The following is a 57,671-nucleotide window of genomic DNA, read 5'->3' on the forward strand; positions in this document are numbered from 1 at the left end:
TGGGGATCGGTGGAGTCGGCGGTGACGACGTGCGGGATCCGCCCGGCGAGACTCTGCACGACCTTGGGCCGGTGGTCGATCGCCAGCACCTCCGTACCCTGGCGGACGAGCTCAAGGGCGAGCGAGGTGCCGAACCTGCCCAGCCCGATCACCACCACCGGGTCGTCTCTCCTGTCAGCCAACGATGACCTGCTCCTCGGGGAGTTCGTAGCGGCGGGTACGTTCCTTCAGGGCGAGCGCGGAACCGAGGGTGAGAGGCCCGAGCCGGCCCGTGAACATCAGCAGCACGAGCAGCAGATGGCCGGCGGGCGTGACGTCGGCCGTGATTCCGGTGGACAGACCGGCGGTGCCGAAGGCCGAGATGACCTCGAACAGCACCCGGTCCAGGCTGTGCGGGGTCAGCACGAGCAGCGTGTAGGTGGAGACGGCGATCAGGCAGAGGCCGAGCACGACGAGCGAGACCGCCTGCCGCTGCGCTGACTCGGGCAGACGGCGATGGCCGATGTTCACCCGGCTCTCACCTCGCATCTCGGCCCAGACGACGAACGCCAGCAGTCCGAAGGTCGTGACCTTGATGCCGCCCGCGGTCCCGGCGCTGCCGCCGCCGATGAGCATCAGCGAGTCGGTGACCAGCCAGCTGGAGGGATACATCTGCGCGATGTCCAGGCTGTTGAAGCCCGCTGTGCGCGGCATCACCGCGGCGAAGAACCCGGCCAGCACCTTGGCGGGACCGCTGAGCGGCCCCAGTGTCGCCGGGTTGGACCACTCGGTGACGGTGAGGGCCACGGTGCCCGCCGCCAGCAGAACCGCGGTGACCGTCAGGGTGATGCGGGTCAGCAGCGACCAGCGGTCGGGACGGCGCCACGAGCGCAGCAGTTCGAACACCACCGGAAACCCGAGCCCGCCCACGATCACCGCCGCCGCGATCGTCAGGCACACCCACGGGTCCGCCACGAACCGGGTGAGGTTGTCCGGCCACAGGGCGAACCCGGCGTTGTTGAACGCCGAGACCGCGTGGAAGATCCCGAGGTAGAGCGCGCGGCCGAACGACTCCCCGTATCCGGTCGCGAACCGCGCCGTGAGGACGATCGCGGCGAGCGACTCACAGGCGAGGCTGAACAGTACGACGTCGCGCACCACCCGCCGTACGTCCGCCATGTTGAGCGCCTTGGTCTCGGCCTGGGCGAACAGGCGGGCCCGCAGCCCGATCCGCCCGGTGATGAGAACGGTGAACAGGGTGGCCAGGGTCATGATGCCCAGGCCGCCCACCTGGATCAGCACGGCGATGACGACCTCGCCGAACACCGACCAGTGCGAGACCGTGTCAACGACCGTCAGGCCGGTGACGCACACGGCGGAGGTCGCGGTGAACAGCGCGGTGAGCCAGCCGGCGGACTCCCCGGAGGCGGTGGCGAACGGAAGCGCGAGCAGGGCGGTACCCACCAGCACCGCGCTCCCGAAACCGGTCACGACCACCTGAGCCGGATGCCGGAGACGATCCAGCACCGCCGGCACCCGCCCGCGCCCTCTCACGAGGCGGACTCCCCCCGTACCCGGTCGCGCAGTCGCCGGGCGGCGCCGTACCAGGCGGGAACGTCGCGTTCCTCGTCGAACCAGCGCGCGACCACCACGTCGGTGGACGAATGCAGCAGGATCGACAGCACGATCGTCACCGCGACCAGCTGGAAGACCTCCTGTGCCGCGACGATCCCGGAGCCGAGCACGATCAGGCCGTAGACCACCGAGGCGAACCCCTTGGGTCCGAACCACGCCACCGCGGCCTGTTCCCGCAGCGTCAGCCGTGCCCCCAGGAAGGAGATCCAGATGGCCACCGGCCTGGCCAGTACCAGCGCCAGGATCGCGAACAGCCAGCCGCGCCAGCCGACCGAACCCAGTAGCGGCCAGCTGATCAGCGCGCCGAACACCAGCAGCGCCGCCAGCTTGAACACCTCCGCGATCAGCTCACCGAAGTGCTCGAACGACTCACGCTGCCGCTCGCCGAAGGTGGCCACCGTGATGCCCGCGCAGAACGCGGCCAGGAACAGGTTGCCGTGCGTCGCCTTGCCCAGCGCCAGCACCAGCAGGCCGATGGCCAGGGCGTTGAGGGGCTCGTACGCGGTGGAGGCGGAGAACCACCGGGTCTGTTCCAGCCTGATGGCCAGCCACGGGACGACGACCCCGATCAGCACCCCGACGCCGAGCTCCAGCCCCAGTTCTCCCAGGTGCAGGTCCTTCGACCCGGCGGCGACCGCCAGGAACAACATCACGAACGGCAACGCCAGCCCGTCGTTGACGCCGGACTCGACGTTGAGCAGTTGCCGCAGCCGGGGCGGCACCTTGTCGTTGCCGACCAGCGCGGCGGCGAAGACCGGGTCGGTGGGGGCAAGGATCGCGCCGATCAGCAGTGACTCGGTCCAGCCCAAGCCGATCAGGTAGTGCGCGCCCACGGCGGTGACCACCAGCGTCAGCGGCAGTCCCCAGCCCAGCGCCCGGCCTGGCAGCTTCCAGGCGCCGCTCAGGTCCTTCCAGCCGACCCGCATGCCGTCGGTGAACAGCACCGTGAACAGCGCCAGCTCGGCCAGCGTGCCGACGAGCTCGTCGCCGGGTCTCAGGGAGATCACCCCGAGCACGCCGTCGCCCAGCACGAACCCGCCGACCAGGAACAACGCCGCCGTCGACAGGATCGTCCGGCGGGCCAGGCTGGACAGCAGCACCGCCAGCAGCAGCAGACCCGCGAACGAGATCAGGAGTGTGTCCATCAGCGTTCCGCCGATCGGAGTCCGGCAAAACACCTGGTGTTCATCGGCTGCCGCATGGCCCGTGCCTCCGCCTGTGCCCAAAGGGATACGTCCTCGCCGACCAGACTTCCCGGCACACCGTGCCCAACCGTAACAGCAGCCACGAACCTCCAAGCCACGGGTACGGCGTCGCGACGGGTGGGCTCCCGAAGGCCGAGGTGAAGCGGCCTCACCAGGCCCAGGACGGGTCGCCGGTGGCGTCGCCGGACACCTCCCACAGCCGCTCGCGGGCGTCGGCGTCGTAGGCGAAGGCGGGGGCGTCGACCGGCCGAAGGTTCTCGTCCAGGTAGACGCCGCGCAGCGCCGCTCTGCCCCGCGCCGCGGGGTCGGCGTGCTCCTGCCAGGTGGTGGTGCGGGTGGCCAGGGTCGCGTAGGTCTCACCCAGCCGTTCCGCCGGGACCGCGAACCGGTTCTTGGGTGCGTACAGCGCGCGCAGGGCCCAGGGCAGGGCCGCGATGCGGCCGGCATCGAGCCGTACGGCGGGCACGCGGACGCAGGCGACGTCCAGAACGCCGCGGGTGCGCAGGGCCAGCGTGTAACCGGTCATGATCTGGGCCAGCTTGGCGTGGTAGTACGCCTTGGTCGGGGTGTACCAGGCGGGATCGTCGAGGTGGTCGAAGCGGATGGCGATACGCGGCATGGTGACCAGTCCCTTGCTCGCGACGTTGATCACCCGGGGGCGGGGGGCGGCGGCCAGCAGCGGGCTCAGGAGCGCGGTGAGCAGGAAGGGCCCCAGATGATTGGTCGCCCAGAACAGCTCGTGGCCGGATGCGGTGAAGGCCGGTCGGCGCATCGTCTGGTCGAACACCGCGGCGTTGTTGATCAGGACGTCGAGACGGTCGTTCTCACGGGAGATCCGGTCGGCCGCCGCGCCGATGGAGACCGGATCGGAGAGGTCGGCCACGACGAGGGTGGCGGGGTGGGCCGCGGAGGCGTTGATCGTCTCCAGGGCGGTCCGGCCGCGGTGCGGGTCGCGGCACAGGGCCAGGACACGGTGTCCCTGCGTGGCCAGTCGGCGTGCGGCTCGCAGGCCGATTCCGGCGTTGGCTCCCGTGACGGCGATCGTGAGTGGTTCAGGGTGAGGCATACAAAAGTCCTCTTTGTTCGGAACGTTCCGAACAGCATAGAATGATCGTATGGGGACCGTCGAGGAGTTCGTGGAGAGCGCCGGGCTGTACTTCGAACGGCTGGGACTCAGCCGCACGTCCGGCCGCGTGATCGGGTGCCTGCTGGCCGACACCGGTGAGGGCCTCGACGCCCCGGGGCTGTGCGAGCGACTCGGCGTCGCCAAGAGCAGCATGAGCGTGGCCCTGCGTCAGCTGGAACACGGCGGGCTCATCGAGCGCTACCGCCCACCGCGAGCACGGCGGGACCACCACCGGCTGACCGAGGACGTCTTCGGACGCGCGTTCCGGGCGAAGATGACCGAGTTCACCGCCTTCGCCGAACTGGCCGAGCAAGGGCTCGGCGCGGTGGGCGGCCATCCCGCGGCCCGTGCCCGGCTGGAACTCATGCGCGACATGTACGCGTTCATGGCACGGGAGTTCCCCAGGCTTCTCGACCGCTGGGAGGCGGAGAGAGCCGGTGTCGCCCGCCCGACGGTTCCGCCGCGGCCGACCCGCTGCGGTGATCCGCCGTCCCCAGCCGGATGATCGGAGGCGCCCGAACGGTGGAAACCCCTGCTCTCGGGCAAGGGCTCGCTTGAGGGCGGGCGGCCAAGGGTCGAAAGGAGGGCGCGCCCCGCACAGGTGGCCGGGGCGCGCCCGTCAGGGATCAGGGGATGTACTTGAGGAAGTAATAGCCCGCCTGGCGGTATCGGTCGCCGGAGTCCCACCGGCAGCCTCCGAGCCCGGTGAAGTCGCCGTTCTCGGCGGCGTCCCTGTACCCGGCCCAGCAAGCTTCCGAGGTCTCGTAGCGGCTGGACCAGTACCAGTTCGGCGGCAGCGGAGCGAAGGCGGAGAAGGCACGGCTCTCGGCTGAGGCTCCGGTCTGGTAGCCGACGGACGCGGACGCGGACCCGGCGCCGACCAGAACGGCTGTGCCCAGTGCCGCCGCGAGTAGCGCGGCAGGTAATCGGCGGATCTTCATGGCGGCTCCTCGGTTGGGTGGAAAGGCACCTTCAGAGGACCACCGATCGATGAGGGTGGGGAGTTCACAGCTTTCCATATTCCGGACACATGGTCCGGATAGCGGGACCGGTTTGTGCTGGGCCGAGGGTCACGGGAGGTACACGTCGAAGTACCAGCCCGCCGGCCAGCCCTGGCCGCCGTCGTAGTGGTAGCAGCCGCTCGCCGAGGTGTGGTCGCCGCGGTCGGCGCCCTCCCGCCGGGTCGTCCAGCAGGCGTCCTGGGAGGGAAAGGGGCCCTGGCGGTACCAGTCCGGTGGCAGGGACGCAGAGGAACGGGCCTCGGCGGTGGACGTTGTGACGGTGTCGGCGGCAGTCGCCGACGCGGCACCGGGCAGAGCGCCGACTCCGAAGGCGAGCGCGAGCGCTGCCACGGCATGCAGCGTGTGGATTTTCACCAAAGGGCTCCTCTGTGAGGCGGGGTGATCACCTCAAGATGACCATCAAATGCCGGAGCCGAGGAGCTAACGCTTTCTCATATTTCGGTCACATGGTGCCGCTCTGCGACCCCCGCCGCCTCAAGCGGGGCCGTGAGCTCTTCATCACACGTTCGATACAGAACACAGGACTCAGAACAGGGCCTGGTTCCTCACCGATCCGATGCCCGACTGCTCTGCCGGGGAGAGGATTTCGGCCCTACAGCCCACTGCCTGCGGTAAGACAATCGCCAGGTGACATCGACCATAGGGGCCGAGGGCCTGAGCAGTGAGCAGGCCGAACGGCTCTTGGCCGCCAACGGCCCCAACCGGGTGGCGGCCGGACAGGGGCACCGAGGGCTGCGCCTGCTGGCGGCCCAGTTCACCAGCCCGATCGTGCTGATCCTGATCGCGGCGACGGTGCTGTCGATGGTGCTGGGTGACCTCGCCGACGGGCTCATCATCATGGTGATCGTCGCGGCCAGCGGCGCGCTGGGCTTTTGGCAGGAACGCTCAGCCGGCAACGCGGTCCAGGCGCTGCTGCATCAGATCCGTCTCCACACCGAGGTGATCAGGGACGGCAGGGAGCAGTCCGTCCCCACCGAGGAGATCGTGGCCGGGGACCTGGTAGTGCTGCGTGCCGGGGACATCGTGCCGGCCGACTGCACCGTACGTGATTCACACAGCCTGCTGGTGAACGAGGCGGCGCTGACCGGCGAGTCCTTCCCTGCGGACAAGACGGACGGGGCGACGCTGTACGCCGGAACCCATGTGGCCAGCGGCAGCGGCCTGGCACACGTCGAGCGCACCGGCCGGGACACCGAACTGGCCGCGGTCAGCGCGCGGCTGACGGACCGCCAGGTGGCCACCGGGTTCGAGCGCGGCATGACCGCGTTCGGCATGTTGCTGGTGCGGGCGATGACCGTGCTGGTCACCGCCATCTTCATCGTCAACCTGGTGCTTCACCGGCCGTTCGTGGAGTCGCTGCTGTTCTCGCTGGCCCTGGCGGTGGGGCTCACCCCGCAGTTGCTGCCCGCGATCGTCGCCGTCAGCCTCTCAGCGGGCGCCCGGCGCATGGCCGCCGAGAAGGTCATCGTCAAACGGCTGGACGCGATCGAGGACTTCGGTGCCATGAGTGTCTTGTGCACCGACAAGACCGGAACCCTCACCGCGGGTGTGGTCGGCCTGGACGCCGCTCTCGACCTCCAGGGGGCGCCCAGCGCGCGGGTATTGGCACTGGCCCGGCTCAACGCCGGACTGCAGCACGGATTCGTCAACCCGCTGGACCAGGCGATCATGGCAGGCGCGCCGCCGCTGGATGCGGGCGGGCGCCTGGACGAGGTGCCGTACGACTTCCAGCGCAAGCGCCTGTCGGTGCTGGCCGAGCACACCGGAGTGCCGACCCTGGTGACCAAGGGCGCGCTGGAATCGGTGCTCCAGGTGTGCGCCACCGCCCGCGTCGGCGATCGTGTCGTCGCGCTGGAGACGGTGCGCGGGCAGGTGGAACAGCGTTTCGCCGAACTCAGCGCCGCAGGCTTCCGGGTTCTGGGGGCGTGCACCGCCGAGCTGCCCGGGCGATCGGCGGTCACCGCCGACGACGAGCGCGACATGACTCTGGCCGGGCTGCTGGCCTTTCACGACCCGGTCAAGCCCGGCGCCGCCGAGGCCATCGGCGACCTGGCCGCGCTCGGCGTCTCCGTCCGGCTGATCACCGGCGACAACCGCCTGGCCGCCGGACAGATCGCCCGCCAGGTGGGGCTGGACGGCCCCGTGCTCACCGCAGCCGACATCGACCCTCTCACCGACCGGCAACTGGCCGAACGCGTGACGAACGTCCAGGTCTTCGCCGAGGTGGACCCCCGGCGCAAACAGCGCCTGGTGACCGCGCTGCGCGCCTCGGGCGCCACTGTCGCCTTCCTGGGTGACGGCATCAACGACGCCCCGGCGCTGCACACCGCCGACATCGGGATCTCGGTGGACACGGCGGTCGACGTGGCCAAGCAGTCAGCCGCCATCGTGCTGCTGGACAAGGACCTCAAGGTCATCGCCGACGGAATACGGCTGGGCAGACGCACCCTGGTCAACACCCTCAAATACATCCGGGTGACCGTCAGCGCCAACTTCGGCAACATGCTCAGCATGGCTGCGGCGGCCGTCTTCCTGCCCTTCCTCCCGCTACTGCCCCGTCAGATCCTGCTGCTGAACTTCCTGTCCGACATCCCGGGCACCACCATCGCCACCGACACGGTCGATCCGGAACAGCTCCGGCGGCCTCACTCCTGGGACGTCGCCCGGATCCGCACCTTCATGATCATATTCGGCCTGCTGAGCTCCGTTTTCGACATCGCCACGTTCCTGATCCTGCGAGTGGGTCTGAACGCCGGCACCGACCTGTTCCGCACCGGCTGGTTCGTGGAGTCCACCGCCACCGAACTGGCCGTCATGCTCGTGCTGCGCACCGCCCGCCCGTTCTTCCGCAGCCGCCCCTCCCCCGCGCTGTTGTCGACCAGTCTCCTGGTGGCGGCCCTCACCGTGGCCCTGCCCTACACTCCGGCCGCCGCGGTGCTGGGCCTGGTGCCGCTCCCCTGGAGCGTGCTGGCCGTACTGGCCGCGCTCACCGCCGTGTACGTCACCGCCAACGAGATGACCAAGCGCCTGTTCCACCGCGTCATGACGGTGTGACCGGACGCCCGCAGCACGAGCGGCCGTCGGGTTGGGATCTCCCCGCCCCGGCAGTTCCTGCTGCTGGTGAACGACGGACGGGTGGGGCTGGTGTACCCGGCCTGCCGGGTCAGGCGCGCTGGCGGCCTTTCCGGTGCCGGGCGGCTGCGGCCCCGCCAACGGGCATCGGAACGGACCACCGCTCGTCGACGCCGCCGTCGAGGATGTGCTCGCGCGCACCTCAGGAACGCCGGTCTCGGTCAGACCGGACAGCCGGTGCCCACGACGTTCCCGACGACCAGCGCGGTGGTCTGCGGGGCCCCGTCCAGGCTCCTTGTTCGCGGGCACGGGCCCGATGTCCACTGCGGCCAGGACCTTCGCCTCTGCCTCCGAACCGCCTCGGGCAACAGTCTGGAGGCAGTCATCCAGGAGGACCGAAACCATGAAAATGCGCGCCGCCGTCGTCACCGCCTTCGGTAAGTCTCTGGAGATCCAGGAGATCCCCGTCCCCGAACCCGGCCCCCACCAGGTTCTGGTCCGCATCGAGGCCAGCGGCCTGTGCCACACCGACATCCACGCCGCCCACGGTGACTGGCCGGTCAAGCCGGCGCTGCCCTTCACTCCCGGGCACGAGGGCGTCGGCGTCATCGAGGAGATCGGCTCCGCGGTGACCGGCCGCGCCGTCGGCGAGCGCGTCGCCATCCCGTGGCTGGGTTACGCCTGCGGCACCTGCGAGTACTGCGTCAGCGGCCGTGAGACCCTGTGCGAGTCCCAGAAGAACACCGGCTACGCCTTCGACGGCGGCCACGCCGAGTACGCCGTCGCCCACGCCGACTACGTCGTCCCGGTCCCCGACGGCCTCTCTCCCGCCGAAGCCGCCCCGCTGACCTGCGCGGGCGTCACGACCTACAAGGCCGTCAAGGTATCCGGCCTACGCCCGGCCGAGCGCGCCGCGATCTTCGGCATCGGCGGCCTGGGCCATCTCGCCCAGCAGTACGCGCAGATCTTCGGCGCCGAGACCATCGCCGTCGACATCACCGCCGACAAGCTTCGGCTCGCCGAGGAGCTGGGCGCCGCCCACACCGTCAACGCCGCCACCGGTGACCCGGTCGCCGAGATCAAGGCCCTCGGCGGGGCCGACGTGGCGATCGTGCTCGCCGCCAGCCCGCGCGTACTGGAGCAGGCCCATGCCTGCCTGCGACGCGGCGGCCGCCTGGTGCTGGTCTCCCTGCCCAAGGACAACGCGATGAAGCTGCCGATCTTCGAGACCGTCCTGGGGGGCATCAGTGTGATCGGCTCCATCGTCGGTACCCGCGGTGACCTGGCCGAGGTCTTCCGGTTGCACGCCGCCGGGCGAACCAGGGTGATCTACGAGACCCGCAAGCTGGAGGAGATCAACTCCTCCTTCACCGAGGTCCTCGACAGCACCGTCCCGGCCCGGCTGGTCTTCGAGCTGTGACCTCCCCTCTCCTGCGGCGCGGCCGGCGCCCGCCACATCGTCTGCCTGCTCTGGATCATCCGGTTGGGCGAGCGTCGCGGACCGTTGACAGCCGGTCTCCATGGTGGTCCCTTCCGGCGACGGACTCTGATCTCGTCGTCCGGATCGGCAACCGGGCGCCGCAGAGACCAAGGACCCGCCGGGGTGACGCGACATCCCGGCGACGCAGGACTTCCGGCCCTGCCCGCATGACCGGAAGCGCAGTGAGATGGACAAGGAACCCCCACTCCCCAAGGAGGACACGATGCGCGTGAAGGTCAGCGAGATCATGACCCGCGAGGTGACGTCCGTCGACGGCGCCACCCCGTTCAAGGACGTCGCCGAGGTGCTCATCGCCCACGGTGTCAGCGCGGTCCCGGTCGTCGACGCCGGAAACCACGTCATCGGTGTCGTCTCCGAGGCGGACCTACTGCATAAGGAGGAGTTCAAGGAGCAGTACTACCGCGAGGGCTACCAGCCACCGCTGCGCGCCCGGCTGCGCCACCGGCTCGCCCAGGAGCAGGACCGGGGCAGGGCCAAGGCGCACGGTGACACCGCCGCCGAGCTGATGACCTCCCCCGCCGTCACCGTCCGCCCCCAGTCCGCGATCGTGTACGCGATACGCCTGATGGACGAGCACGGCGTCAAACGTCTGCCGGTCGTCGACGAGAACGGGGTCCTGCAGGGCATCGTCAGCCGCCAGGACCTGCTCAAGGTCTTCCTCCGCTCGGACGCGGCGATCACCGAGGAGATCCGGAGAGACATTCTGGACCGCTCTGTGTGGACCGACACCTCCCAGGTGAAGGTCTTGGTGCACCGGGGCGTGGTGACTCTGACCGGCCGGATGGAACAGCGCAGTGAGGCACAGCTCACCGCGCACATGGCGCTGCGGGTCAACGGTGTGGTCGATGTCGTCGACGAGATCCGATGGGACGAGGACGGCTCCCCCGCGTGAACGGACCGGTAGCGGTCCCGGACGGCTCCGCCCTGTGATGGAAGCAGGGCGGGAGCCGTAACGGTGGAGCCCGTGGTCGCCGGGAGGCGACTCGCGGATCTCGCTCAGCCCACGCGAGCCGGCCACCGCCGGTTCCGCTGTCCGGGCCCGATCCGTCAGGACCGCTGCCGGCCGTTCCCGCTGCGGGAGCGTTGGGACGGTGAGCGCGGGATGACCTCGCCCGACCCGCATCGCGAGGCAGACGATCATCCGGCGGGCCGGTCGACCTTCTGCCGTCAGGGCGGCGAGTTCGGCCCGCAAGGCGGTCACCAGGACGGCGAAGCCGGGCAGGCGGTCGGGGCCGGCGACGAGGACGACGTCGCGGTCCGCCACCGTGATTCCCACGGTGAGAGAATCGGCGAATTCCTCACGGTGAGCCAGCAGCGCGCGCAGCGCATCGGTGATCGAGAACAGCAGGGCGTCGTTGACGGTCCCGCCGAACCGGTGAGCCGCCGCCCACATCTCGGCCAGATCCGTACGGACCACTTCCACCCGGAGCCGTGGCCCGGTCGGCTGGAGCAGTGAGCAGCCAGTGCCGGATGAGGCCCGCCCCCGACCGACATCGCCCCCACGCGGCGCGCTAGAAAGCGGCAGCCGGAACAGCGCCCTCAGCCGCCTGCGAAGCGCGTCGGCGGCGAGCGCGCGCAGTGGAGGCGGCCGACGGGGAGCACCGAAGGTGACGGCGCAACCGTCCGATCCACCGGCCCGGCGAGTATGGCCAGCCATCCGACCACCCCGGGCGCCCGCGTCCCGGCGGCACTTTGACAGACGCTGCCGCAACCGGGGAATCGAACCGATCCACTCGGCCGACAGTCGCCTCGCGGCCACCGGGTCGAACCCCGCACTCGCCGTCGGCACCGGGGGCGCCCAGTTGCTGCGGAACCTGTCCGTCCGGCCCCACCGCCAGCATCCGTCAGATCCACGGGGTCTGCCCGCTCGATCACCTGCTGGAAACCGGTCATGATCTCCCTCCTCGTGTCCGCCCGGTCGTCCTGGCGCCCCTTCTCTCGTACGCCGGCCGTTCACGACGGCGACGGCCAGCATCCAGGCGGCCACGACCGCCGGATCAGCCGGTCCGCTGGATCCAGCGCGGCCGGCAGCGCGTGCGACACGTGCTTGAGCGGGAACAGGTCTTCGGCCGTCTCCAGCGCGCTGGGCAGCGACCCGCCGACGATGAAGACGTCCGAGACGAAGGCCGGCGACAGCAGCAGTCCGATGCCGACCAGTTGCACCGCTCCGGCGTCGCGCACCAGCGCCACGTCCTCGGGCAGCCGGAACGACAGCACGCTGCTGCGCTCACGGTAGGCGCACCCACCGGTGGCCGGGTCGAAGCCGAGCACCGAGACCGTTCGCCGTCTCGGCCCCGGTGGCCCTCCAGAACCTCCACCGCGGTGGTTTTGCCGGCGCCGTTCGGCCTCAGCAGGGCGAACACCTCGCCTTCGGCGACGGTGAAGCTCACCCCGTCGAGCGCACGTACCGGTCCGTACTGCTTGCGTAGTCCATCGGCGATCACCGCGGACATGTCGCCTCCTCACCTCGGCCTTCTACGATCCGCCGCCGAGGGACCGGGCAGAGCCATAGGGCGCGTACCACCGGGGGCTTTCGATCTTGGCGGGGGCCGGTCGGTGGGTCGGTTCGCACGGCGGGACCATCGGCGACCGCAGCCGGGACCTTGGTCTCCGTCGCCAAGGTGCCCTAGCGGCCATGCTGGGTGCCAGGCAGACAACCCGGGGAGACAGGGAGGTCATGAGATGACCGTTACGAAGGAAGAAGTACGGGTTCGTGGAGCCGAACTCGCCGAGAAGATCAAAGAGTTCATCCACGAGGGCAACATCTGCCGGATCATCGTGAAGAACGCTCACGGGCACACCGTGCTGGAGATACCGGTCACCGTCGGGGTGGTGGCGTTCATCGCCGCTCCTGTAGTGACCGCGGTGGGCGCGCTGGCCGCGTTGGCCGCGGAGTGGTCCATCGAGGTTGAACGCGACGAGCCAGGCGAGGAAAACACCTAGTGCCCTGCTACTCGGCCACGCGCACGCCCTGCTGCGGGAACCGCCGGAGGCGGCGGTCGACGCCAAGACGAGCAGCACGGGCCGCGTCGGCGTCAGTGTCAGGCGATCGGCGGCACCGGCGCCCCTTCGAGCCGCTCCGACCTCTCTCTTTCGCCGGACCGGCGAGGACTTGGCCTATGTCGCCGGTGTTGTTGTCGAACTCCGGGCTCGGAGCGAGGACCGGATCGTGGGCGATGCGCTGGCGGTCATCGGACAGGCTTTTGCTATCTGCCGGTACAACCCGGCGTCGGGCTCACGCCAATCGGGATGAGAAGCCGCATGGTGGTAGGGCGTGGGGAGGCGTGCAACGCCGCCCCACTCCTTTCGGTCGCCAGACCTTGGGCCCACGCCGGTCGGACCTTTGCCTCTGCTCCGTTCGGCTCACCGGCCATAACGTGACCACCGAAGGCGGAATCCTCGTAAGCCGCTGGAGGCCAAGATGGGTACCACCATGCCGGCAGGTCGGCCGACCATCGCCGCACGCCGGGTCGGCTACACAGTCGCCACCGTTATCGGCATGGCGCTGTTGTACGCCGTCAACGTCCAGCCGGGCTGGCGGGCCGTACCGTTCCTCACCGAGGACGTCCGGCAGGTGCTGTGGCTGGTCAATCTCTCGTTGGTCACGGGATTCGTAGCCAACGTCGTCTATCTGGCCTATGACCCGAAGTGGATGAGATACGTCGGTGAGCTGATCAACACGGTGATCGGGCTTGCCATGTCGATCCGGGTCCTGCAGGTCTTTCCGTTCGCTTTTGACGACCCTTCCGTCGACTGGGCGCTCATCACGCGCACGGTGCTGATTGTGGCCGCTGTCGTCACCGCCCTGGCGACGGTGGTGAACCTTGCGACACTTGCGCGGCGGACGACCGGGCGGTGACCCGCGGCCCGCACAGGGCGCCGCCCCCACTCCAGGCTCCGGCCCGCGCAGCGGCCGCCGTACGGCAGCCGCCACAGCGCAGGTTCACGAAGGCCGTCATGGGAGCCTGGTACGGCTACCGTCACGTCGTGATCTGACCGCCGAGCGGGCCGCCCCTCTCCTCGTGCCTCCCGGGAGGGGCCGGCCCGACAGTGGTCATGGGCTTCACGGAGCCGGTCGGCGCCCGAGCAACAGGTAGGCCACCGGGCCGAGAGGTTGGACGAGCAGGGCGGGCCACCACAGCGCCTTGGCGCCCCTGACCTTGCCCGCGGGCCTGAACCACAGGTCGGCGGCGGCCGTGGCGGTGAGGGAGAGCTCGATCGAGGCGAGGACCAGGATCGCGGTCTGCTGCCGTTGCGACAGGTCGCTCCAGCGCTTCCGTGTGCCGTTCATGTGTTCCCCTCAGGTGTTGTGGTCTCCCCCGGTCCCGGGTCAGCGGGTGGTGCCGTGGTAGGCGGCGCGCATCAGGGCCTGCATGTCGTCCAGCACGGGCATGCGCGGGTTGGCCGGAGCGCACTGGTCCTCGTAGGCGTTGCGGGCCTGCTGAGGCAGGGCGGCCATGAACCCGGCCTCGTCGACGCCGAGGTCGCCGAAGCAGCGTTCGATCCCGGCGGCGTCGCGAAGCCGTTCGACCGCCTCGGCCAGCGACTGCACGCCCTCGGCCGGGGTGACGGCGGGCAGGCCGAGCATCCGGGCGATCTCCTGGAAACGTTCGGGGGCCCGGTAGTGCTCGTACTTGGGCCAGCCCGACAGCTTGGCAGGGACGGCCCCGTTGTAGCGGATCACGTGCGGCAGCAGCAGCGCGTTGGTCCGGCCGTGCGCCACGTGGAAGGTGGCTCCCAAGGTGTGGGACATGGCGTGGACGATGCCCAGGAAGGCGTTGCCGAAGGCCATTCCGGCGATGGTGGCGGCGTTGTGCATCTTCTCCCTGGCTTGCGGGTCGGCGGCGCCGTGCCGTACGGCCCGCTCCAGGTTGGCGAAGATCAGCTTGATGGCGTGCAGGGCGAGGCCGTCGGTGAAGTCGCTGGCGTACACCGACACGTACGCCTCGATGGCGTGGGTGAGGGCGTCGAAGCCGCTGTCGGCGGTGACCACGGCCGGCAGGTCGGCGGTCAGGAGCGGATCGACGACGGCGACGCTGGGGGTCAGGGCGTAGTCGGCCAGCGGGTACTTCTTGCCGGTGACGGCGTCGGTGATGACCGCGAAGGGGGTCACCTCGGCGCCGGTGCCCGAGGTGGTCGGCACGCACACCAGCCGGGCCAGCTCTCCCGGTGGGGGAAAGGTGAAGGCGCGTTTGCGGATGTCGAAGAACTTCTCGCGCATGTCGGCGAAGTCCATCTCGGGATGCTCGTACAGCAGCCACATCACCTTGGCCGCGTCCATCACCGACCCGCCGCCCAGGGCGATGATCGTGTCGGGGCGGAAGGAGCGCATCAGCTCGGCGCCGCGCCGTACGGTGGTGATGCTCGGCTCGGGTTCGACGTCGTCGATGACCTGCAGGGCCACGCGCTCCGGGCGGCGGCCGAGCACCGTGATGATCCGATCCACGTATCCCAGGCGGGTCATCGTCGCGTCGGTCACCACGCTCACCCGGCGCACCTCGGGCATGTCGATCAGATAACGGATCGCGTTCGGCTCGAAGTAGATCTTCGCGGGTACCTTGAACCACTGCAGGTTGTTGGTGCGCCGCCCGATCCGCTTGATGTTGAGCAGGTCGGCCGCCGAGACGTTGTGGGAGACCGAGGTGCGGCCGTAGCTGCCGCAGCCCAGGGTCAGAGAGGGGATGAAGCCGTTGTAGATGTCGCCGATCCCGCCCTGGGAGGCCGGGGCGTTCCAGATGATCCGCACCGCCTTGACCCGGCTGCCGAACTCCTCGGCGAGCCCCGCGTCGCCGGTGTGGACCACGGCGCTGTGCCCGAGACCTCCGAACTCCACCATCCGCTCGGCCAGGACGATGCCCTCCTGCCTGCTGCCGGAGCGCAGTACGGCCAGCACCGGGCAGAGCTTCTCCCGGGTCAGCGGCTCCTCCGGGCCGACCGCTGCCACCTCGGCAAGGAGGACGGAGGTGCCCTCGGGCACGGTGAAGCCCGCCTGAGCGGCGATCCAGTGTGCCGGGCGTCCCACGGCGTCCGGGTTGATCCTGGCCTTCGAGCACGCCTCGCCATGCGCCGCCGTGCCGAAGAGGAACTCCTCCAGCCTGCGCTTGTCCTCCTGGCCGACTCGGTGGGCGTGCAGGGCGGTGAACGCGGCGAGCGTCTCCTCGTAGACCTCGCCGTCGATGATCACGGCCTGCTCGGAGGCGCAGATCATGCCGTTGTCGAACGACTTCGACAGCACGATGTCGTGGGCGGCCCGGCGCAGGTCGGCCGACCGCTCGATGTAGGCCGGAACGTTTCCTGCGCCCACGCCGAGCGCGGGTTTTCCCGCCGAGTAGGCCGCTCGCACCATGCCGTTGCCGCCGGTCGCCAGGATCGTGGCGACCCCGTCGTGGTGCATCAGCGCGGTCGTCGCCTCCAGAGAGGGCGTCTCGATCCACTGAACGCAGTGTTCGGGCGCCCCCGCGGCCACCGCCGCCTCTCTCACCACACGGGCCGCCTCGGCGCTGCAGCGCTGGGCCGCGGGGTGGAAGGCGAACACGACGGGGTTGCGGGTCTTCAGCGCGATGAGCGCTTTGAAGATCGTGGTGGAGGTGGGGTTGGTGACCGGGGTGATCGCGCAGACGACGCCGACCGGGTCGGCGATCTCCACCATCCCGCTGACCTCGTCCCGTGAGATGACACCCACGGTCTTCAGGTGGGCCATGCTGTGGGCGACGTGCTCGCAGGCGAAGATGTTCTTGACCGCCTTGTCCTCGAAGAGACCGCGGCCGGTTTCCTGGACCGCCAGTTCGGCGAGGGCGGCGTGCTGGTCCAGCGCGGCGACCGAGGCCTTCTTCACGATGTGGTCGACCTGCTCCTGGGTGAGGGCGGCGTACTCGTCCAGTGCCTTGAGCGCGTCGCCCACCAGGGCGTCGATCTCCTCGGCGACGGCCGGGTCGTGCTCGGTCGTGACAGGGTCGCTCATACGGATCACCTCGGGTGTCTCGCGGTCAGGAGTTCGCGAACAGCTCGAAAACGCGGTCACCTTCATGGTCACGAACCCCCGCCGAGAGCACCGGAGCGATTGGGCCCTGATCCGCGGGACGAAAGTCCCCCTCTCGCTCTTGATCGAGTACCGTCCCAGCAGGCTCCCTGATCCGCCGCGGCCGAGGACGGCATCGGGCCGAGCGGAGGGAGGGTGACCGATCAGCGGGCCGGCTCGGCTTCCCGAGGCGACATGCTCCATCGACGGTGAGGACCACTTCATCGTGGTGGGCGCCGAGCGGATCTTCGGGTGGCGATCCGCCGTTAGCCCAGCGGCACACTCCACAGCAGCCGGGTTCCGCCCTCGGGGAGAGATTCGGCGGTGAAGGAGCCTCCGAGTTGCGCGGCCCGCTCCTCAAGGTTGCGCAGGCCGCTGCGGCGGCCGCCGGAGGGCAGCCCGACCCCGTTGTCGGTCACCGCCAGGGTGATGTGACCGCCGACGACCTGCGCCGACACCTCGGCCCTGGTCGCTTCGGCGTGCCTGACCAGATTGGAAAGCGCCTCCCGCAGGACCGCCAGCAGATGCTCGGCCACCGGCTCGGGCACCTCACTGTCCAGGTGGCCCTCCATCCGCAGGGCGGGCATGAAGCCGAGGCGATCACGCGCCCCTTCCACCAGAGTGACGACGCGCGCACGCAAACTGGGAACGTCGGCCTGGCGTGGCGTCTGCAACGCGAAGATAGTGGAGCGGATCTGCCGGATGGTCTCGTCCAGCTCGTCGATCGCGCCCTGCAGGCGGCCGGACGCCTCGGGCCGCTCCACCAGCCGCACCGTACTCATCAAGGTCATCGCGACCGCGAACAACCGCTGAATGATCACATCGTGCAGATCCTTGGCGATTCGGTCCCGATCCTCCAGCAGGCCCAGGCGTTCGGCGTCCTGCCGAGCCTCGGCCAACTCCAGGGCGATCGCCGCCTGCCCCGCGAAGGCGTGCAGCAGGCGCAGCTCCGCCTGGCCGAACGGCATCCGGCCCACACGCCTGACCAATGACAGCACGCCTCGTACCGCCGCGCCCGCACCGAGTGGCACGGCACCGGCAGATCCGATCGGCACAACCCCCTCGAAGATCGTCGCGACGTCCGTCCCCGCCGGATCGCTGATGGCGAAGGGGTCGCCGTTCACGAAGGCTCGACCCGCCAGCGAACCGGCGACGGGAACCCGGGAACGGGCGAGTCGTCCGGAGTCCCCTCCGTCCACGACCACCAGATCGAGGTTCTCCTTCGCCTCGTCGGGCAGGAGAATCGCCACGATGTCGGCGTCGATCATCTGTCTGGCCCGTTGCGCCACCAGGGTGAGGACCTCCTGTGGATCGGCGCCTGACAGCAGGCTCGTGGTGACCTCGGAGGAAGCCGCCAGCCAGGTCTCCCTGCGGCGGGTCTGCTCGTACAGGCGTGCGTTCTCGATCGCCACGCCTGCGGCCGTGGCGAGCGCGATGACGATCGCCTCGTCTTCTTCGTCGAACTCGGCACCGCCGCGTTTCTCGGTGAGGTAGAGGTTGCCGAACACCTCATCGCGGACCCGGATCGGAACCCCGAGGAAGGAGCCCATCGGAGGATGGCCGGGCGGGAACCCGTAGGACTCCGGATGGTCGGAGATGCGGGCCATCCGCAACGGCTGCGGTTCCTTGATGAGCAGGCCGAGCAGGCCCAGGCCGTGCGGCCAATGCTCGATCTGGGCGATCTCCTCCTCGCTCAGCCCGACCGGGACGAACTGCACCAGGGTGTTCTCCATTCCGACTACACCCAGGGCTCCGTAGCTGGCGTCCACCAGGGTGGTCGCGGTCTCCACGATCCGACGCAGCACGGTCTCCAGGTCCAAGTCGCTGCCGACCGAGACGACGGCGTCCAGCAGCGCGTGCACGCGGTCACGCGTGGCCAGCACCGCCTCCAGCCGCGTCTGAAGCTCCGACAACAGTTCGTCCAGCCGCATGTGCGGGAACACCGAACGAGACTCACCGATCGACATGTTCCGAAGTCTGGCATCAAAACATGACAGCGCCCACCCTCAAGAGGGCGGGCGCCGGGGATGCGGGTTGGGGCTGCGAGCAGGCATCTACCTGAGCACCGGGTAGGCGCGGACCAGCGGGGTGCGGCTCCACCAGGCGCCGACGCCCCAGGTGTCGCCCGCGCCCGCCAAAGCCAGCCCGATCAGGATGATCGAGTAGATCAGGTGGTCGTCCATGAACGGGTTGGTGGTCAGGGGCAGTTCGGCGGCCCACATCATCAGCAGCATCAGGGTGCCGGCGGCGGCGGCGATGCGGATGCCGGCACCCAGGAGCAGGGCGGTGCCGACGCCGAGCAGGCCGAGCATGAACAGCCAGTCGACCCAGGCCTGTCCGGCCAGGGCGGAGAACAGGCCGCCAAGGGCGTTCTCTCCGGTGCCCTTGAGGAAGCCGGTGGTGGGGCTGCCACCGGCGACCCAGGCCTTGGCGGCCGGGGTGGCGAAGCCCCAGCCGAAGGTCTTGTCCAGGAACGCCCACAGGAAGACCCACCCCAGCGCGATACGGGCGGCGGCCCAGGCGTAGCGGGCCCGGTGCGTGCCGTCCGAGGACGAGGCGGCGCTGTGCGGAGCGAGAGGGGAAACGCGGCGTCCTGCGGTGATGGCCATGACCGTTCCTTTCAGGGGGGTTTGTCGCTTCCCATCACATCGGCTGCGACGTCCGGTGTGCAGTGCCGTATGGCTTGAGCCGCAGGGACCTTCGGCCCTCACCTCACCCCACCGGCGAACCGGCCGGTGACCGTGTCCGGGCCGTTCCGGGCCGGTGGTGGCCTCTGCCGAAAGTCCTTCCGACGAGGACTTCGGCCCCTACTTCCCCGCGCCGCCCGGGGATGGGATTCAGGTGAAGGCACCCACGGAAGGTGAAGAAGATGAACACGCTGGTGCGCGGGGGTTCCACGGGACTCTTCCCTGAGATCTTCGGCCGGCCGGGCTCACCGTTGGCGGAGCCGTGGCCCACGGCAGGACAGCCGATCCGGCTTGAGGACTACGTCGAGGACGACCGCTACGTACTGCGCGCCGAGCTGCCGGGCATCGATCCGGGCAAGGACCTGAAGATCACCCTCACCGGCGGTGTACTCACCGTCCGCGCCGAACGCCGCCGCAAGGGCCGGAACGGCCACCGCACCGAGTTCCGCTACGGCAGGTTCTCCCGTTCCATCGCGCTGCCCCCCGCAGCCGACGCCAAGGACGTCAAGGCGACGTATGCCAAGGGGATCCTCACCGTCAGCGTGAGGCTCACCCGTGTCGAGCGACCCGGTATGCGAACCCCCGTCGAGAACCCCACCCCCAGGAGGAAGCGATGCGCGTGAACGTCGGCGACGTGATGACCCGCACGGTGGTGTCGGTCAGCGGTGACACCTCGTGCAAGGACGTCGCCGAGGCGCTCGTCTCCCACGGCGTCAGCGCGGTTCCCGTACTGGACGCCGACGGCCACGTCATCGGCGTCGTCTCCGAGGCCGACCTGCTGCTGAAGCAGGAGCTCAAGGACCGCTACCACCACGAGGAACGCAGGCCGGCGTCGCGAGCCCGGCCATCTCATCCGATCGGCCTCGGGGAGAACGGTGAAAGGACACACGAGAACACCGCCGCCGATGTGATGACCTCTCCCGCCGTCACGGTCGAACCGCAGCAGGCCACCGCCTACGCCACGAGGCTGATGGACGCCAACGGGATCAAACGTCTGCCGGTCGTCGATCGGCGGGGCAGGCTCATCGGCATCGTCAGCCGTCGTGACCTGCTAAAGATCCTCATCCGGCCGGACGCCGACATCGCCCGGGAGATCCAGGAAGACGTCCTGGGCCGCTACCCACGCCAGGACGCCTCCACGATCTCGCTGTCGGTGGATCGAGGGATCGTGAGGCTGACCGGACGGGTGAAACGACGCGGCGACGCGCGGACCACGGCACACATGGCGACCATGACGAACGGTGTACTCGACGTGATCGACGAGCTGAAGTGGGACGAGGACGACACCCCGGCGCCCAGGACCGGTGACCCCCACCGCCCATGGCGGCAAGGACGCGTCCGTGGTGGGGACCTTGGTCCTGAGCGCCGATGACCTCCGCCCGATGAGGCGACGCCCGCCCCCGGCGACAGTGGAACCAGACAACAGAGGTGAAGGGGTCTCCCATGACGAGCACGCTGACCGAACGGCAGGACGCGACGCTGACGGCCTGGCGCGGATTCCGGGGCGCCGCCTGGCGGGAGCGGGTGAACGTGCGCGACTTCGTCCAGGCCAACCGCACCCCCTACGAGGGCGACGAGGGATTCCTGGCCGGACCGACCGAACGCACCCGGGCGGTGTGGGCGAAGGTGTCGGCGCTGTTTCCCGAGGAGCGGCGGCGCGGGATCCTCGACGTGGACACCGCCACCCCCTCCTCGATCACCTCGCACCCGGCGGGATACATCGACCGGGAGCGTGAGCTGATCGTCGGGCTGCAGACCGACGCGCCGCTGAAGCGGGCCATCATGCCCGCCGGAGGGCTGCGCATGGTCGAGGCCGGCCTGGCCGCCTACGGTCACACGCTGGACCCGCGCATACGGGAGACCTTCACCAGACACCGCAAGACGCACAACGACGGCGTGTTCGACGCCTACACCCCCGAGATCCGGCGAGCCCGCCGGGCCGGGATCATCACCGGCCTGCCCGACTCCTACGGCCGGGGCCGCATCATCGGCGACTACCGCCGGGTCGCGCTCTACGGCGTCGACCGGCTGATCGAAGCCAAGCAGGAGGAACTGCGCTCGCTGGAAGGCTCCTTCGCCGGCGACGAGGTGATCCGTGACCGGGAGGAGCTGGCCGAGCAGCTGCGCGCGCTGGAGGAGCTGAAGCGAATGGCCTCCTTCTACGGTCACGACGTCTCCGGCCCCGCCGCCACCGCACACCAGGCGGTCCAGTGGCTGTACTTCGGCTATCTGGCCGCGGTCAAGGAACAGAACGGCGCGGCCATGTCGCTGGGCCGTACCTCCACCTTCCTCGACGTCTACCTGGAACGCGACCTCGCCGAGGGGACGTTGACCGAGACGCGGGCCCAGGAGCTGATCGACGACTTCGTGATCAAGCTGCGCATCGTGCGTTTCCTGCGTACCCCCGAGTACGACCAGCTGTTCTCCGGGGACCCGACCTGGGTGACCGAGTCCATCGGCGGCATGGGCCGGGACGGGCGGACCCTGGTAACCCGCACCTCCTACCGTTACCTGCAGACGTTGCGCAACCTCGGGCCCGCGCCCGAGCCCAACCTCACCGTGCTGTGGTCACCGGCCCTGCCCGCGCCGTTCAAGCGCTTCTGCGCCGCTCTGTCGATCGAGACCAGCTCGATCCAGTACGAGAGCGACGAGCTGCTGCGCCCACGCTTCGGCGACGACGCCGCGATCGCCTGCTGCGTGTCGGCGGCGCCGGTGGGACGGCAGATGCAGTTCTTCGGCGCCCGCGTCAACCTGGCCAAGGCCCTGCTGTACGCGATCAACGGCGGACGCGACGAGATGACCGGTGAACAGGTCGGCCCGGCCTGCCCGCCCGTGACCGGCGACGTCCTCCACTACGAGCAGGTCACCGCGGCTTTCGACCGGATGATGGACTGGCTGGCCGCCACCTACGTCAACGCGCTCAACATCATCCACTACATGCACGACAAGTACGCCTACGAGCGCCTTGAGATGGCCCTGCACGACCACCCCGTCAAGCGGACGCTGGCCTGCGGCATCGCCGGGCTGTCGGTCGCCGCCGACAGCCTGTCGGCCATCAAGCACGCCCGGGTGCGGGCGATCCGCGACGCCACGGGGCTGGCCGTCGACTACGCCGTCGAGGGCGACTACCCGGCCTACGGCAACAACGACGACCGCGCCGACGCAATCGCCGCCGGCCTGGTGCGCTCCTTCATGGCCAAGGTCCGCCGCCACCCCGCCTACCGCGGCGCCGAGCACACCCAGTCGGTGCTCACCATCACCTCCAACGTCGTCTACGGCCGCCACACCGGCAACACCCCCGACGGCCGCCGCTCCGGCGAGCCGTTCGCCCCAGGTGCCAACCCGATGAACGGCCGCGACCGTCACGGACTGGTCGCCTCGGCGCTGTCGGTGGCCAAACTCCCCTACGACCAGGCGCTAGACGGCGTCTCCCTCACCGTCACCGTCACCCCCGAGGGGCTGGGCCGCACCCCCACCGACCGGGTGACGAACCTGGTGGGCGTGCTGGACGGCTACATGGACGCGGCCGGGTTCCACATGAACGTCAACGTCCTGACCCGGGCGGTCCTGCTGGACGCCATGGATCGTCCCGACCGGTATCCGCAGCTGACCATCCGGGTCTCCGGCTACGCCGTCAACTTCGTCCGGCTCACCCGCGAGCAGCAACTCGACGTGATCAACCGCACCTTCCACGGATCGCTGTGAGGGGCACTGTGGACACCGGCGAGAACCCTCGGGCGGCCGTGCTCCGGCAGGCCGACGCCGAACTGTGCCCGGCGCTGCCGGAGCCGGGCACCGGCGTCATCGACTCCTGGGACCTGTCCATCGGCGTGGACGGCCCCGGCACCCGGTTCGTGGTGTTCACCTGCGGCTGCCCGATGCGCTGCCTGTACTGCCACAACCCCGAGACCTGGCGGATGCGCGACGGGCACCGGGTCACGGTCGAGGAGGTCATGGCCGAGATCGGCAAGTACCGGCGGTTCGTCTCCGTGGCCGGCGGAGGCATCACCGTCAGCGGCGGCGAACCACTGCTGCAGCCCGCCTTCACCGCCGAACTGCTGCGCCGCTGCCGCGCCGACGGCCTGCACACCGCCCTGGACACCTCCGGCTTCCTCGGCGGCCGTGCGAGCGACGCGATGCTCGCCGACACCGACCTGGTGCTGCTCGATATCAAGTCGGCCGACCCCGCCGCCTACCGCCGCCTGACGGGCCGCCCGCTGGAGCCGACCCTGCGATTCGCCCGCCGCCTGGCCGAACTCGGTCGCCCCACCTGGGTGCGCTTCGTCCTCGTACCCGGCCTCACCGACGATCCGGCCGCCGTCGAGGAGCTGGCGCGCTTCGTCGCCGGGCTGAGCAACGTCGAGCACGTCGACGTCCTGCCCTTCCACCGCATGGCCGAGGCCAAGTACCGTCGCCTCGGCCTGCCCTACCCGCTGCCCGGTGTGCGGCCACCCGGTCCCGAACTGCTGGAACGCGTCCACGCGCAGTTCCGGGCACACGGCCTCACCGTCGTCTGAGCGTTCCCAGCCCAGTGAGCACGGATCACCACCAGTGCCTGTTCCTGGATCGCGAGGACGTGTGGCGCAAGCCGTACTTCGAGTGGACCCAGCGGATCATCGACCAGGAGATGACCCGTCCGCTCAGCGGAGACGCGGTCCTCGTGCTCGTCCCGCCGCTCGGCGTGGATGGTCAGGACGCCGTCGGAGACGGTGATCCCGGCGGTTCGGCTCGCAGGACGTAGCGGTCGTCCTCGACGTAATCCTCGAACTTGATGAGCTGCGCTACGGGCCGCCGCGGGTCTGCGAAGGAAATCTCCAATCAGCCGAACAGCTCAGGGACGAGTCCTCACTTTTCGCGGCGTCGTCGGCTGCCGTGCGCGCGACGGGCGAATCGGCGCCGTCTCGCTCGCATCGTTCGCACGTCTTGCGGATCCGCTCCGCAAAGGGTCTCCAGGATGTCGGAGACAGGACGACGCGGCGTGGCGGGTACGGCCGGGCCGTAACCGAAGCGGATGATCATTTGTGGGTGTTCACGCCGTCCCGAGCCGGTCGGGCCACGTATGTCGCGCAGGCCCGAGGGCCGGTTGAGGAAGAAGACGGACACTCCGTAGACGGTCGTGGTCAGCGGCACCCGCTGGAGTGCCTGGCCGGCGTGCAGCCAGTCGCGCGGATCGCTGGCCAGGGTGCCCAGGATGGCGGGTACGACCGCCTTGCGCCCGCCGTGGACAGAGGCTGCTTCAGAGCGCCTGCCAATGCGGAGGCACCACGGCGACGGGGCAGTGAGCGCGGTGCAGGACACCGTGACTGACCGACCCCAGTACGGCCGAGCGAAGGTTGGCCAGGCCGTGGGAGCCCACCACGACCAGATCCGCGGTACGCGAGGCGTCGGCCAGGACGGGAACCGGATGACTGCAGAGGGTCGACTCCTTCACCCGGACTTCGGGATGCTTGTCGCGCCAGGGCGCAAGGCGCCGACGTGCCGCGCGGGACTCGCTTTCGAACGTCTCGTTCAGCAGGTCGGTGTAGCCAGCGGCGTAGGAGGCGAAGGTCGGCGCCTGCCAGGCGTAGACGACGTGCAGGCGCGCGTCGCGCAGCCGGGCCTGGTCGAAGGCGTACTCCAGTACGGCGTCGTCATGAGCGGCCCCGTCGAAGCCGACGACGATCTTGCCGTACGCGGACTGGATCGTCTGCCGCACCACGACCACGGGGCAGGCCACGTGTCCGGCGACTCCCAGGCCGACCGAGCCGAGGAGCAGGCCGGCGAAACCACCCGTTCCCCGGCTGCCGAGCACGAGTGTGTCGGCGTTCTCCGCCTCGTCTTTCAATCTTTCGATCACGGCGCCGATCACCTGGTTCGTGATCACCTCGATCTGCGGCGCTCGTCGGCCGGCTCGTCCGGCCGCCGCGGTGAGTACCTCGTCGCAGTGCCTGCTCAACGCACCACTGAAGCCGGTGGTGTCACGGAAGGGCAGATCGCTCGCCCACGGTTCGCGTACGCACACGATCTTCAGCGTGGCGCCCTTGCGTGCGGCGTCGTCCGCGGCCCACTCCACCGCCGCGGTGGCGGCCGGGGAGCCGTCGGTCCCGACGATGACCTGTCGATTCATGATCCCCTCCTTCGGGGAGAAGGCGTGCTCACTTCCATCTCCCTCTCGGGAGCGGTGGCGCACGGCCGCCGGACGTCACCGGCCATCTGGCCCTCTGCCCCGTCCGGGACCGTCGGGAGAACGCCGCGCCCGCCGCGCCCGCCGCCGTGTCCTCCGGGTTCGCCGGAGCACAGGCAGGGCGATCTCCCCTGTCAGGCCCGCCGGGACGTCGCCGAGGCGGGGGTCACCACCAGCGGGCAGGCGGCGTGATGCAGCAGCGAGTGGCTCACCGAGCCCAGCAGCAGCCCAGCCAGGTCACCGCGTCCGCGTGAGCCGACGACAAGCAGGTCTGCCCGCGTCGAGGCGTCCCGCAGAACGTCCACCGGGTGCCCGTGCTCCAGGTGCTCGGTGACCTTTACATCCGGATAACGCTCACTCCAGCCCGCCAGCGCCTCGGCCAGCGCCCTCCGTGCCTCCTGCGCGGTCTCCTCCGCGTCCGCCGAGGCGTGAAGTCCACCGCCGGCGGTGGGCCGGCTCCAAGCGTGAACCGCCCGCAGGGCGGCGCCTCGGAAGGAGGCTTCGGCAAAGGCGAATCCAACGGCCTCGGCGCCGGCCGGTGAGCCGTCGACGCCGACGACTACCTCGCCGCACGGCTGCGCGGGCGGACACCGGACGACGGCGACCGGGCAGGCGGTGTGCCCGGCCACGCCCAGCGCGACCGACCCCAGCAGCATGCCCCGGAAACCGCCCAGCCCGTGGCTGCCGACCACCAGTAGCCGCGCGTCGCCTGCGGCCGCGATCAGGGCCGAGCGTGGGTCACCGGGCAGCAGCAGCGATTCCACCTTGACATGGCGTTCTTCCCGACGTGCCCGCTCCAGCCCGTCGGCCAGCACGGACTCGGCGCCGTCACGCATCCACCGGCCCACCTCCGCATGCGGGGCGTCCTCCGTCATCTCCAGAGGCCAGGCCGGCATGACGTGTACGATGCGCAGCTCCTCATTGCGCAGTTCGGCCTCCCGTACGGCCCAGCTCACGGCATCGAGGCCGGCCTGTGAGCCGTCGACTCCCACTACAATCATGACGCTCTCCCTTCCTTGGCTTCATCCCACCGCCGCAGACCGGTTGGGAACACCGGCGAAGGTCCTCTTTCCGGAGGACCTCCGGCTGCCGTGCAGGCGCGCGCCGACCGCCAAGGCCGTTCCCTTCGGTGATCGCCCTCCGATGAGGGACGTGGTGCCGGATTCACCCGTCAAAGGTCGCCGCGTCTCTTCCCATCGAGTGTCCGGGCGAGGTCGCAGAGCAGCGGGGTGAGCAGCGCCGCCGTCAGGGCCATCGCCCATCCGGCAGAGGGCGGCGGCACCAGCGCCAGTGCCGCACCGAGCGGCGGAATGAGGGTGACCAGCGTCTGGAGCAGGCCGGTGGAGACAACCGCGATCAGCAGCGCGCGGCCGTGCCACCAGCCGCGTTCGAAGGTCCATCGGTGAGCCCGTACGACGTAGGCGAGGGTGAGCCGGGCGAAGACCAGGGTCAGGACCGCCTGGGTGCGGACCTGTTCGTCGCTCCAGCCCATCCGGCGCGCGGCCTCGACCGCGGCGATCACGAGCAGGCCCACGATCAGCGATCGCACCGCGACGCGGCCGAGCACGGCCCTCGACAGCAGACCACCACGAGGAGGCCGCAAGGCCAGTGGATCGCCCGACGGCTTGTCGACGCCGAGAGCGATGGCGGGGATGCCGTCGAGCACCAGGTTGATCCAGAGCAGGTGCACGGGAAGCAGCGGGATGATCAGATCCGGCCAGAGAACCAGACCGGTGAGGACCAAGAGGATCTCGGCCAGGTTACCGGTCAGCAGGTAGCCGATCATGGAGGAGACGTTGTGGCGCAGACGCCGCCCCTCGCGCACTCCGGTGACGACGGTGCCGAGTTCACCGTTGGTGACGACCACGGCGGCGGCCTCCCGGGCGACGTCGGTGCCCTCGTCGCCGGCCATCGCCACCCCCACGTCCGCGTGGCGCAGGGCGGGGGCGTCGTTGACTCCGTCACCCGTCATGGTGACGACCTCACCGCCCTCACGCAGCACACGGACCAGCTCCAGCTTGGTGGCCGGATCCACCCGGGCCAGCACGCCCGCCCGGCGCAGCCGTGCGGCCCTGCCGGTGCCGTCGCCGTCGAGGCAGGCGCCGGTGACCACAGGATCGGGGACGATGCCGACCTCCTCGGCCACGGCGCGGGCGGTGTCGCCGTGGTCTCCGGTCACCATCACCACCCGGATTCCGGCCGCCCGGCAGTCGGCCACCGCCTGACGGGCCGAGGGCCTGACCTCATCACGCAGCCCCACCAGGCCCAGCGGACGCAACTCACCCACGTCAAGGTCCGTGGTGTCCGCCTCGGCGAAGGCCAGCACACGCAGTCCCCGGCGGGCGAGGGTCTCCACCTCACCGGCCAGGTGCCTGACCCGTTCATCGTCGGTGCAGCGAGCCAGCACGACCTCCGGTGCGCCCTTCACGGTCAGCAACGGGCCGGTGGTCACCACGGCCATGGACCGGGTGTCCGCGTCGAACGGCCGGGTGGCCAGACGGACGTCCTCGTCGGCGAGCCGTGCCCCGTTTTCCCTGGCGGCCGCCTGAAGCGCGATGTCGACGGCGTCGCCGAGCCCGTCGCGGGCGTCGTTGCAACGCAACGCGGCCCGCCACAGGTCCGCGCCGGGGACCGTCACCTGGTCGACGACCGCGAGCCTGCCCGTGGTGAGCGTTCCGGTCTTGTCGGAGGCGATGACGGTGGTGGCTCCCAGGGCTTCGATCGCCGAGAGCCTGCGGACGATCACCCCCAGTTTCGCCATCCGCTGGGAGCCGAGGGCCAGGGCGGTGGTGACCGCGGCGGCCAGGCTCTCAGGAACCGCGGCGATGGCCAGCGCGACCCCGGCCAGCACGATGTCCAGCAGCGCCGCCTCTCCCCTGCCGACCCTGGTCAGGCCCATCACCACCATGGCCGCGCCTGCGGCCAGGGCCAGCAGGCCCATCCTCCGGGAGGCCTGCGCCAGATCGATCTCCAGCGGCCCCTTGGGACTCCGTCCCCGCAACGCGCCGGCGATGCGGCCGGTCTCGGTCGCGGCGCCGGTCCGTTCCACCACCGCCGTCCCCGAACCGCGTACGACGAGGGTGCCGGAGAACAACTCACCGTCGCGGTCACCGAGCGGGACACCGGAACCGGTCGCGCCGCCGACCCGTTTGGCCGCCGACTGCGACTCCCCCGTCAGTACGGCCTCGTCGACGGCCAGGGAGGTGGCCTCGATCAGGCAGGCGTCGGCGGCCACCCGGTCACCGGCCGCGACCTCGATCACATCGCCGGGCACGATCTCGGTGGCGGGGACGCGCCGGGTGACGCCGCCGCGCCGTACCTTGGCCAGCGGCGTGGTAAGCGAGCGCAGGGCGCGGACCGCCCGGTCGGCCTTGGTCTCCTGGCTGACCCCGATGACCACGTTGACCAGCAGAATCGCCAGGATCGCCACCCCTTCGGGGATCTCGGCCAGGACGAGCAGCGTCACCAACCCGGCGATCAGCAGCAGGATCGACGGCGGGTCGGCCAGCTGTCGTCCCGCGCGGGCGAGGAGCGTGGGGGGATCGGGTTGGGGCAGTTCGTTGGGTCCGTGCTTGTTCAGCGACTGGGCGACCTCGGCCTCATCGAGTCCAGGCGTGACGCCTGCGTCGGTGTGCATGCATCCAGCAGATCATCATGGCTTCGTCCGGAGCGTGAGGCGAAGGACACCGACGATCGGGACCTTCGGCCCCTGAGCACCGTGCGTTGCCGGACGGGCCCGGTTTCCCTGCTGGTGCTCTCCCAGGCGTCGCCGGAACCCTGTGCGGGCCGCCGCACGAGCGCGGTCCACACTCCCGGTTCAGAACCGGTCCTTCTCGGCCCGCTCAGGCGGCCCGTCAACCCGGTCGGTTGTTCCACGACGCTCCGGCGTGATCGGAGCGAGATCGGTGATCCGGTACCGGAAGAACTCCCCTTCGGCCCAGCGGCCGGTGCCGAAGAACCACCCCACTCTTCCCGCGCTGGGGACGGTGACACCGCCGAAGGCGGCCCAGGCCGTGATCTCGCCTCCGAAGGGGTGCCATCCCCAGGATCCGGTGTTGTCCGGGTCTCCCCACCGGTCGAAGACGAACGACCGGATCCGGCCGTCGGCGGTGAGTTCGTAGCAGGTCCGGACCGTCTCACCGTCGACGGAGTGGCTGACGCCGATGTGCGTGTCGTCGTCGGCCCACCATGTCGCCCCGAAACGGGGCAGCAGCGCCGTCGGCGCCCAGCACGCCTCCGCCCCCGCCCGCTGCGCGGCCGAACGGGACACATCGCCTCCCTCGGCGTGGACCAGGGGAACCAGACCGGCCACCTTCCAGTCCATGCCGCCGTGTCCTGCGGCGTAGTGGTCCGAGCCGGTGATGAGGGCGGCGACGCGTGCCGTCCACACGAAACCTCGGTGCGGGGCGAGTATCTGACGGGCCCGGAACGGCAGCCACCTTCTGATCTTGATGCTGCCCCGCATGCGCAGGCGGACGGCCATCGCCAGAGGCGTGCCCGGTGCGATGGCACCCACGAGGTGCCTGCGTACCGGCGCGGGTAGTTCCGCGACCTCGGCCGCGGTGAAAGCCGCAGGGGCGGGCAGCCGTGTCAGGAGTGCCGCTTCGAGGTGTGACCGCTGCGTTCTGTTCATGCCGTCTCCCCGTCACGCCTCACAAGCAGGAAGGCCAACAGTGTTCCCGTAAGGACGACCACGTCCACGACGACGCCCGCGCCGGCCTGGGAGAGATCGGCCAGCAGGATCGGCAGCGACAGGGCCGTGGCCGCGAGCACGGTAGGCGCCCAGGCAGGACGCCCCACCGCCAGCAGTACGGCGGCGCAGCAGAACAGCGCGGCCGCGCCGAGCCACACCACCCCCACCAGCCGGCCTCCGGCCGTTCCGGGATCCGGCACCATCCGCCCGTAGGTAAGCTCGCCCACCTCGGCGATCCTCCACAGCAGCAGGAACCCGGCGATGTGGATGACACCGTGGACGAACAGGACGGCTCCTCCTCCGATACGCAGCCACGTGCGCACGCCGCGCCGCGTCGTCGGCAGCCCACGCGACCGCGGCCCGCGAGGAGATGAGTCGTCCGCACCTGCCACTAAATGTGCTGACATGTCCTCCTCCTTGGTTCTCGCTTCCATCTGATCGTGCGGTGACGTTTCGCGCAGTGGCCGAAGGGCCTGACCGTCTGGGACTTCCGGCTCCCGCCGTTCCCCCTTCCGCCGGTGGGATAGAGGAGACGGCGAGCGGGCCGCAGGAGCGGAAACCACTCCCCCTCTCACCGGGAGGATCTCGATGATCGAACACGTGACGACCCCGGGCGACCCGGGTCGCCGGATGAGCAGAAGGCGTGAGGACCTGGGCCTGACCCGTGAGCGGTTGGCCGGCCAGGCGGAATCGACCCGCTCTACCTGGCATACCTGTCACCTGGGCGGTCAAGCTCCGGCCAGTCGAGGCGTGGCCGAGGGCAGGGCAAGCAGCCTAAACTCCCGTTGTCGGCGCGGTGCTCCGCCCGCCATCGCTCCATTGACGGTGAGATGTTCGAGGCAGAGCTCGCCAAGGAGTACCGGTGAGCCGCTCGACGCTCCATCGCATTGTTCGCGCTGCGCCTGAGCGGGGAAGCAGGCGCGTTGCCTGCCCAGGACGCTGCGTCGCTTTGTTTCCGTCCTCTGTTCGCTGATCTGGAGAAGTACTTGTGACCATGGAAAACCCCGGAGGGGTCACCGCGAAGCTGGCGGTCCTGATCGATGCGGACAACGCCACGCCCACGGTGATCGAGGAGCTGCTGGCTGAGGTCGCCAGGTATGGGACCGCCCACGTCAAGCGTGCCTACGGCGATTGGACGGATCCGCGTCTCAAGGGCTGGAAGGATCGGCTGCTCGCCCAGTCGATTCAGCCCATGCAGCAGTTCGCCTACACCACCGGCAAGAACGCCACCGACGCCGCGATGGTCATCGATGCGATGGACCTGCTGTACACGGGCCGCTTCGACGGGTTCTGCATCGTTTCCTCCGACAGTGACTTCACCCGTCTGGCCGCCCGTATTCGCGAGTCCGGGCTGACCGTGTACGGGTTCGGGGAACGCAAGACGTCCAAGCCGTTCGTCGCGGCCTGCGACAAGTTCATCTACATCGAGAACCTGCGCCCCGGTGCCCGGGCCAGGCCCGTCTCGTCGGCCCCGCCGAGGGGCCTGTCCGACGACGCCGACCTGATCAACCTGCTACGCCGTGCCGTGGAGGCCGCCTCCGACGACGAGGGCTGGGCGAACCTTGCGAGCGTCGGCCACATCGTCACCAAGCAACGCCCTGACTTCGACCCCCGCAACTACGGCTATCCCAAGTTCAGCGACCTGTTCGCCGCCACGGACGCGTTCCAGGTGGAGCGTCGCATGCCCGGCGGTGGAAAGACCGCGGTTGTCTACGCTCGCGACAAGGCCCGGACCGATGCCCTGTAGACGGCGCAACGGACGCCGCTGAATGGTCGCGGTCACACCATCACACCCACTCGGAAACGCCTCTACTCGGCGTCAGGCCTCACCGCTTACGCCCTCAGCAGCGGTGCCTTCCCACAAGAGATCAACTCAGCGGGTTGATTGTCTGCAATCGATGGGCGTCCTGCCTTTCGTGCGTCGCGGTCTACGCGGTTTCCAATGGCTTGCCATGGTGAAGCGTCTCGGCGTACGAGAACACGTAGCCGTTGCCCACCTCGACCGGCGCCAGGGCGGCGAGGTCGGAGGAGGCGACGTCGGGGAAGCTCAGTGTGGCCCGGCCCGTCCACAGCTCGGAGAACTCCACACCGCTCACCTCCGACACGACGAGCTGTGACAGCGGCTCCTCCGACGGGAGCCACGCGGGGAAGAACCTGGTGTGCACCAGTGGGACGGTGTGCAGGAGCGGCGGCTCCGCGGCCGTCGACTCCACCGTCACGCTCGCCTCGGCGACCCGCCTGCCGCCGGAGGACAGCGTGGCGTCGAACCGCCCACCGGGCGCGAGCCTTGGTCCTGCGCGCCCCACTCGTACCGGCCGGATCTGGTGGACCTCGCCGAACTGCTTCGGCATGCCCTGGATCCACCCGCGTACGAGCGGCACCGCCTTGTCGACCCACGCGTACGGGCAGCGTGCCAGCCTGCGGCCCCGGTAGGCGCAGGCTATGAGGATCAGGAACTCGGTGAAGCCGCATCGGCCAGGGTCGGCCAGCTCCGCGCCGTCGTCCGAGCACCACTGCCACTCGGCGAACACCGCGGCCGCCGCGCCTGGATCCGGGCCCAGCGTCAATTCCGGCGGGAGGAAGCCCGCCGCCGCGTCCGGGTCCACACGGTAGTCGACCATGATCACGTCTCCGGAGAAGTGCCATGGGGGCTTTGTGATCATGGAGGAACGGCCGGAGGGCGACAGCGGGAGCGTGTATCCGTGCGGCTCTCCTGTCCGCAGGGCGGGCGGGGCGGGGGGTGAGGTGGTCATCGTCCTGGTCCTCTCTTGCCGGGGATGACGTTCCAGACACCGGCCAGGCGCTCGACGGCGCGGGCCAGCCGGCCGGGGTCGTTGAGGCTGTAGGCGAGTCGTACGGCGGACACGGGGTTGCCGCCGTCGTGGCCGAGATCGCCGGGGCCCCGGTCGCCGTTGTGGCCGTCCGGGCGCCGTGCTGGGCGTCGCCCGGGGCCGAAGCGGGAGCCTGCGGCCACGTACACGTCCGCCTGTTCCGCGGCGGTCATCAAGGCGTGTTCGGGGTGGTGCGAGCGCAGCCACACGAAGAAGCCTCCTGCCGGGCGGTCCAGCAGGAAGGCGTCGTTCAGATGGGCGGTGAGCGCGTCCACCAGGGTGTCGCGGCGCTCGCGGAGCCGGTCACGCAGCCAGGTGAGATGGCGGTCGTAGTGCCCTTCTTCCATGAGGGTCGCGACGGCGAGCGAGGCGGTGTGGTTCGGGCAGCCGCCGCTCCTGAACACGCCGTGCCCGGCGAGCCGGTCCACGAGCTCGGGAGCGGCGACCAGCCAGCCGAGGCGGAGGCCGGGGGCGAGGCTCTTGGAGAAGGTGAGCAGCCGGATCACCCCCCGGTGCCGGGCGAGGCTCGCCATCGGGGGCGGCGTGTCCTGGACATCGGAATCGGGCCCCGGCTCCATGTCCAGGGCCTGGTTCAGGAGGAGGTCGGCGTAGGCGTCGTCCTCGACGATCAGGGTTTGGTGGTTCCGGGCCACGTCCAGGAGCGCGTGGCGGCGTTCCAGGGGGACGACCAGGCCGGTCGGGTTGTGGAAGGTGGGGTTGAGGTAGATGAAGGCGACGCGCCCGCGGGTCTCCGCGAGGGCGGCGGCCAGGGCGTACGGGCTCATCCCGTACTCGTCCCCGGCGACCTCGTATGCGCGCAGCCCGCAGTCGGCGAGGATGAGCCGCCCCAGGTCGTAGCAGGACTCGTCCACCAGGACGACGTCGCCGGGGGCGGCCAGGGTGGTGGCGATCAGGTGGAGCGCGTGCGAGGTTCCGGCCGTGACCAGGACGTTCGCGGGATCGCACGGCACGCCGTCCCGCTCACGTACGCGGGCGGCGAGCCGGGTGCGCAGCGGGAGAGCTCCGCGGTCGTCGCCGTAGGCCAGCGCCGCGGAGCCGTAGACCGCCAGGGAGCCTGCGTACGACGCGGCGAGCAGGTCGGCCGGAAGCAGGCCGGGGTCGAGATAACCGGGACCGAGGTCGATCACATGGGGCGGGGCGACCGACTGGACGACCCCTTCCCACCACTGCCGTGTGTGGGAGAGCGGGCCGGCGACCTGTACGTACGGCGTCATGTGGCGGCGAGTACGTGACGCAGCGCGCGTGTGGCCTCGCTGAGCGGGCCTGCGGAGCGGGCGAGGGCGATCCTCAGCATGCTGTCGCCCTCGGCGGGGTTGGCCCAGTGGAACTTCTGGCAGGGCAGGACGTACACGTTCTGGTCGCTCAGCGCGGACCACACGTCCAGAGCGGAGCGGTCGCCGACGTGCACGCGTTCGACGCTGGCCCGGCTGTCGAGGTCGGGGAAGCCGACGCCGGGCAGGTGGGAGAGCTCCTGCCGTACGTGGGCGCGGTTGCCCGCGATGAAGCGGTGCAGGTCGGCGAGGCCGCCGTCGGCGGCGTCCTCGGCGAAGCGCTGCACCAGGGCCAGGACCAGCGGCGACGCGCCGAGCAGGATGTCGGAGTAGATCTTCGGGATGGGCAGGCCCAGCTCGGCGGAGAACACCAGCCAGCCGATCTTCAGTTCGAGTGTGGGCCACAGTTTGCCGGTGTCCTCGATGACGACCCAGCGGCACCCGCTGTCCTCCAGCACCCGGTAGTGGTCGTAGTGTCCGCGCGGGTCGAAGCCGCGGAAGGACGTGTCGAGCGCCAGCACCACGTTATGCCGGGCGCACTGCGCGGCGAGCGCGCGTAACCGTTCCTCTGTCAGCACGCGTCCTGTCGGGTTGTTGGGGGTGGTGACGAAGACGCAACGTACGGAGTTCAGCAGGTCGTGATCCAGGTCGCCCTCGTGCAGGCGGTCCTCCTCCAGCGGGACGAGCCGCAGTCCCACGCCGCGAAGGATGTCGGGGATGTTGTCGAAGGTCGGGTGGATCAGCGCGACGGGGCCGCCCTCCCTGACCATTGCCCTGGCGAAGATCTCCATGGCCACGGAGGAGGAATAACAGGCCAGCACGCGGCCGTCGCCGCCCGGGTGACTGTGCTGGCCGAGCAGGCCCAGGTATGCGCGGCAGGCGTCCAGCTCCACCACCTCCGGAGGACTGGCCGCGGTCTTGGCGAAGAGGTTCGGCAGGTCGTCGATGATACGGGCCTGGCCGGGGGTGAGCGCCTGCCTCGCATGGCCGTCGGCCATGTTCAGCCGACTGTTCAACGCCATGAATTCGAATTCGGTGAGATTTCTGGTGGCGGTGTCGGGGAGGGACGCCGTCGCCTGGATTTCCTGCATGACTTTCACCTCACAGTGGGTGTGCCGACAACTTTCACGAGACGCGGAATATGCGGACGACTTTGTTTGCTCCGATGCCGCGCCCGACGGTCTGCGTTTTTCGTTCAGGAGTCAATTACGTTGCCGTTTCTCTTGGGCGGTGAGAGTCTGCCGCCAGCGGATACTCCTTCGGACGGCACGGAAGGACGATGGCGATGGACACCGCGACAGCCGCTGTGGCGGCGAAAAAAGAGGCCGCTTCGCCGAGATCGGCGAAGGTCTGGACCGGGATCGTTTCCGGCGCCGTCGCCGTGCTTTTGCTGGCGTACGCCGGAGGGCCCGGCTATTACGTCGACGAACTCTATTTCCGGGTGGCGGGAGAGCATCTCGCCTGGGGTTACGCCGACCAGCCGCTGCTCGTCCCGCTGCTCTCCTGGGCGCAGATCGCGCTGTTCGGTGACTCGCTGACCGCGATCCGCGTCGTGCCCGCCGTACTGGGCGGTGTGGCGGTGTTCGTCGCGGGGCTGACCGCCAGGGAACTCGGGGCGGGACGCCGGGGGCAGGTGCTGGCCGCCTGCGCGGCGGCCGCGTCGCTGGCCACACTCGCGGCCGGGCACGTCCTGCATCCCACCGCCGTCGACCACCTGGTGTGGGTCACGGCCTGCTGGCTGGTGATCAGGATCATCCGTACCGGCGACCAGCGGCTCTGGCTCGCGGCGGGTGCCGTGGCCGGGGTCGGGCTGCTGGCCAAGTACCTGGTGGTACTGCTCGCCGTCGGGCTGGCGGCCGGGCTGCTGATCGCCGGGCCGAGGCGGATCCTGCTGAGCCGCTGGGCGGCGGGCGGTACCGCGCTCGCGCTGCTCATCGGGGCTCCAGGGCTGGTGTGGCAGGCGGTGAACGGCTGGCCGCAGCTCACCATGGCCGGCGTGCTCACCTCCGGTGACAGCGGCGTGGTCGACTTCCTGGTGGGGCAGGTGCTGATGATCGGGCCGTTCCTGGCGCCGGTCTGGGTCGCCGGGCTGGTGGCGCTGCTGCGGCGGGCGGAGTGGCGGTCGTACCGGCTGGTCGCGGTGGCCTACCTGGTCATGGTGCCGGTGCTGATGCTGCTCGGGGCCGAACCCCGCTACACCGAGGGCCTGCTGTCGGTGCTGCTGACCGCCGGGTGCGTGCGCGCGGCGACGCCCGCCCGCCGCCTGTGGCTGGGCGTCGCCGCGGTGGTCAACGGGGTGCTCGCCGCACTGATGGTGCTGCCGGTCCTCCCCGTCTCCATGTACACGGCCAACCCCGTGCTCGCCGCGCTCGGTGAGGAGCAGTTCGGCCAGACCGGCTGGCCGAGCCTGGCCGCGCAGGTCGCCGCCGTCCACCGGGCGCTGCCCGAATCCGAGCGGCGGCGTGCCGTCGTGTACGCGCAGAACTACGGCGAGGCCGGGGCGCTCGACCGGTACGGTCCGGCGTACGGGCTGCCGCCGGTCTACAGCGGCCACAACTCCTACGCCGGCTTCGGCCGTCCGGCGGACGCCAAGGACGTCGTCATCGCGGTGGGCGTGGACCGGGCGGCGTTCTCGGCGCTGTTCGAGCGGTGCGAGGTGCGCGGGCGGCTGACGTTCGACGTCCCGCACTTCGAGGAGGGCAAGGAACTGCTGGTGTGCGTCGGGCCCCGCAGGCCGTGGTCCTCGATGTGGGACGGGCTGCGGTGGACGGGGACGTTCTGACCGGGTCATGACGGCTCGGCCCTTCGCCGGGACGAACAGGACGAGCGGGACGAGCAGGCACGCGGGCCGTGCGGCGCCGCGAGGATGGCCACGCCACCGGGGAAGCCGGGCATCAGCGCGCGGGACCGGTGGGTGCCGGCCGCGAGCGGCGCCGTCGAGAACGCCTGCGCCAAGGGGAGATCGGTCATCGCGGGCCTCCGTCATGCGGGACGAGCTCCGGGTTCGTACGGGATATCCCGGCGGACCGCCGGCCGGGCGCGCAGGACGGGCCGGTCAGGGCCGTGATCATCAAGAAGGACTCGACGGCGGGTGGACGACGTGGCCGATGGCCGGGACATGCCTCGTTTCGACGAGGGTGACGCCGTCGCGGTCGCCGGAGGCCACCGCGAGATATGACGCGGTCATCCGGCCCGACGTACCGCCCCCGGCGATGACGACTTTTCTGACCATTCTGCTGCCCTTGTCCGTGCGTAAGATAAGTGAGCGCCGAAAAAACAGGAAACAGCGATTGGCGAGGCGCCCTTTTCAAGGGTGCATGATGCGCCGCGGGGATTCCAGCTCATTGACGCGGTAGCTAAATAGGGCGGTCAGACGGGTCTTCACGCCTGCGGCGCGGACGGTGAGCCGCCGTACGCCGGCCATGTCGCGCGGCTCATGGCGGCTGTATCGGCTCAGTTGGATGGTGATTCGATTCTGAACCCAACCGCAATTGACTCTTCAACGGACGCTGAGTTAGCTTGGGCATGACAGGGGGCTTCGCTACCCGGCGACCTCGGCAACGGCCGGGAGCTGTCCAAACAAACGCGCGTCCCGCGGTCGTTGTGCGTGCTATTTCCGCAGCTCGCGCGCGTCCTGCAGCATCGCGTACGGCAGCGCCCCACCATCATGGCCAAAATCTGCTGAGAAATGGGAGCCGCCGTGCTGCGGATTCATTTCACGGTCGAGGACTTGGCGCGGCTGCGCATGGCGGCGACGCTCGGCCCGGTGACCGAGAGCGTCTTCGCTCTCGACCTGTTCGGGCGCGGCGGTGCCGTGCCCGGCGAATGGCGCAAGGGAGTGCGCGAACGCATGAACGGCGAGGCCGCTCACGTGGAACGGCTGGCCAGAGAACGCCGCCCGGTCGAGGAACTGCTCGACGTGGTGACACACACCCGGTCCGACAGCCAGGCGATCTCGGCGGTGCTCGCGTTCTGCCAGGCCGCGGTCCTGCCCTACTGGGGCCGGGTACGCGGTTACCTGGAACTGGAACGCGAGACGTTCGGGCGCATCACCATCACCAACGGTGTGGAGTGCCTGCTCGACACCCTGCACCCCAAGCTCATGTGGAACCCCCCGGTGCTGGAGGTGCCGCACGACACCGACAGGGACGTGCATCTCGACGGGCGTGGCCTGCTGCTGAGCCCGTCGTTCTTCCTCCAGGTCAAGCACTGCCTGTTCCTGGACAGGGAACAGGAGACCGGCCTGCCGGCCCTGGTCGTGTCGGTCCCGTGGACTCCCGGTGTGCTGACCGAACTCGTCGCCGAGCCCATGACCGCCGACGAAGCGCTCGGCGCGCTGGTCGGGCACACCAGGGCGGCGGCCATGCAGGCACTCACCAACAGTTGCACCACCGGCGTGCTCTCCGAACGGCTCGGCATCTCGCTGGCCGGCGCGAGCAAACACGCCGCGGTGCTGCGCAAGGCGGGACTCATCACCACCGCGCGCAACCGCAACACGGCCCTGCACACCCTCACGTCCCTGGGTGTGGCGCTGCTGCGCGGCGACTGGCCTCGCCTCCCGGCGCAACTGCAAAACCCCGCGAGCTTCCAACGCAGCTGAAACCCCCCGCGAGGAGGAACAGTGAGCAACAATCCCTTCGAGAACCCGGACGGCACCTACCACGTGCTCGTCAACGACGAGGGCCAGCACTCGCTCTGGCCGTCCTTCGCCGACGTGCCCAGCGGCTGGAACGTCGTGCTGAGCGACACCGACCGGCAAAGCGCGCTCGACTACGTCAATTCCAACTGGATCGACATGCGGCCGAACAGCCTCGTCGCCGCGATGAACGACCCGGCGCAGAAATAGATCATGCTACCGCTGATCGTCCAGGGCGCGGGCGAGCCGGTCTCCGCGTGGATCACGCGGAACGTGCGGGAGATCCGCGACAACCTGCTGGTGAACGGAGCGCTTCTGTTCCGCGGGTTCGACGTCGGTGGCGTCGAGGGCTTCGACGAGGCCGTACGCGCGATGTCGGGCACGCCTCTGGCCTACACGGAGAGATCGTCACCCCGCAGCGTGATCAAGGGCAACGTCTACACCTCGACCGACTATCCGCCCGACGAAGAGATCTTCCTTCACAACGAGAACTCCTACCAGGCCGTGTGGCCCATGGTGTTGTTCTTCCACTGCCTCCAGCCACCCGCCTCGCTGGGCGCGACACCGCTGGCCTCCACCCGTGAGGTGTACGCATCGCTCGACCCCTCGGTGCGCGAGGAGTTCGAGCGGCGCGGCTGGATGGTGGTGCGCAACTATGACGACGACTTCGGCATGCCGTGGCGGGAGGCGTTCAACACCTGCGACCGCGACGAGGTGACCGCGTACTGCAGGCGCAACGGTGTGCGGGCGGAGTGGCTCGACGGCGGCGCGTTGCGCACCAGCGCCGTACGCGACGCCGTGCACCGGCATCCGGTGACGGGCGAGTCCGTCTGGTTCAACCACGCGACGTTCTTCCACGTCACGACGTTGCCGGAGAGCGTACGCGAGGGGCTGCTTGAGGTGTGCGGCGAGGAGAGGTTGCCGAGCAACACCTACTACGGTGACGGCGGCCCCATCCCCGACGAGATCATGGATCATCTGCGCAAGTGCTACCGGGCCGCGTCCCGCCGTTTCGACTACGAACCGGACGACCTGCTGGTCATCGACAACATGCTGACCTCGCACGGGCGCGAGCCCTACGCGGGGAGGCGGAGGATCGCGGTGGCCATGGCCGAGCCATCGTCTAGCCTGGCCGGTTCTCCGGCTCCTGGTACCTGAGCTGCCTGATCCTGGCGGAGATCACCAGCAGGACCAGCAGGTCGGCGAGCAGGCCCGGCACCGCGGAGAACTGGTTCACGATGAATGCGAACACCTGGCCGAACAGGATGTCGGCCAGGATCGCCAGGTTGAGGATCTGGAAGGCGGTCAGGCGGTCGTGCCGCGAGAATCCCAGCATGGCGGCCCCGACCAGGCACAGCACCACTGTGACCGCGGCGGAGGTGGCCAGCCCGATCACCGCTCCCCGCTCGGGCTCGCCCATGAGGGTGGGGCGGTCGTAGGAGTTCTCCAGTACCAGGCCCACGAGTGGGAGCGGTGCGCGTACGACGAGGTAGGCCACCGCGACCACGACCATCGCGGGGTGGCGGATCAGCCGTTCCAACCAGGCCGCCGCGCCGCTCGCCCACAACCGCACGCGGCCCACCGCCTCCTTGGGCGGCACCATGCCGAGCAGGCGGACGGTGGCGGCGTCCAGCGGATCGCCGGAGTCCTGCACCAGGCGGATCGCGTTGCGCCGCTGCTCCGCCGTCAGCCCGGAGATCGTGCCGGCGAGGGCGGTGTTCATGGCGTTCGCCGTACGCTCGGTGCCGGTGTAGGCGGTGCGGGCCTTGAGCCACTGGGCCAGCATCACCAGCGCCGCGAACGTCACATAGATGATCCCCGCGGCGGGCCGGTAGAAGTAGTCGTTGCTCGTGGTCACGAACTTGCCCACCTCATCGGCAAACGTGCCGAACCCCGCCCCGCCGAGCAGCGCCGCCCCCATGCGCGCCCCCTGGCCGAGGAAGGTGAGGGTGACGACCAGCCCGGTCGCCATCAGCAGGCCGCCCCACAGCACGTGCGCGACGTGCAGGTCGCCGCCGCCGAGCCGCGGGTAGCCGGTGCTCGCCAGATAGGTGCGGATGAGCAGCACCGCGCTGATGCCCGCGATGGCGAAGACCTGAAGATGGGTCGCCGCACTGGTGACACGGGCCAATCCTGATCGGCGCACCGATGGACCTCCTTCATGGCGGTGAGATCATCAGTACCTTTTCCTGGGCCTTTTCCATGACGCGGACGCCGCGGGCGGCGCCGACGACGAATTTTTCACCTGAGCCGCCGGACCGGAAATCAGCCGTATCGCGCAAAGGTCCCGCAGCCGACCGGCACGCGCTCGTGCAATGGGCTCGCGCATGCAATTCCTTTGAGTCACGCTATCACACGTCACGGTGACTGCGCTGTTTCACCCCTGGCTCAAACACATTGAACAGCGCGACCACATCCTTGATTCTTGACCACGAGATGTGCTGAGCAACCACGACCGTTGTCAGCGAAGGGAGTGACTTGTGTCAACATTCGAGCTACGCCCGGACGAGGCGGCCGCGATCCTCGATCTGGCGAGCGAACTGGCCCTGCGGCACCCGAGCGTGGAATCAGCGGAATTCCAGGACGTGAGCCGTACCCATGTCGATGAGTTACCGCGCCGACTGCGGGCGGCACTGTACGATTTCCGGCTCTCCGAACCTTCGGGAATCCTCGTGCTGTCCGGTCTCCCCGTCGACGACGACGCAATCGGCCCGACCCCACCCGACTGGCGCAACCAGCCGGAACCGTCATCCACGCTGGTACTGGACATAGCGTTCTTCCTGGTGGCGAGCCTGCTCGGGGATCCGATCGCGTGGGCCACGCAACAGGGCGGGCGCATTATGCACGACGTTTTCCCGATCAAGGGATTCGAGTACGAGCAGATCGGGTGGAGCAGCGAGGAAACGCTCGTCTGGCACACTGAGGACGCTTTCCATCCACTTCGCACCGACTATCTCGGGCTCATGTGCCTGCGCAATCACGATCGTGTGGAAACGACATATGCCGACGTCGGTGACCTGCGCTTCGACGAAGCCACGGAAACCTTGCTCCGTGAGTCTCGCTTTCGCATTCTTCCCGACGATTCGCACCGCCCTGGCAATCGCGTCACAGCACACGACGACGATCCCAGGACCGCTGCCCTGCGGGAACGCGGTTACCGACGCGTCGAGAGCGCGCTGAACGATCCCGAGCCCGGCCCCGTGCTTTTCGGCGCGCCCGACGACCCCTATCTTCGCGCCGATCCCTCGTATATGGCAGGAACACAGGACGAGGCTGATGAGAAAGCACTCGCCGCGCTCGTCTCCGCCGTCGAGGCAGCCATGACAGGAGTCGTTCTCCAGCCTGGCGACATCTGCATCATCGACAATTTCAAGGCCGTGCACGGGCGCAAGCCGTTCCGCGCCAGGTTCGACGGAACCGACCGATGGCTGCGCCGCCTGAACGTCGCCAGGGACCTGCGTAAGTCTCGTGAGTTCCGGCTGGACGCGCGTTCCCGCGTCATCTACTGACCACCCGGATCGAGCTAGGAGTCCCGGACATGGACAACCCGACGGTGCCCGCCCGCGAGAACTCCCCCGCCGTCCGCCCCGACCCGGCGAACCCGGCCGACCTGCTCGATCTGTTCGCCGGATGGGTGCGGCGCGACCCCGGCCGGACGGCCGTATCCGTCGCGCCGCCCCCCGGTAGCGGACCGGACGGCAACGGGCGGTACGGCGACGGATCACTCAGTTACGGTGAGCTCGACGCGCTGGCCGATCGACTCGCCCGCCGCCTGCGCGCGCTCGGCGCGGGCGCCGACACGCTGGTCGCCGTGTACGCGGAACGCGGCCCCGACCTCGTCGTCTCCCTGCTCGGGGTGTTGAAGGCGGGGGCCGCGTACCTGCCGCTCGACCCTGACCTCCCGGCAGGCCGTCTCTCCCTCGTCGTCGGCGACTCCGGTGCCCCCGTCATCGTCACCCAGCGCCACCTGCGTGAACGGCTGCCCGTCACCGCCGCCCAGGTGTTGTGCGCCGACGACGCCCCGGGGCGGGAGCCGGACGAACACCGCGCGCTCGTACGGCCCGCCCGGCGGGAGAATCTGGCGTACGCGATCTACACCTCCGGGTCCACGGGCCGGCCGAAGGGCGTGCTGGTCGAGCGGCGGCAGCTCGCGGCGTACCTGGCCTGCTGCCTGCGCGACTACCCGAGCCTGGCGGGAACCGCCACGCTGCACTCGTCGGTGTCGTTCGACCTGTCGGTGACGACGCTGTGGGGGCCGCTCGCGGCGGGCGGACGCGTCCATGTCGCCCCGCTCGACACCACGTCGGCCCAGCCGACGTTCCTGAAGATCACGCCAAGCCATCTGCCCCTGCTCGACGAGATGCCCGCCGACCGGTCGCCCACGGAAGACCTGGTGATCGGCGGCGAGGCCCTGTACGGCGAGGCACTCGAACGCCTGCGGGCCGCGTGTCCCACAACAGCGGTGATCAACGAGTACGGCCCCACGGAGACCACGGTCGGCTGCGTGGCCTTCCGCCTCGCCCCCGGCGACCGCTCCCCCGCCGGCCCGGTGCCGATCGGCCGCCCGATGCGCGGCGTCCGCGTTCATCTCCTCGGCCCCGACCTGAGCCCCGTGGGCGAGGGCGAACAGGGCGAGCTGTACGTCGCCGGCTCCGGCGTGGCCCGCGGCTACCACGGCCGCCCCGACGCCACGGCCGAGCGCTTCGTCGCCGACCCCTACGGGCCGCCGGGCGAGCGCATGTACCGTACCGGCGACCTGGCCCGCCTCCTGCCGACCGGCGACCTCGAATACCTCGGCCGTGCCGACGACCAGATCAAAATCCGAGGGCATCGGATCGAGCCGGGCGAGGTCGAGGCCGCGCTGTGCGGCCATCCGGGAGTGGCCGCCGCCGCGGTGACGGCGGCGGACGAGCGCCTGCTGGCGTACGTGGTCCCGGTCCACGAGCCGGGCCCGTCGCCCGAGCACCTGCGCGGGTTCCTCGCGCGCACGCTTCCCGAGTACATGATCCCTTCCGTGTTCGTCTCCCTGGAGCGGCTCCCGCTGGCCGCCAGCGGCAAGGTGGACCGGGCCACGCTGCCCGCGCCCAGCCGGGAGGACGGCGCGGACACCGGCTACACGGCGCCGCGCACCCACGAGGAGCGGGTGATCGCCGAGCTGTGGGCCGAGATGCTGGGGCTGGACCGGGTGGGTGTGAACGACGACTTCTTCACGCTCGGCGGCAACTCGCTGCTGGCCTTCCGCCTCGTCCGGCGTATCCGCGAGGCGCTGGGCACGGACCAGCCCGCCCTCTCCGTCTTCCGCAAACGAACCGTCGAGGCCCTGGCCGCCTCCCTCTCCACGAGCGCCACCGAACCGTCCCGCTCAGGCGGACCTCTGGACACGGAGCGTCCCACGGCGCGACCTGACGGGTCCAAGCCGGACGAAGCGCCCTCCCCGAACCGGCTCTCCCCTGGCGGGTCCGACGTCATCGTGCCGCTTCCATCCGGAGACCCGGCGCCGCTCTCCTTCGCGCAGCGGCGGTTCTGGTTCTTCCACGAGCACGATCCCGAGAGCGTCGAGTACAACGTCCGGTTCGGTTACCGGCTGCGCGGCCCGTTCGACGTCGAGGCGCTGCGTACGGCGCTGGGCGAGCTCATCGCCAGGCACGAGCCCCTGCGCACGGTCATCCGGTCCGTGCGGGGCGAACCGGTCCAGGTCGTACGGCCCGCGGACGACGTCGAGGTGCCGCTCTCGGTCACCGACGTGTCCGGGCTCGGGGAGGAAGAACTCAAGCGGCTGCTCCTGCGGGAGACGACCAGGCCGTTCGACCTGGCCGCCGGGCCGGTGCTGCGCATGACGCTGCTACGCAAGGCGGCCGACGACCACCTGCTGATGCTGAGCCTGCACCACAGCGTGATCGACGCCCTGTCGATGCGGATTCTGGCCGACGAACTCGGCCTGCTGTACGACGCCGCCAGGCACGGACGGCGCGCCGAGCTGCCGTCGTTGCCGATCCGGTACGCGGACTACGCCGCCTGGCAGCGCGACCGCTGGACCGACGAGCGGTTGGAGAGCCGGCTCGCCTACTGGCGCGAACGGCTCGACGGGATCACCCCGCTCGACCTGCCGGCGGACCGCCCCAGACCGGCCGTCCGCTCGTGGGCGGGGTCGGCGTACCGCTTCACCGTGCCCGCCGAGCTGGTGGCCGCGCTGGAACGGGTGGCGGCACGCAACGACGCGACGTTGTTCATGGCGCTGGTGGCGGCCTGTCAGCTCCTGCTCTCCCGCTACGCGGGGCAGAAGGACGTGGCGGTCGGCACCCCGGTGTCGGGCCGCGACCTGCCCGAGTTCGATCCGCTGATCGGTTGCTTCATCAACACGCTGGTGCTGCGCTCGACCGTGGACGAGCACGCCACGTTCGCCGCGCTGCTCGGCGAGGTACGCGAGAACGTGCTGAACGCGTTCGACAACCGGGACGTGCCGTTCGAGCGGCTGGTGAGCGAGTTGGGCGAGGACCGGGACCCGAGCAGGACGCCGCTGGTCCAGGCGATGGTGGCGCTGCAGAACGCCCCGCCCAAGGTGCCGAACTTCGGCGGCGTGCGTACCGAACGGCACGAGCTGCCGCACGTATCGTCGATCTTCGATCTCACGCTGGAGTTCGCCGAGCGGGAGGGCGAGGGCGACGGCGGGCTGGACGCGATGATCGAGTACAGCACGGACCTGTTCGAGCCCGCGACGGCCGAGCGCCTGGCCCGGCATCTGGTCTCGCTGCTGGAGTCCGTGACGGGCGCTCCCGGGCTGCCGATGACCCGTCTGCCGCTGAGCGGTGGCGCGACCGGCGGGCCGGTGACCGGTGCGCCGGGCGACCGGCGTCCCGTGCACGTTCGGTTCGAGGAGTGGGCACGGCGCACGCCGGACGCGGTGGCGGTGGAGTGGCGGGGCGGCCGGCTCACCTACGCCGAGCTGAACGAGCGCGCCGGCAGGCTCGCGGGCCACCTGGGCTCGCTGGGCGTCACACGCGGCGTGCCCGTGGTGGTGTGCATGGAACCGGGTGCGGCGATGGTGACGTCGGTGCTGGCCGTGCTCAAGGCGGGAGCGGCGTACGTACCGCTCGACCCTGGCACGCCACGCGACCGGCTGGCCTACGTGATGGCCGACACGAGGGCGCCGTTCGTGCTGTCCGACGTGGCCCGTGCGGGCGTCCGGGTGGTCCACCCCGGCGACGCCGGGGAGTCCACCGGCGGCGTCATCCCGAGCGTGACACCTGACGACCTGGCGTACGTGATCTACACGTCCGGCTCGTCGGGACGTCCCAAGGGGGTCATGATCGATCACCGAGGGCTGTCGGACCTGTGCACGTGGCATGTGGCGGCCTTCGAGGTGGGATCGCAGGACCGGGCCTCACAGGTGGCCTCGCCGGGGTTCGACGCGGCGGTGTGGGAGGTCTGGCCGTACCTGTGCGCGGGCGCGCGAGTGGCCTTCCCGGACCGGGACACGCTCGACGATCCCGACGCACTGGTGGAGTGGTTCGCCGCCGCGGGCACGACGATCTGCTTCCTGCCGACGCCTCGGCTGGAGACCGTGATCGACGTGCCGCAGATCGAGCGTACGAGCCTGCGTACGGTGCTGACCGGCGGGGACGTTCTGCGCCGCCGCCCACGGCCCGGCCTGCCGTTCCGCCTGGTCAACAACTACGGCCCGACGGAGACGACGGTGGTGGCCACGGCAGGCGAGGTCGGCCCCGATGGCGACGGGCTTCCCCCGATCGGCGTGCCGGTTACGGGCAGCGCCGGGTACGTGCTCGACGCCTACGCCAACCCCGTGCCCGTAGGCGTGCCGGGCGAGCTGTACGTGGCCGGTCCCGGCCTGGCCAGGGGGTACCTGAACCGGGCCGACCTGACCGCGGAACGGTTCGTGGCCGACCCGTTCGGGCCCGAGGGCGGGCGCATGTACCGTACCGGCGACCTGGTCCGGCGGCTGCCCGGCGGCGAGCTCGAATACCTGGGCCGCACCGACGACCAGGTGAAGATCCGTGGCATCCGCATGGAGCCGGGCGAGATCGAGGCCGTGCTGCAACGGTCCCCGTCGGTGGGCGGCGCGGTCGTGCTGCCGAACCGCGGGCGCGACCGGCTGACGGCCTACGTCATCCCGTCGGGCCGGGGCGAGCCCGACCCGGAAGGGCTACGGCGCTTCGCCGCCACTCTCCTGCCCGGCAGCATGGTGCCCGCCACGATCATGGTGTTGCCCGCGTTCCCGCTGACCGTGCGCGGCAAGGTGGACCGGGCCGCGTTGCCCGACCCCGGCGCGCCGGAGCGGGCAGGCACGTACGTGCCGCCGGAGGGCCCGGCGCAGCGGGAACTGGCCAGGATCTGGCGCGAGGTGCTGGGCGTCGAGAGAGTGGGCGCGCGGGACTCGTTCTTCGCGCTGGGCGGCGACTCCATCCTCGCCATCCAGACGGTGTCGAAGGCACGCGCCGCCGGACTGCGGTTCACCTCGCGTGACCTGTTCCGGTGGCAGACGGTCGAGGCGCTCGCCCCACACGTACAGCGGGCCGCCGAGCGTGTGGAGGAGGAGCCGGGCGACGTGACCGCGCCGCTCACCCCGATCCAGCACTTCCTGTACGACCGGTTCACCGTGCCCGGCGTGTTCCAGCAGTACGTGACCGCCGAACTGGACGAGAACGTGGACGCCGACGCGCTCGAATCCGCGGTGCGCGCCCTGGTCGAGCACCACGCGGCACTGCGTACCAGGCTTCGGGCAGGAACGCAGCGGACCGTGGAGGACACCGGACGCCTTCGGCGGGTAACGGTCGGCGGCGACACCCTCGCCTGCGAGATCGAGGCCGCGCACCGGAGCGTCGACGTCGAGAACGGCCCCGCGATGGTGGCCGTGCTGTTCACCGGGGCCGGGCGACCTCGGTTGCTGTTGAGCGCGCACCACCTCGTCGTGGACGGCGTGTCCTGGCGCGTGCTGCTCGATGACCTGAACACCGCCTACGGCCAGGCGGTCCGGGGCGAGCCGATCGATCTCGGCCCGCGCGGCACGTCGTTCGCGCGGTGGAGCAGGGCGCTGGCCGCCCACGCGGAGACCGGCGCGTTCGACGACGAGAGGCCCCACTGGGCGGACGTCGCCGCGCGCACGACGGCGATCCCCCTGGACCGTGCGGGCGCCGACACGGTGGCCTCGGGACGGCGGGTGACGGCCGCACTCGACGAGGACGTCACCCGGGCGCTGCTGCGCGACGTCCCCGACGTCTACCACACGGAGATCATCGAGGTGCTGCTCGCCGCGCTGGCCCGCACGGTCACCGACTGGACAGGACACGGGGATCTCGTGCTCGGCATGGAGGGCCACGGCCGGGAGGAGATCATCCCCGACGTCGACCTTTCGCGTACGACCGGCTGGTTCACCACGTACTTCCCGCTGGCGCTGACGATCCGGGACGCCGGCTGGAGTGAGCTGATCAAGGCCGTGAAGGAGCAGGTACGGGCCGTGCCGAAGCGCGGGCTCGGCTACGGCGTGCTGCGTTACCTGCGCGGCACCGTGCCGGACTGCCGTCCCGGGATCTGCTTCAACTACCTGGGCCGCTTCGACCCGCCGACGGGCGGCGGGCTCTACCGTGAGGTCGAGCCGATCGGCCTGTTCCAGGACCCGGGCGACAACCGGCCACACGCGATCGACGTGATCGGCGCGATCCGCGACGGACGGCTCGAACTGACGTGGGAGTACTCGTCAAACCTGCACGACGATGCCACCGTCGAGCGGCTGGCGGCCGATTTCGCCGCGAACGTCACCCGCCTCGTACGCCACTGCGCCGAACCCGACGCGGGCGGCCGTACCCCGTCGGACTACCCGCTGGCGCGCCTGGACCAGGCGGCCGTCGACCGGCTGGCGGGTACGGGCCGCGCCATCGCCGCCGTCTACCCGCTCACACCCACCCAGAACGGCATGCTGTACGACTGCCTGGCCTCCGGCGACGACCTCTACCTGGCGCAGTTCGAGATGGACGTCGACGACGTGGACGACCCCGAGGCACTGGCCATGGCCTGGCAGGCGGTGGTGGACCACACGCCGATCCTGCGCACGGGCCTGGCGTGGGAAGGTCTCGACACGCCCGTACAGATCGTGCGCCACCAGGCCGGGCTGCCGGTCACGCACCATGACTGGCGGGCTCTGCCTGCGGAGGAGCGGCGGGCCCGGCTGGCCGCACTGCTGGCCGCCGACAGGGCCGAGCCGCTCGACTTCGCCGAGCCGCCGCTGTGCAGGCTGGCGCTCATCCGCGTGTCGGACACCCGCGTCCACGTCGTGTGGACCCTGCACCACGTGCTGCTGGACGGCTGGAGCGTGCACCGGCTGCTGCCCGACGTGCTGTCGGCCCATACCGCGCTGCGCGAAGGCGTCACCTGGCGGCCCGAGCCGCGACGCCCGTTCGGCGACTACGTCGAGTGGCTTCTGTCCAGGGATCCGGCGGCGGACGAGGAGCATTGGCGCGCGGCCCTGGCCGGGTTCACCGCGCCGACGCCGCTCCCCTACGACCGGGTCCCCGCGCCGCGGTATCGGCCGAAGGCGGCCGAGCGCCTGCGTACCGGCCTGCCGTCCGAGGTCACCCGGCGGCTGGCCGCGTTTGCGGGTGAGGGCGGGCTGACGCTCAACACGCTCGTGCAGGGCGCGTGGTCCATCCTGCTGTCGCAGCACAGCGGCGAGCGGGAGGTGTGCTTCGGCGCCACGACGTCGGGCCGGCCGGAAGAGCTGGCCGGAGCCGAGTCCATGATCGGCATCTTCATCCAGACCCTGCCGGTGCGCGTGCTCGTGGACGGCGCGCGGCCGTTGCTGTCCTGGCTGAGCGAGTTGCAGCAGGCTCAGGCGCGGGCGCGCGGGCACGAGGCGGTCTCGCCGGCGCGGATCAGGTCGTGGACCGGGCTGCCGCCGGGCACCTCGCTGTTCGACAGCACGATCGCGTTCGAGAACTACCCGATCGAGGCGCGGGAGGCACGGCTGAGCGGCGTGGACGCCGCCGAGGCGAACGGCTACCCGCTCAGCCTGGTCGTCTACCCGGGCGACGAACTGGAGTTCGTGCTGCTCTACGACCAGGCGCTGTTCGACGAGGCGACCGTGCGGCGGCTGGGCGAAGGTCTGAAGGCCCTGCTGACCCAGATGGTGGCCCAGGCGGGGGCTCAGGTGGGGGCTCAGGTGGGAGCGCTGACCGCGCTCGATCCCGGCGAACGACGGAGGACGCTGGCCGAGTGGAACGACACGGCACGCGACTACCCCGAGCGCGCGGTGCACGAGCTGTTCTCCGAGCGGGCGCGTGCCATGCCGGACGCGGTGGCGCTGCGGGGGGACGGCGACCCCATCACCTACGCCGGGCTCGATCGCCGATCGGACGAGCTGGCCCGTGTCCTGTCCGGGGTGGGGGTGCGGCCGGGGTCGCGGGTGGCGATACTGCAGGCGCGTACGGCTGACGCGATCGTCTCGACGCTGGCGGTGCTCAAGGCGGGCGCCGCGTACGTGCCGCTGCACCCCGGCTTCCCGCCGGACCGCCTGCGCTGGATCCTGAACGACACCCGCTCGGCGGCCGTGCTCACCGATTCCGCGATGGCGGACAGGGCGGGTGAGCTCGGCGTGCCCGTCGTCCGGATCGGCGAGGAGCCCGCCGCCGACGGCCCGATCCCGGCGAGCACACCGCCCGACCAGCTCGCGTACGTGATGTACACCTCAGGCTCGACCGGCGAGCCCAAGGGCGTCGCGATCACCCACAGGGGCGTCGTCAGCCTGGCCTGGGACAGTCGGTGGCGGTCCGGGCACGAGCGTGTGCTGTTCCATTCTCCGCACGCCTTCGACGCGGCCACGTACGAGATGTGGGCGCCGCTGCTGACCGGCGGCCAGGTCGTGGTGGCCACGGGTGAGCTGGACGCGCAAGGGCTGCGGTCGCTGGTGGCCGAGCACGGCGTGACGGCGACGTTCGTCACGGCCGCGCTGTTCAAGCTGTTCGCCGAGGAGTCGCCGGAGTGCTTCGCCGGGATGCGTGAGGTGCTGGCGGGCGGCGACGCGGTCGCGCCCTCGGCGGTGTCGCGGGTCACGGCCCGCTGCCCGGGCACGCGGGTGCACAACGGGTACGGGCCGACGGAGACGACGACGTTCGCCCTCACCGGAGAGCTGACGCCTGAGCTGGCGCGGGCGGGGCTGGCTCCCATCGGGCGGCCGGTGGACAACACCCGTGCCTACGTGCTCGACCACAACCTGTCGCCCGTGCCCGTCGGCGCGCCGGGCGAGCTCTACCTCGCGGGCAGCGGCCTGGCCAGAGGGTACTTCGGCAGGGCCGGGCTGACGGCCGAGCGCTTCGTGGCCGACCCGTACGGGCCGCCCGGCGAGCGCATGTACCGCACGGGCGACCGGGTCAGGTGGACGGCGGACGGCGACCTGCACTTCCTCGGCCGGGTGGACGACCAGGTGAAGATCCGGGGGTTCCGCATCGAGCCGGGCGAGATCGAGTCCGCGCTGCTCGACCGTCCTGGTGTGGCCGAGGCCGTGGTCGTGGCCAGGGAGGGCTCGGGCGGGCGCAAGACGCTGGTCGCGTACGTGGTGCCCGCGGCCGGGCAGAAGCCGCGGGGTGAGGAGCTGGCGAAGGAGCTGGGCGCGCGGCTGCCGGCGTACATGGTGCCGTCGGCGTTCGTGTTCCTGGAGCGGCTGCCGCTCAACCGCAACGGCAAGGTCGACCGCGGCGCGCTGCCCGAGCCGCCGCGCGAGCCCGAGCGCGCGGGCGAGCACGTCGCGCCGCGCAACCCCACGGAGGAGGCGCTGTGCCGCATCTGGGAGCAGGTGCTCGGCCTGGACGAGATCGGCGCGCACGACGACTTCTTCATGCTCGGCGGTGACTCCATCTCAAGTCTGCGGGTGACGTCACGGATGCGCCCGGCCTTCGGGGTGAGTTTGTCCCCGGCCGACGTGTTCGTGGCGCCGACCGTGGCCGAGCTGTCCGAGCTGGTCCAGGACAGGATCCTGGACCAGCTCGAAGCGGCGGCGCGCGAGTCGTGAACGACTCACCCCTGCGCCGCCGTACCTGCCTGTGGGCGTTCCCGCGGCGCCTCTTGGCGTCGTAGGGGCGCGGCGGCTCCGATCGCCCGACGATGTCCTCGCGTCGCCGCCTCAAGAATTCGACCGTCTTCGCCGGGGAGGTCATGCCTTTCCCAGCGGTCTTCGGAAAACCGCCCCCGTTGCCGCGCTTTACGACAGCCCTGCACAGGGCGCCCATTTCGCTGGCGGAGCAACCGCTTTTTTGTGCTCGGCGATGGCGCGTTTTCCTGCTTTTCGTCGGAGGTGGCCGTTGAACTGGCTCTTTAGCCGTCGATTCAAGGCCCTGGAACCGCCGGGCCGGCGTTGAAAAGATCGGTTGTACCGGAAGTCCGCCTCCAGGGGTTCACAGCCTGCTCACCGCTGTTTCGGCGATGAGTGATCAGACGGGTTATCCAGGCGCGGCGAACACCGCAGGACATTGGAGAAACTCCCCGTGCATATCTCTTCCCCACGCGACGAGCGCATCCAGGCGTTGCCCGAGCACCTGCGCGAGCAGCTTCTGCGGCGCCTGTCAGGGCAGTCGTCGCCCGCCGAGGAGCCGATACCCGCGATCGACGGCTCAGGACCGCTGCCGCTCTCGCCTGCGCAGGAACGCCTCTGGTTCATGTACGAGCTGGATCCGGAAGCCATCGACTATCTCGTGCCGCTGATCGTGCGGCTCACCGGGCCGCTGGACGTGCCCACGCTGCGTGCCGGGCTGAACGCGCTGGTGGAACGGCATGAGACGCTGCGGTCGACGTTCGGGTCGCGTGACGGCCGTGGCGTGCGCGAGGTCGCGCCGCACATGGAGGTCCCGTTACAGGTCACCGACCTGACGGGGCGGCCGGGCGAGCTGGACCGCGTACTCGAACAGGAGGCGCGGCAGCCCTTCGACCTGCGGGAAGGTCCGGTGTTCCGGGCCCGGCTGATCAGGCTGGGCGAGCGTGAGCACGTGCTGACGGCCTACGCGCACCACATCGTCACCGACGGCTGGTCCTCGCGGCTGGTCCTGGACGACCTGGCCGCCCTGTACTCCGCCACGCTCGGCGGCGAACCGGCGGGCCTGGCGCCGCTGCCCCTGCGTTACGCGGACTACGCCGCCTGGCAACGGAATCTGACGGCGGGACCGCAGGCCGGGAAGCAGCTCGCGTACTGGCGCGACCGGCTGGACGGGTTCACGCCGATGGACCTGCCGACGGACCGCCCCCGCCCGCCGGTCAGGAGCTCGGCCGGGGCGCGGCACACGTTCGAGATCCCGGCCGAGGTGGTGGGGCGGCTGCGCGAGGCCGGCGAGCGCAACCGGGCGACGTTGTTCATGACGCTGGTCGCGGCCGTGCACCTGCTGCTGGCCCGGTACACGGGACGGCCTGACGTCGCGGTCGCGACCGTCGTGTCGGGCAGGGACCGGGTGGAGCTGGAGAACCTGGTCGGGTTCTTCGTCAACACGCTGGTCCTGCGTGGTGACGTGGACGAGGGCGTGTCGTTCGACGAGCTGCTGCGGCGTACGCGGGCGGGCGTGCTGGACGCGTTCGCCCACGACGGGGTGCCGTTCCAGCGGCTGGTGGAGGCGCTGCGGCCGGAACGTGACCCGAGCAGGCCGCCGCTCACCGAGGTCGCGGTCAATCTGCGTAACCTGCCGGCGGCGTCGGCGGCGTTCGCCGGCCTGCTGGCCGAGGAGTTGGAGCCGCCCGTGCTGGCGGCGAGCATGGATCTGTCGTTCGACTTCGCCGAGCGCGACGGGGCGCTGGCGGGGAGCGTGGCCTACAACGCGACGCTGTTCGACGCGGGGACGGCCGAGCGAATCGCGGCGCATCTGACGTGCCTGCTCAAGGAGGTCGCGGACGGCCCCGACCGGCCGCTGGCCGAGATCTCGTCGCTCGGCCAGGCCGAGCGGACGCTGCTGACGTCGCTGTGGTGCGGCGACGGGACCGGGCCGCCCGCGCGCACGGTGAGCGAGCTGTTCGCCGAGCAGGCCGAGGCCCGGCCGGACGCCGAGGCGGTGGTGTGCGGCCCGCGCTCGGTACGTTACGGGGAGCTGGCCGAGCGGGCCGAGCGCATCGCCGGGCTGCTGGCCGCCGAGGGCGCGGGGCCTGAGCGGTATGTTGCGGTGGCCCTGCCGCGCTCGATCGACATGGTCGCGGCCGTGCTGGGCGTGCTCCGCTCCGGCGCCGCCTACCTGCCGATCGACCTGGACTATCCGGCCGACCGGATCCGTACCATGATCGACGACACCGCGCCGGTGCTCACGCTCACCACCCGCGAGGGAGTGGACAGGCTGCCCCCGGGTGTGCCCGCCGTGGCGCTGGACGACCCGGCCGTCGAGAACGCCCTGACCGGCCCGCACCCCACCCCTCTCCCCGCCGTCAACCCCGATCACCCCGCCTACGTGATCTACACCTCGGGTTCCACAGGACGGCCCAAAGCCGTCGTGGTGACGCACGCGGGTGTGCACGACATGGTGCTCATCCAGCGGGAACGCCTGGGCGCCGGGCCGGACGCGCGGGTGTTGCAGTTCGCGTCGCTGAGCTTCGACGGCGCGTTCTGGGAGTTGGTGTGGGCGCTGCTGTCGGGCGGCACGCTGGTGATCGCCACCGACGAGGAGCGTCCGCCCGGCGCGCCGTTGGCCGGGCTGATGGCACGCGAGCGCGTCACCCACGCCGTGCTGCCGCCCACCGCGGTTTCGACGCTGCCGCCCGGCGGAGTGCCGTACGGCGCGGTGCTGATCGTGGCGGGCGAGACCTGCCCGCCGGAACTCGTGCGGACGTGGTCGCGGGGCCGGCGCCTGTTCAACGGGTACGGGCCAACCGAGACCATGGTGGGCGCGACTTTGGGCGGGCCTCTGACGGCGGCCGACGCCGATCCCGGACCGGTGCCGATCGGACGGCCCTTCCCGAGCATCAGGGCGTACGTGCTGGACGCGCGGCTGCGGCCGGCGCCGATCGGCGTGCCGGGCGAGCTGTATCTCGGTGGTACGCGGCTGGCGAGGGGGTATTCGAACCGGCCCGGGCTGACCGCCGAGCGGTTCGTGGCCGACCCGTACGGGCCGCCGGGCACGCGCATGTACCGCACGGGCGACAGGGCACGCTGGCTGGCCGACGGCAGGCTGGAGCACGCGGGCCGCGCCGACGACCAGGTCAAGCTGCGTGGGTTCCGTATCGAGCTGGGCGAGGTCGAGGCGGCGCTGGCCGCGCATCCCGCCGTGGTCACCGCCGCGGTGGCGGTCAAGGAGGACGCGGGCGGGGCAAAACGGCTGGTGGCCTACCCGGTGCCGGCCGACGGCGGGGTCACGCCGGGCGAGCTGCGCGACTTCCTGCGCCGGCGGCTGCCCGAGCACATGGTGCCCGCGGCGTTCGTGCCGTTGCCCGAGCTGCCGCTGACCCGCAGCGGAAAGGTCGACCGCCGTACGCTGCCGCCGCCACCCGGCGAGCGTGACAGCGGCGAGGAGTACGTCGAGCCGCGCACCCCCACCGAACGTGTCCTGGCGGGGGTGTGGTCGCGGGTGCTCGGCGTGGACCGGGTCGGTGTCCGGGACAACTTCTTCGACCTGGGCGGCGACTCCATCCTCGCGCTCCAGGTCGTGGCCGGGGCCAGGGCGCAGGGACTGGAGGTCGCGCCGCGGCAGATGTTCCTGCGCCAGAACGTCGCCGACCTGGCCGTGGCGGCGGCCCTCGTCCCCGCGGGGCGTGAGGACCACGCGGGCGGGGACGAGCGGGTGAGCGGCGACGTGCCGCTGACGCCGATCCAGCACTGGTTCCTGGAGAACATGGCCGACAGCCTGTCCCGCTTCAACCAGGCGGTCTGCCTGGAGCTGGCCCCCGACGTGGACGAGGACGCGCTCGAAGCCGCCCTGCGCGCCCTGGTCGAGTGGCACGACGCGTTGCGCCTGCGGCTGGAGCGGGACGGCGACGGTGGGTGGCGCCAGCACAACGCCGAGACCGAGCACGGCACGATCCTGCGCAGGGCGGAACGGCCCGGCGAGGAAGCCGAGATCACGTTCGCGCCGGACAGCGGGCCGCTGGTCAAGGCCCTGCTGGTCACGTCCGGCGAGTCCAGGCGGCTGTACCTGGCCGTCCATCACCTGGCCGTGGACGGCGTTTCGTGGCGGATCCTGCTGCCCGACCTGGAGACCGCCCTGCGGCAGGCCGCGGCGGGTGAGCCGATCAGGCTCGGGCCGCGTACCACCTCGTTCCGCTCCTGGTCGCTGCGGTTGCGCGAGCATGCCCTCTCGGGCGGTTTCGACGACGAGCTGGACCATTGGCGACGCACCCGTGAGCTGGCGAGGAGCGCGGCGGTGCTGCCACTGGACGGCGGCGGCGAGAACCTGGCCGGTGACCTGCGTACGGTGACCAGCACTGTCGGCCCCGAGGTCACCCGGCGGCTGATGCGCGAGGTGCCGGAGGCGTACCGGGCGCGGATGGACGACGTGCTGCTCGGCGCGCTCGGCCGGGTGCTGACCGGGTGGGCGGGCGGTGACCGGGTGCTGGTCGAGGTGGAGGGCCACGGCCGCGAGGAACTGTTCCCGGAGGTGGACCTGTCGAGGACGGTCGGGTGGTTCACCACGGTCTCGCCCCTGGTGCTGCACGTGCCGGGCGGTGACTGGGGTGACCTGCTCAAGTCCGTGAAGGAGCAGGTCAGAGCCGTTCCTTCGCGCGGTCTCGGGTACGGCGCGCTGCGTTACCTGTCCCCTTCAGGGGAGGAGCTGCGTGACGACCCGAAGCCGCAGGTCGCCTTCAACTATCTGGGGCGCATGGACGCCCACGGCTCGCCCGGCGGCCCGTTCCCGCGCTTGCTGCCCGTCCCCGAGGGCACCGAGCGCGTCCCGGGGCAGGTTCGGGCTCACCTGCTGGAGGTCAACGCCGTCGTACGCGACGACCGGCTGGAGATCGGCTGGTCGTACTCGGCCCGGCTGCACCGCGAGGAGACCGTGAACCGGCTGGCCGGGCAGCTCGTGGCGGCGCTCGGGGAGATCGCCGAGCACTGCGCGCGTCCCGGGGCGGGCGGGTGCACGCCGTCCGACTTCCCGCTGGCGCGGCTGGACCAGGCGGCGCTGGACGGGATCGCGGGCGACGGCCGGGCCGTCGAGGACGTCTACCCGCTCACGCCCGTGCAGAGCGGCCTGCTGTTCCACTCGCTGTCCGACCCCGCGGGCGACACCTACGCCTCGCACTTCAACCTGCTGCTCGATGGCGTGGACGATCCGGATCGGCTGGTGCGCGCCTGGCAGGAGGTGGCCGCGGACATCCCGGCGCTGCGTACCGCGGTCGTGTGGGAGGGGGTGCCCGAGCCGCTGCAGGTCGTGCGGCGCGACGCCACGATCCCCGTCGAGCGTCACGACTGGCGCGCGCTGACCGAGGAGGCCAGGAGCGCCGAGGCCGCGCGCATGTGGGAGGGCCGTGCCCGGTGGCGGCTCGACCTGGGCCGGGCGCCACTGATGCGGCTGGCCGTGGCGCGGCTGTCCGACACGCGGGTGCGGGTGTTCTGGACGGCGCATCACCTGCTGCTCGACGGCTGGAGCGCGGCACAGGTGCTGACCCAGGTGTTCGAGCGGTACGCGGGTCGCACGCATCCGGCGCGCAGGCCGTACCGGGACTATGTGGAGTGGCTGGGGCGGCAGGATCGGGCGGCGGCGGAGGCGCACTGGCGGCGGGAGCTGGACGGGTTCACCGCGGCGACGCCGCTCCCGTTCGACCGGCCGCCGGTCAGGGCGCACGGGTCGCGCTCGGCCGCCGCCGTACGGCTGAGCCTGTCGCCCGAACGTTCGCACGCGTTGTACGAGCG

Annotated in this window: 43 protein-coding genes and 1 pseudogene (1 of these 44 running past the window's edge); 21 read left to right on the forward strand and 23 right to left on the reverse strand. The window is 70.5% G+C overall.

From position 1 onward, the window contains the following. The 4 genes from ACIBVQ_RS37065 to ACIBVQ_RS37080 all read right to left on the reverse strand — a co-directional run. On the reverse strand, positions 1-182 hold a 182-nt coding region (locus ACIBVQ_RS37065; protein ID WP_362912137.1), incomplete at its 3' end, for an NAD-binding protein. Beyond that, positions 175-1,515 (reverse strand): TrkH family potassium uptake protein, encoded by a 1,341-nt coding sequence (locus ACIBVQ_RS37070; protein WP_399183450.1) that lies wholly within the window; start codon positions 1,513-1,515, stop codon positions 175-177. The genes ACIBVQ_RS37065 and ACIBVQ_RS37070, both read right to left, overlap by 8 nt. A 14-nt stretch (positions 1,516-1,529) precedes the next feature. Continuing rightward, positions 1,530-2,759 carry a cation:proton antiporter gene (locus ACIBVQ_RS37075; protein WP_399183369.1) on the reverse strand — a complete coding sequence of 410 codons (1,230 nt, stop codon included), beginning with the start codon at positions 2,757-2,759 and terminating at the stop codon, positions 1,530-1,532. A 208-nt stretch (positions 2,760-2,967) separates the two neighbouring features. Then, positions 2,968-3,885 carry an SDR family NAD(P)-dependent oxidoreductase gene (locus ACIBVQ_RS37080; protein WP_399183371.1) on the reverse strand — a complete coding sequence of 306 codons (918 nt, stop codon included), beginning with the start codon at positions 3,883-3,885 and terminating at the stop codon, positions 2,968-2,970. 49 nt (positions 3,886-3,934) lie between these two features. Here ACIBVQ_RS37080 and ACIBVQ_RS37085 point away from each other — a divergent pair, with 49 nt between their 5' ends. Beyond that, complete coding sequence (locus ACIBVQ_RS37085) at positions 3,935-4,450, forward strand: GbsR/MarR family transcriptional regulator (protein ID WP_399183373.1); 516 nt, start codon at positions 3,935-3,937, stop codon at positions 4,448-4,450. A gap of 121 nt (positions 4,451-4,571) precedes the next feature. Here the strand turns inward: ACIBVQ_RS37085 and ACIBVQ_RS37090 are convergent, their stop codons facing one another. Beyond that, positions 4,572-4,886, reverse strand: a complete 315-nt coding sequence (locus ACIBVQ_RS37090; RefSeq protein ID WP_399183375.1) for a hypothetical protein — start codon at positions 4,884-4,886, stop codon at positions 4,572-4,574. 129 nt (positions 4,887-5,015) lie between these two features. Further along, on the reverse strand, positions 5,016-5,321 hold the full coding sequence (locus ACIBVQ_RS37095) for a hypothetical protein (protein ID WP_399183377.1): 306 nt from the start codon (positions 5,319-5,321) through the stop codon (positions 5,016-5,018). Between the two features lie 273 nt (positions 5,322-5,594). On the opposite strand from ACIBVQ_RS37095, the gene mgtA reads away from it, so the two are divergent. The 4 genes from mgtA to ACIBVQ_RS37115 all read left to right on the forward strand — a co-directional run bounded on the left by mgtA (position 5,595) and on the right by ACIBVQ_RS37115 (position 10,996). Continuing rightward, positions 5,595-8,021, forward strand: coding sequence for a magnesium-translocating P-type ATPase (gene mgtA / locus ACIBVQ_RS37100; protein ID WP_399183379.1), 2,427 nt, complete (start codon positions 5,595-5,597; stop codon positions 8,019-8,021). Between the two features lie 421 nt (positions 8,022-8,442). Beyond that, the gene (locus ACIBVQ_RS37105) at positions 8,443-9,459 is read left to right on the forward strand and encodes a zinc-dependent alcohol dehydrogenase (protein WP_362783522.1); all 1,017 of its coding nucleotides are present in this window, start codon (positions 8,443-8,445) and stop codon (positions 9,457-9,459) included. Between the two features lie 283 nt (positions 9,460-9,742). Next, complete coding sequence (locus ACIBVQ_RS37110) at positions 9,743-10,432, forward strand: CBS domain-containing protein (RefSeq protein ID WP_352016284.1); 690 nt, start codon at positions 9,743-9,745, stop codon at positions 10,430-10,432. Between the two features lie 210 nt (positions 10,433-10,642). Continuing rightward, positions 10,643-10,996: a hypothetical protein gene (locus ACIBVQ_RS37115; protein WP_399183381.1), complete on the forward strand. Its 354-nt coding sequence runs from the start codon at positions 10,643-10,645 to the stop codon at positions 10,994-10,996. A 497-nt stretch (positions 10,997-11,493) separates the two neighbouring features. Here the strand turns inward: ACIBVQ_RS37115 and ACIBVQ_RS37120 are convergent, their stop codons facing one another. Together ACIBVQ_RS37120 and ACIBVQ_RS37125 are read right to left on the reverse strand one after the other, a co-directional pair. Beyond that, a complete protein-coding gene (locus ACIBVQ_RS37120; protein WP_399183452.1) occupies positions 11,494-11,811 on the reverse strand; it encodes a hypothetical protein in 318 nt (105 codons plus the stop codon). A 71-nt stretch (positions 11,812-11,882) separates the two neighbouring features. Then, a pseudogene (locus tag ACIBVQ_RS37125) lies at positions 11,883-11,993 on the reverse strand (ABC transporter ATP-binding protein); the annotation flags it as partial. Positions 11,994-12,222: 229 nt separating this feature from the next. Here ACIBVQ_RS37125 and ACIBVQ_RS37130 point away from each other — a divergent pair. The 3 genes from ACIBVQ_RS37130 to ACIBVQ_RS37140 all read left to right on the forward strand — a co-directional run bounded on the left by ACIBVQ_RS37130 (position 12,223) and on the right by ACIBVQ_RS37140 (position 13,536). Continuing rightward, positions 12,223-12,483, forward strand: a complete 261-nt coding sequence (locus ACIBVQ_RS37130; RefSeq protein WP_399183383.1) for a DUF4342 domain-containing protein — start codon at positions 12,223-12,225, stop codon at positions 12,481-12,483. A gap of 478 nt (positions 12,484-12,961) precedes the next feature. Beyond that, positions 12,962-13,399 (forward strand): hypothetical protein, encoded by a 438-nt coding sequence (locus ACIBVQ_RS37135; protein ID WP_399183385.1) that lies wholly within the window; start codon positions 12,962-12,964, stop codon positions 13,397-13,399. Continuing rightward, entirely contained in the window at positions 13,396-13,536 is a 141-nt protein-coding gene (locus ACIBVQ_RS37140) for a hypothetical protein (RefSeq protein WP_399183387.1), read from the forward strand. Before ACIBVQ_RS37135 ends, ACIBVQ_RS37140 begins: the two co-directional genes overlap by 4 nt. A 67-nt stretch (positions 13,537-13,603) precedes the next feature. On the opposite strand, the gene ACIBVQ_RS37145 is transcribed toward ACIBVQ_RS37140, so the two are convergent. From ACIBVQ_RS37145 to ACIBVQ_RS37160, 4 genes are all read right to left on the reverse strand, one after another. Beyond that, entirely contained in the window at positions 13,604-13,831 is a 228-nt protein-coding gene (locus ACIBVQ_RS37145; RefSeq protein ID WP_399183389.1) for a PLDc N-terminal domain-containing protein, read from the reverse strand. Between the two features lie 39 nt (positions 13,832-13,870). After that, positions 13,871-16,501, reverse strand: coding sequence for a bifunctional acetaldehyde-CoA/alcohol dehydrogenase (adhE, locus tag ACIBVQ_RS37150; RefSeq protein WP_399183391.1), 2,631 nt, complete (start codon positions 16,499-16,501; stop codon positions 13,871-13,873). Between the two features lie 323 nt (positions 16,502-16,824). Beyond that, complete coding sequence (locus ACIBVQ_RS37155) at positions 16,825-18,525, reverse strand: GAF domain-containing protein (RefSeq protein ID WP_399183393.1); 1,701 nt, start codon at positions 18,523-18,525, stop codon at positions 16,825-16,827. A gap of 87 nt (positions 18,526-18,612) precedes the next feature. Continuing rightward, positions 18,613-19,167 (reverse strand): hypothetical protein, encoded by a 555-nt coding sequence (locus tag ACIBVQ_RS37160; RefSeq protein WP_352016287.1) that lies wholly within the window; start codon positions 19,165-19,167, stop codon positions 18,613-18,615. A 260-nt stretch (positions 19,168-19,427) separates the two neighbouring features. Between ACIBVQ_RS37160 and ACIBVQ_RS37165 the strand changes: the two genes are divergently transcribed. The 5 genes from ACIBVQ_RS37165 to ACIBVQ_RS37185 all read left to right on the forward strand — a co-directional run bounded on the left by ACIBVQ_RS37165 (position 19,428) and on the right by ACIBVQ_RS37185 (position 23,986). Next, positions 19,428-19,868 (forward strand): Hsp20/alpha crystallin family protein, encoded by a 441-nt coding sequence (locus ACIBVQ_RS37165; RefSeq protein ID WP_399183395.1) that lies wholly within the window; start codon positions 19,428-19,430, stop codon positions 19,866-19,868. Continuing rightward, on the forward strand, positions 19,859-20,617 hold the full coding sequence (locus tag ACIBVQ_RS37170) for a CBS domain-containing protein (RefSeq protein WP_399183397.1): 759 nt from the start codon (positions 19,859-19,861) through the stop codon (positions 20,615-20,617). The genes ACIBVQ_RS37165 and ACIBVQ_RS37170 overlap by 10 nt, the downstream gene beginning before the upstream one ends. 71 nt (positions 20,618-20,688) lie before the next feature. Continuing rightward, on the forward strand, positions 20,689-22,950 hold the full coding sequence (gene pflB / locus ACIBVQ_RS37175) for a formate C-acetyltransferase (protein WP_399183400.1): 2,262 nt from the start codon (positions 20,689-20,691) through the stop codon (positions 22,948-22,950). Further along, the gene (gene pflA, locus ACIBVQ_RS37180) at positions 22,947-23,762 is read left to right on the forward strand and encodes a pyruvate formate-lyase-activating protein (protein WP_399183402.1); all 816 of its coding nucleotides are present in this window, start codon (positions 22,947-22,949) and stop codon (positions 23,760-23,762) included. The genes pflB and pflA overlap by 4 nt, the downstream gene beginning before the upstream one ends. Before the next feature lie 14 nt (positions 23,763-23,776). Beyond that, positions 23,777-23,986, forward strand: coding sequence for a hypothetical protein (locus tag ACIBVQ_RS37185; protein ID WP_399183404.1), 210 nt, complete (start codon positions 23,777-23,779; stop codon positions 23,984-23,986). A gap of 495 nt (positions 23,987-24,481) precedes the next feature. Here ACIBVQ_RS37185 and ACIBVQ_RS37190 read toward each other — a convergent pair whose 3' ends face one another. The 5 genes from ACIBVQ_RS37190 to ACIBVQ_RS37210 all read right to left on the reverse strand — a co-directional run bounded on the left by ACIBVQ_RS37190 (position 24,482) and on the right by ACIBVQ_RS37210 (position 30,424). Next, on the reverse strand, positions 24,482-25,351 hold the full coding sequence (locus ACIBVQ_RS37190) for a universal stress protein (protein WP_399183406.1): 870 nt from the start codon (positions 25,349-25,351) through the stop codon (positions 24,482-24,484). A gap of 191 nt (positions 25,352-25,542) precedes the next feature. Beyond that, the gene (locus ACIBVQ_RS37195; protein WP_399183408.1) at positions 25,543-26,409 is read right to left on the reverse strand and encodes a universal stress protein; all 867 of its coding nucleotides are present in this window, start codon (positions 26,407-26,409) and stop codon (positions 25,543-25,545) included. Positions 26,410-26,579: 170 nt separating this feature from the next. Next, complete coding sequence (locus tag ACIBVQ_RS37200; RefSeq protein ID WP_399183410.1) at positions 26,580-29,045, reverse strand: cation-translocating P-type ATPase; 2,466 nt, start codon at positions 29,043-29,045, stop codon at positions 26,580-26,582. A gap of 180 nt (positions 29,046-29,225) precedes the next feature. Next, positions 29,226-30,041 (reverse strand): DUF6544 family protein, encoded by an 816-nt coding sequence (locus ACIBVQ_RS37205; RefSeq protein WP_399183412.1) that lies wholly within the window; start codon positions 30,039-30,041, stop codon positions 29,226-29,228. Then, the gene (locus ACIBVQ_RS37210; protein ID WP_399183414.1) at positions 30,038-30,424 is read right to left on the reverse strand and encodes a hypothetical protein; all 387 of its coding nucleotides are present in this window, start codon (positions 30,422-30,424) and stop codon (positions 30,038-30,040) included. The genes ACIBVQ_RS37205 and ACIBVQ_RS37210 overlap by 4 nt, the downstream gene beginning before the upstream one ends. A 671-nt stretch (positions 30,425-31,095) precedes the next feature. Here ACIBVQ_RS37210 and ACIBVQ_RS37215 point away from each other — a divergent pair. Continuing rightward, complete coding sequence (locus ACIBVQ_RS37215) at positions 31,096-31,848, forward strand: NYN domain-containing protein (protein WP_352016293.1); 753 nt, start codon at positions 31,096-31,098, stop codon at positions 31,846-31,848. A gap of 181 nt (positions 31,849-32,029) precedes the next feature. On the opposite strand, the gene mppR is transcribed toward ACIBVQ_RS37215, so the two are convergent. Genes mppR through mppP form a run of 3 tightly spaced genes read right to left on the reverse strand, consistent with a single transcriptional unit; the run spans position 32,030 to position 35,246 of the window. Then, positions 32,030-32,854, reverse strand: coding sequence for an enduracididine biosynthesis enzyme MppR (gene mppR, locus ACIBVQ_RS37220; protein WP_352016294.1), 825 nt, complete (start codon positions 32,852-32,854; stop codon positions 32,030-32,032). Then, complete coding sequence (locus ACIBVQ_RS37225) at positions 32,851-34,167, reverse strand: aminotransferase class I/II-fold pyridoxal phosphate-dependent enzyme (RefSeq protein ID WP_399183416.1); 1,317 nt, start codon at positions 34,165-34,167, stop codon at positions 32,851-32,853. The genes mppR and ACIBVQ_RS37225 overlap by 4 nt, the downstream gene beginning before the upstream one ends. After that, on the reverse strand, positions 34,164-35,246 hold the full coding sequence (gene mppP, locus ACIBVQ_RS37230; protein ID WP_362912103.1) for an enduracididine biosynthesis enzyme MppP: 1,083 nt from the start codon (positions 35,244-35,246) through the stop codon (positions 34,164-34,166). The genes ACIBVQ_RS37225 and mppP overlap by 4 nt, the downstream gene beginning before the upstream one ends. A gap of 263 nt (positions 35,247-35,509) precedes the next feature. Here mppP and ACIBVQ_RS37235 point away from each other — a divergent pair, with 263 nt between their 5' ends. Beyond that, complete coding sequence (locus ACIBVQ_RS37235) at positions 35,510-37,006, forward strand: glycosyltransferase family 39 protein (RefSeq protein ID WP_399183419.1); 1,497 nt, start codon at positions 35,510-35,512, stop codon at positions 37,004-37,006. 5 nt (positions 37,007-37,011) lie between these two features. Here ACIBVQ_RS37235 and ACIBVQ_RS37240 read toward each other — a convergent pair whose 3' ends face one another. Beyond that, the gene (locus tag ACIBVQ_RS37240) at positions 37,012-37,194 is read right to left on the reverse strand and encodes a hypothetical protein (protein WP_399183421.1); all 183 of its coding nucleotides are present in this window, start codon (positions 37,192-37,194) and stop codon (positions 37,012-37,014) included. Between the two features lie 100 nt (positions 37,195-37,294). After that, on the reverse strand, positions 37,295-37,456 hold the full coding sequence (locus tag ACIBVQ_RS37245; RefSeq protein WP_362912099.1) for a tryptophan 7-halogenase: 162 nt from the start codon (positions 37,454-37,456) through the stop codon (positions 37,295-37,297). A 468-nt stretch (positions 37,457-37,924) separates the two neighbouring features. Here ACIBVQ_RS37245 and ACIBVQ_RS37250 point away from each other — a divergent pair, with 468 nt between their 5' ends. From ACIBVQ_RS37250 to ACIBVQ_RS37260, 3 genes are read left to right on the forward strand one after another with little or no spacing between them, the layout of a single operon-like run. Then, positions 37,925-38,824, forward strand: coding sequence for a winged helix-turn-helix domain-containing protein (locus tag ACIBVQ_RS37250; RefSeq protein WP_352016299.1), 900 nt, complete (start codon positions 37,925-37,927; stop codon positions 38,822-38,824). A gap of 21 nt (positions 38,825-38,845) precedes the next feature. Next, positions 38,846-39,070, forward strand: coding sequence for an MbtH family protein (locus ACIBVQ_RS37255; RefSeq protein ID WP_352016300.1), 225 nt, complete (start codon positions 38,846-38,848; stop codon positions 39,068-39,070). A gap of 3 nt (positions 39,071-39,073) precedes the next feature. Continuing rightward, positions 39,074-40,018, forward strand: a complete 945-nt coding sequence (locus ACIBVQ_RS37260) for a TauD/TfdA family dioxygenase (RefSeq protein WP_399183424.1) — start codon at positions 39,074-39,076, stop codon at positions 40,016-40,018. Here ACIBVQ_RS37260 and ACIBVQ_RS37265 read toward each other — a convergent pair. Next, positions 39,984-41,006, reverse strand: coding sequence for a hypothetical protein (locus ACIBVQ_RS37265; protein ID WP_399183426.1), 1,023 nt, complete (start codon positions 41,004-41,006; stop codon positions 39,984-39,986). The genes ACIBVQ_RS37260 and ACIBVQ_RS37265 overlap by 35 nt on opposite strands. A 334-nt stretch (positions 41,007-41,340) precedes the next feature. Here ACIBVQ_RS37265 and gntD point away from each other — a divergent pair, with 334 nt between their 5' ends. From gntD to ACIBVQ_RS37280, 3 genes are all read left to right on the forward strand, one after another. Next, on the forward strand, positions 41,341-42,369 hold the full coding sequence (gene gntD / locus ACIBVQ_RS37270; RefSeq protein ID WP_399183428.1) for a guanitoxin biosynthesis L-enduracididine beta-hydroxylase GntD: 1,029 nt from the start codon (positions 41,341-41,343) through the stop codon (positions 42,367-42,369). A 29-nt stretch (positions 42,370-42,398) separates the two neighbouring features. After that, the gene (locus tag ACIBVQ_RS37275; protein ID WP_399183430.1) at positions 42,399-51,875 is read left to right on the forward strand and encodes an amino acid adenylation domain-containing protein; all 9,477 of its coding nucleotides are present in this window, start codon (positions 42,399-42,401) and stop codon (positions 51,873-51,875) included. A gap of 472 nt (positions 51,876-52,347) precedes the next feature. Further along, a protein-coding gene (locus ACIBVQ_RS37280; protein WP_399183432.1) for an amino acid adenylation domain-containing protein crosses the window boundary here: on the forward strand, positions 52,348-57,671 show its start. 6,910 nt of this gene lie beyond the right edge of the window; only the first 5,324 of its 12,234 coding nucleotides appear in the window; the start codon lies at positions 52,348-52,350; the stop codon falls past the right edge of the window.

This window comes from Streptosporangium sp. NPDC049376 (assembly GCF_044466505.1).
In the GTDB taxonomy this organism is placed as follows: domain Bacteria; phylum Actinomycetota; class Actinomycetes; order Streptosporangiales; family Streptosporangiaceae; genus Streptosporangium.

What these genes read in the sequence shown, in the direction of transcription:
- ACIBVQ_RS37075 (WP_399183369.1), bottom strand. Translation starts at nt 2,759, where the DNA reads ATGGACACACTCCTGATCTCGTTCGCGGGTCTGCTGCTGCTGGCGGTG.
- ACIBVQ_RS37080 (WP_399183371.1), bottom strand. Translation starts at nt 3,885, where the DNA reads ATGCCTCACCCTGAACCACTCACGATCGCCGTCACGGGAGCCAACGCC.
- ACIBVQ_RS37085 (WP_399183373.1), top strand. Translation starts at nt 3,935, where the DNA reads ATGGGGACCGTCGAGGAGTTCGTGGAGAGCGCCGGGCTGTACTTCGAA.
- ACIBVQ_RS37090 (WP_399183375.1), bottom strand. Translation starts at nt 4,886, where the DNA reads ATGAAGATCCGCCGATTACCTGCCGCGCTACTCGCGGCGGCACTGGGC.
- ACIBVQ_RS37105 (WP_362783522.1), top strand. Translation starts at nt 8,443, where the DNA reads ATGAAAATGCGCGCCGCCGTCGTCACCGCCTTCGGTAAGTCTCTGGAG.
- ACIBVQ_RS37110 (WP_352016284.1), top strand. Translation starts at nt 9,743, where the DNA reads ATGCGCGTGAAGGTCAGCGAGATCATGACCCGCGAGGTGACGTCCGTC.
- ACIBVQ_RS37115 (WP_399183381.1), top strand. Translation starts at nt 10,643, where the DNA reads ATGACCTCGCCCGACCCGCATCGCGAGGCAGACGATCATCCGGCGGGC.
- ACIBVQ_RS37130 (WP_399183383.1), top strand. Translation starts at nt 12,223, where the DNA reads ATGACCGTTACGAAGGAAGAAGTACGGGTTCGTGGAGCCGAACTCGCC.
- ACIBVQ_RS37135 (WP_399183385.1), top strand. Translation starts at nt 12,962, where the DNA reads ATGGGTACCACCATGCCGGCAGGTCGGCCGACCATCGCCGCACGCCGG.
- ACIBVQ_RS37145 (WP_399183389.1), bottom strand. Translation starts at nt 13,831, where the DNA reads ATGAACGGCACACGGAAGCGCTGGAGCGACCTGTCGCAACGGCAGCAG.
- adhE (WP_399183391.1), bottom strand. Translation starts at nt 16,501, where the DNA reads ATGAGCGACCCTGTCACGACCGAGCACGACCCGGCCGTCGCCGAGGAG.
- ACIBVQ_RS37155 (WP_399183393.1), bottom strand. Translation starts at nt 18,525, where the DNA reads ATGTCGATCGGTGAGTCTCGTTCGGTGTTCCCGCACATGCGGCTGGAC.
- ACIBVQ_RS37160 (WP_352016287.1), bottom strand. Translation starts at nt 19,167, where the DNA reads ATGGCCATCACCGCAGGACGCCGCGTTTCCCCTCTCGCTCCGCACAGC.
- ACIBVQ_RS37165 (WP_399183395.1), top strand. Translation starts at nt 19,428, where the DNA reads ATGAACACGCTGGTGCGCGGGGGTTCCACGGGACTCTTCCCTGAGATC.
- ACIBVQ_RS37170 (WP_399183397.1), top strand. Translation starts at nt 19,859, where the DNA reads ATGCGCGTGAACGTCGGCGACGTGATGACCCGCACGGTGGTGTCGGTC.
- pflB (WP_399183400.1), top strand. Translation starts at nt 20,689, where the DNA reads ATGACGAGCACGCTGACCGAACGGCAGGACGCGACGCTGACGGCCTGG.
- ACIBVQ_RS37190 (WP_399183406.1), bottom strand. Translation starts at nt 25,351, where the DNA reads ATGAATCGACAGGTCATCGTCGGGACCGACGGCTCCCCGGCCGCCACC.
- ACIBVQ_RS37195 (WP_399183408.1), bottom strand. Translation starts at nt 26,409, where the DNA reads ATGATTGTAGTGGGAGTCGACGGCTCACAGGCCGGCCTCGATGCCGTG.
- ACIBVQ_RS37200 (WP_399183410.1), bottom strand. Translation starts at nt 29,045, where the DNA reads ATGCACACCGACGCAGGCGTCACGCCTGGACTCGATGAGGCCGAGGTC.
- ACIBVQ_RS37205 (WP_399183412.1), bottom strand. Translation starts at nt 30,041, where the DNA reads ATGAACAGAACGCAGCGGTCACACCTCGAAGCGGCACTCCTGACACGG.
- ACIBVQ_RS37215 (WP_352016293.1), top strand. Translation starts at nt 31,096, where the DNA reads ATGGAAAACCCCGGAGGGGTCACCGCGAAGCTGGCGGTCCTGATCGAT.
- mppR (WP_352016294.1), bottom strand. Translation starts at nt 32,854, where the DNA reads ATGACCACCTCACCCCCCGCCCCGCCCGCCCTGCGGACAGGAGAGCCG.
- ACIBVQ_RS37225 (WP_399183416.1), bottom strand. Translation starts at nt 34,167, where the DNA reads ATGACGCCGTACGTACAGGTCGCCGGCCCGCTCTCCCACACACGGCAG.
- mppP (WP_362912103.1), bottom strand. Translation starts at nt 35,246, where the DNA reads ATGGCGTTGAACAGTCGGCTGAACATGGCCGACGGCCATGCGAGGCAG.
- ACIBVQ_RS37235 (WP_399183419.1), top strand. Translation starts at nt 35,510, where the DNA reads ATGGACACCGCGACAGCCGCTGTGGCGGCGAAAAAAGAGGCCGCTTCG.
- ACIBVQ_RS37240 (WP_399183421.1), bottom strand. Translation starts at nt 37,194, where the DNA reads ATGACCGATCTCCCCTTGGCGCAGGCGTTCTCGACGGCGCCGCTCGCG.
- ACIBVQ_RS37245 (WP_362912099.1), bottom strand. Translation starts at nt 37,456, where the DNA reads ATGGTCAGAAAAGTCGTCATCGCCGGGGGCGGTACGTCGGGCCGGATG.
- ACIBVQ_RS37260 (WP_399183424.1), top strand. Translation starts at nt 39,074, where the DNA reads ATGCTACCGCTGATCGTCCAGGGCGCGGGCGAGCCGGTCTCCGCGTGG.
- ACIBVQ_RS37275 (WP_399183430.1), top strand. Translation starts at nt 42,399, where the DNA reads ATGGACAACCCGACGGTGCCCGCCCGCGAGAACTCCCCCGCCGTCCGC.